51 protein-coding genes (2 of these 51 cut by a window edge) are annotated in these 57,671 nt (G+C 39.4%); 35 read left to right on the top strand and 16 right to left on the bottom strand.

Annotation, left to right across the window (positions count from 1 at the left end):
* Both BST86_RS07505 and BST86_RS07500 read left to right on the top strand, forming a co-directional pair.
* Window positions 1-176, top strand: partial view of a 3-ketoacyl-ACP reductase gene (locus BST86_RS07505; protein WP_105982725.1) — the 3' end only. The gene continues 544 nt to the left of window position 1, outside the view; only the last 176 of its 720 coding nucleotides appear in the window; its start codon lies off the left edge, out of view; the stop codon is at window positions 174-176.
* Between the two features lie 55 nt (window positions 177-231).
* Window positions 232-711 (top strand): hypothetical protein, encoded by a 480-nt coding sequence (locus BST86_RS07500; protein ID WP_105982724.1) that lies wholly within the window; start codon window positions 232-234, stop codon window positions 709-711.
* Between the two features lie 120 nt (window positions 712-831).
* Here BST86_RS07500 and BST86_RS07495 read toward each other — a convergent pair whose 3' ends face one another.
* Window positions 832-1,473, bottom strand: coding sequence for a hypothetical protein (locus BST86_RS07495; RefSeq protein WP_105982723.1), 642 nt, complete (start codon window positions 1,471-1,473; stop codon window positions 832-834).
* A gap of 2 nt (window positions 1,474-1,475) precedes the next feature.
* Window positions 1,476-1,970, bottom strand: a complete 495-nt coding sequence (locus tag BST86_RS07490; protein ID WP_055413254.1) for an RNA polymerase sigma factor — start codon at window positions 1,968-1,970, stop codon at window positions 1,476-1,478.
* A gap of 121 nt (window positions 1,971-2,091) precedes the next feature.
* Between BST86_RS07490 and BST86_RS07485 the strand changes: the two genes are divergently transcribed.
* From BST86_RS07485 to BST86_RS07455, 7 genes are all read left to right on the top strand, one after another.
* Window positions 2,092-3,417 (top strand): NAD(P)/FAD-dependent oxidoreductase, encoded by a 1,326-nt coding sequence (locus tag BST86_RS07485; protein ID WP_105982722.1) that lies wholly within the window; start codon window positions 2,092-2,094, stop codon window positions 3,415-3,417.
* 50 nt (window positions 3,418-3,467) lie between these two features.
* Window positions 3,468-4,868, top strand: a complete 1,401-nt coding sequence (gene lpdA, locus BST86_RS07480; protein ID WP_105982721.1) for a dihydrolipoyl dehydrogenase — start codon at window positions 3,468-3,470, stop codon at window positions 4,866-4,868.
* Between the two features lie 151 nt (window positions 4,869-5,019).
* Window positions 5,020-7,269, top strand: coding sequence for a TonB-dependent receptor (locus tag BST86_RS07475; protein ID WP_105982720.1), 2,250 nt, complete (start codon window positions 5,020-5,022; stop codon window positions 7,267-7,269).
* A gap of 104 nt (window positions 7,270-7,373) precedes the next feature.
* A complete protein-coding gene (gene pabB / locus BST86_RS07470; protein ID WP_105982719.1) occupies window positions 7,374-8,687 on the top strand; it encodes an aminodeoxychorismate synthase component I in 1,314 nt (437 codons plus the stop codon).
* Between the two features lie 9 nt (window positions 8,688-8,696).
* Window positions 8,697-10,028 (top strand): tRNA lysidine(34) synthetase TilS, encoded by a 1,332-nt coding sequence (gene tilS, locus BST86_RS07465; protein ID WP_105982718.1) that lies wholly within the window; start codon window positions 8,697-8,699, stop codon window positions 10,026-10,028.
* A complete protein-coding gene (locus BST86_RS07460) occupies window positions 10,016-12,064 on the top strand; it encodes a protein-disulfide reductase DsbD family protein (protein ID WP_242446488.1) in 2,049 nt (682 codons plus the stop codon). The genes tilS and BST86_RS07460 overlap by 13 nt, the downstream gene beginning before the upstream one ends.
* 6 nt (window positions 12,065-12,070) lie before the next feature.
* Complete coding sequence (locus BST86_RS07455) at window positions 12,071-13,885, top strand: DUF885 domain-containing protein (RefSeq protein WP_105982717.1); 1,815 nt, start codon at window positions 12,071-12,073, stop codon at window positions 13,883-13,885.
* A gap of 712 nt (window positions 13,886-14,597) precedes the next feature.
* On the opposite strand, the gene BST86_RS07450 is transcribed toward BST86_RS07455, so the two are convergent.
* Window positions 14,598-15,887 (bottom strand): OmpA family protein, encoded by a 1,290-nt coding sequence (locus BST86_RS07450; RefSeq protein WP_105982716.1) that lies wholly within the window; start codon window positions 15,885-15,887, stop codon window positions 14,598-14,600.
* 497 nt (window positions 15,888-16,384) lie between these two features.
* Here BST86_RS07450 and BST86_RS07445 point away from each other — a divergent pair, with 497 nt between their 5' ends.
* The 25 genes from BST86_RS07445 (at window position 16,385) to BST86_RS07325 (ending at window position 43,133) form a co-directional block, all read left to right on the top strand.
* Window positions 16,385-17,779 carry a nucleotide sugar dehydrogenase gene (locus BST86_RS07445; RefSeq protein ID WP_105982715.1) on the top strand — a complete coding sequence of 465 codons (1,395 nt, stop codon included), beginning with the start codon at window positions 16,385-16,387 and terminating at the stop codon, window positions 17,777-17,779.
* A gap of 51 nt (window positions 17,780-17,830) precedes the next feature.
* A complete protein-coding gene (gene rfbB, locus BST86_RS07440; RefSeq protein ID WP_105982714.1) occupies window positions 17,831-18,853 on the top strand; it encodes a dTDP-glucose 4,6-dehydratase in 1,023 nt (340 codons plus the stop codon).
* Between the two features lie 153 nt (window positions 18,854-19,006).
* Complete coding sequence (gene rfbA, locus BST86_RS07435; RefSeq protein ID WP_105982713.1) at window positions 19,007-19,867, top strand: glucose-1-phosphate thymidylyltransferase RfbA; 861 nt, start codon at window positions 19,007-19,009, stop codon at window positions 19,865-19,867.
* Window positions 19,864-20,445, top strand: coding sequence for a dTDP-4-dehydrorhamnose 3,5-epimerase (rfbC, locus tag BST86_RS07430; RefSeq protein WP_105982712.1), 582 nt, complete (start codon window positions 19,864-19,866; stop codon window positions 20,443-20,445). Before rfbA ends, rfbC begins: the two co-directional genes overlap by 4 nt.
* Complete coding sequence (gene gmd / locus BST86_RS07425; RefSeq protein ID WP_105982711.1) at window positions 20,445-21,557, top strand: GDP-mannose 4,6-dehydratase; 1,113 nt, start codon at window positions 20,445-20,447, stop codon at window positions 21,555-21,557. Before rfbC ends, gmd begins: the two co-directional genes overlap by 1 nt.
* An 86-nt stretch (window positions 21,558-21,643) precedes the next feature.
* Window positions 21,644-22,723: a GDP-L-fucose synthase family protein gene (locus BST86_RS07420; RefSeq protein ID WP_105983970.1), complete on the top strand. Its 1,080-nt coding sequence runs from the start codon at window positions 21,644-21,646 to the stop codon at window positions 22,721-22,723.
* 129 nt (window positions 22,724-22,852) lie between these two features.
* On the top strand, window positions 22,853-23,815 hold the full coding sequence (locus tag BST86_RS07415) for an SDR family oxidoreductase (RefSeq protein ID WP_105982710.1): 963 nt from the start codon (window positions 22,853-22,855) through the stop codon (window positions 23,813-23,815).
* Between the two features lie 38 nt (window positions 23,816-23,853).
* Entirely contained in the window at window positions 23,854-25,131 is a 1,278-nt protein-coding gene (locus tag BST86_RS07410; RefSeq protein ID WP_105982709.1) for a nucleotide sugar dehydrogenase, read from the top strand.
* Window positions 25,132-25,605: 474 nt separating this feature from the next.
* Window positions 25,606-26,202 (top strand): acyltransferase, encoded by a 597-nt coding sequence (locus BST86_RS07405; RefSeq protein WP_105982708.1) that lies wholly within the window; start codon window positions 25,606-25,608, stop codon window positions 26,200-26,202.
* Window positions 26,196-27,434: a lipopolysaccharide biosynthesis protein gene (locus BST86_RS07400; protein WP_105982707.1), complete on the top strand. Its 1,239-nt coding sequence runs from the start codon at window positions 26,196-26,198 to the stop codon at window positions 27,432-27,434. The genes BST86_RS07405 and BST86_RS07400 overlap by 7 nt, the downstream gene beginning before the upstream one ends.
* Complete coding sequence (locus BST86_RS07395; protein ID WP_105982706.1) at window positions 27,431-28,579, top strand: O-antigen ligase family protein; 1,149 nt, start codon at window positions 27,431-27,433, stop codon at window positions 28,577-28,579. Before BST86_RS07400 ends, BST86_RS07395 begins: the two co-directional genes overlap by 4 nt.
* Window positions 28,576-29,721 (top strand): glycosyltransferase family 4 protein, encoded by a 1,146-nt coding sequence (locus BST86_RS07390; RefSeq protein WP_105982705.1) that lies wholly within the window; start codon window positions 28,576-28,578, stop codon window positions 29,719-29,721. The genes BST86_RS07395 and BST86_RS07390 overlap by 4 nt, the downstream gene beginning before the upstream one ends.
* Window positions 29,711-30,223, top strand: a complete 513-nt coding sequence (locus BST86_RS07385; RefSeq protein ID WP_105982704.1) for an acyltransferase — start codon at window positions 29,711-29,713, stop codon at window positions 30,221-30,223. Before BST86_RS07390 ends, BST86_RS07385 begins: the two co-directional genes overlap by 11 nt.
* Window positions 30,220-31,443 (top strand): glycosyltransferase family 4 protein, encoded by a 1,224-nt coding sequence (locus BST86_RS07380; RefSeq protein WP_105982703.1) that lies wholly within the window; start codon window positions 30,220-30,222, stop codon window positions 31,441-31,443. Before BST86_RS07385 ends, BST86_RS07380 begins: the two co-directional genes overlap by 4 nt.
* Before the next feature lie 226 nt (window positions 31,444-31,669).
* On the top strand, window positions 31,670-32,272 hold the full coding sequence (locus tag BST86_RS07375; protein WP_105982702.1) for a sugar transferase: 603 nt from the start codon (window positions 31,670-31,672) through the stop codon (window positions 32,270-32,272).
* A 1-nt stretch (window position 32,273) separates the two neighbouring features.
* The gene (locus BST86_RS07370) at window positions 32,274-32,897 is read left to right on the top strand and encodes a DapH/DapD/GlmU-related protein (protein WP_172443328.1); all 624 of its coding nucleotides are present in this window, start codon (window positions 32,274-32,276) and stop codon (window positions 32,895-32,897) included.
* Between the two features lie 30 nt (window positions 32,898-32,927).
* Window positions 32,928-33,158, top strand: coding sequence for an acyl carrier protein (locus BST86_RS07365; protein WP_105982700.1), 231 nt, complete (start codon window positions 32,928-32,930; stop codon window positions 33,156-33,158).
* On the top strand, window positions 33,148-34,338 hold the full coding sequence (locus BST86_RS07360) for an ANL family adenylate-forming protein (RefSeq protein WP_105982699.1): 1,191 nt from the start codon (window positions 33,148-33,150) through the stop codon (window positions 34,336-34,338). The genes BST86_RS07365 and BST86_RS07360 overlap by 11 nt, the downstream gene beginning before the upstream one ends.
* Window positions 34,338-35,063 (top strand): SDR family NAD(P)-dependent oxidoreductase, encoded by a 726-nt coding sequence (locus BST86_RS07355; protein WP_105982698.1) that lies wholly within the window; start codon window positions 34,338-34,340, stop codon window positions 35,061-35,063. The genes BST86_RS07360 and BST86_RS07355 overlap by 1 nt, the downstream gene beginning before the upstream one ends.
* Before the next feature lie 4 nt (window positions 35,064-35,067).
* Window positions 35,068-35,616, top strand: a complete 549-nt coding sequence (locus BST86_RS07350) for a sugar transferase (protein WP_105982697.1) — start codon at window positions 35,068-35,070, stop codon at window positions 35,614-35,616.
* A 27-nt stretch (window positions 35,617-35,643) separates the two neighbouring features.
* A complete protein-coding gene (locus BST86_RS07345; protein WP_105982696.1) occupies window positions 35,644-36,780 on the top strand; it encodes a DegT/DnrJ/EryC1/StrS family aminotransferase in 1,137 nt (378 codons plus the stop codon).
* A 689-nt stretch (window positions 36,781-37,469) separates the two neighbouring features.
* A complete protein-coding gene (locus tag BST86_RS07340) occupies window positions 37,470-37,907 on the top strand; it encodes a T9SS type A sorting domain-containing protein (RefSeq protein ID WP_105982695.1) in 438 nt (145 codons plus the stop codon).
* A gap of 292 nt (window positions 37,908-38,199) precedes the next feature.
* Window positions 38,200-39,948, top strand: coding sequence for a polysaccharide biosynthesis protein (locus BST86_RS07335; protein WP_242446487.1), 1,749 nt, complete (start codon window positions 38,200-38,202; stop codon window positions 39,946-39,948).
* A gap of 72 nt (window positions 39,949-40,020) precedes the next feature.
* Entirely contained in the window at window positions 40,021-40,752 is a 732-nt protein-coding gene (locus BST86_RS07330) for a polysaccharide biosynthesis/export family protein (RefSeq protein WP_105982694.1), read from the top strand.
* The gene (locus BST86_RS07325) at window positions 40,752-43,133 is read left to right on the top strand and encodes a GumC family protein (protein ID WP_105982693.1); all 2,382 of its coding nucleotides are present in this window, start codon (window positions 40,752-40,754) and stop codon (window positions 43,131-43,133) included. Before BST86_RS07330 ends, BST86_RS07325 begins: the two co-directional genes overlap by 1 nt.
* Window positions 43,134-43,161: 28 nt before the next feature.
* On the opposite strand, the gene BST86_RS07320 is transcribed toward BST86_RS07325, so the two are convergent.
* The 13 genes from BST86_RS07320 to tpx all read right to left on the bottom strand — a co-directional run bounded on the left by BST86_RS07320 (window position 43,162) and on the right by tpx (window position 56,907).
* Complete coding sequence (locus tag BST86_RS07320; protein WP_105982692.1) at window positions 43,162-43,893, bottom strand: tyrosine-protein phosphatase; 732 nt, start codon at window positions 43,891-43,893, stop codon at window positions 43,162-43,164.
* The gene (locus BST86_RS07315; protein ID WP_105982691.1) at window positions 43,893-45,281 is read right to left on the bottom strand and encodes a tetratricopeptide repeat protein; all 1,389 of its coding nucleotides are present in this window, start codon (window positions 45,279-45,281) and stop codon (window positions 43,893-43,895) included. The genes BST86_RS07320 and BST86_RS07315 overlap by 1 nt, the downstream gene beginning before the upstream one ends.
* A 111-nt stretch (window positions 45,282-45,392) precedes the next feature.
* Entirely contained in the window at window positions 45,393-46,577 is a 1,185-nt protein-coding gene (locus BST86_RS07310) for an aspartate aminotransferase family protein (protein ID WP_105982690.1), read from the bottom strand.
* On the bottom strand, window positions 46,574-48,304 hold the full coding sequence (locus BST86_RS07305; protein ID WP_242446486.1) for an OstA-like protein: 1,731 nt from the start codon (window positions 48,302-48,304) through the stop codon (window positions 46,574-46,576). The genes BST86_RS07310 and BST86_RS07305 overlap by 4 nt, the downstream gene beginning before the upstream one ends.
* Window positions 48,282-49,082 carry a DUF6503 family protein gene (locus BST86_RS07300; RefSeq protein WP_105982689.1) on the bottom strand — a complete coding sequence of 267 codons (801 nt, stop codon included), beginning with the start codon at window positions 49,080-49,082 and terminating at the stop codon, window positions 48,282-48,284. Before BST86_RS07300 ends, BST86_RS07305 begins: the two co-directional genes overlap by 23 nt.
* Window positions 49,083-49,322, bottom strand: coding sequence for a DUF6095 family protein (locus BST86_RS07295; protein WP_055413211.1), 240 nt, complete (start codon window positions 49,320-49,322; stop codon window positions 49,083-49,085).
* On the bottom strand, window positions 49,322-50,137 hold the full coding sequence (gene murQ / locus BST86_RS07290; RefSeq protein WP_105982688.1) for an N-acetylmuramic acid 6-phosphate etherase: 816 nt from the start codon (window positions 50,135-50,137) through the stop codon (window positions 49,322-49,324). The genes BST86_RS07295 and murQ overlap by 1 nt, the downstream gene beginning before the upstream one ends.
* 91 nt (window positions 50,138-50,228) lie before the next feature.
* Entirely contained in the window at window positions 50,229-51,374 is a 1,146-nt protein-coding gene (ribB, locus tag BST86_RS07285) for a 3,4-dihydroxy-2-butanone-4-phosphate synthase (protein WP_105982687.1), read from the bottom strand.
* 39 nt (window positions 51,375-51,413) lie between these two features.
* Complete coding sequence (locus tag BST86_RS07280; protein WP_105982686.1) at window positions 51,414-52,859, bottom strand: LptF/LptG family permease; 1,446 nt, start codon at window positions 52,857-52,859, stop codon at window positions 51,414-51,416.
* A 1-nt stretch (window position 52,860) separates the two neighbouring features.
* A complete protein-coding gene (locus BST86_RS07275) occupies window positions 52,861-53,511 on the bottom strand; it encodes an outer membrane lipoprotein periplasmic chaperone LolA1 (protein ID WP_231717816.1) in 651 nt (216 codons plus the stop codon).
* Window positions 53,512-55,953, bottom strand: a complete 2,442-nt coding sequence (locus tag BST86_RS07270; protein ID WP_105982685.1) for a DNA translocase FtsK — start codon at window positions 55,951-55,953, stop codon at window positions 53,512-53,514.
* A 63-nt stretch (window positions 55,954-56,016) separates the two neighbouring features.
* A complete protein-coding gene (locus tag BST86_RS07265; protein ID WP_105982684.1) occupies window positions 56,017-56,406 on the bottom strand; it encodes a diacylglycerol kinase family protein in 390 nt (129 codons plus the stop codon).
* Window positions 56,407-56,907, bottom strand: a complete 501-nt coding sequence (tpx, locus tag BST86_RS07260; RefSeq protein WP_055413769.1) for a thiol peroxidase — start codon at window positions 56,905-56,907, stop codon at window positions 56,407-56,409.
* 156 nt (window positions 56,908-57,063) lie between these two features.
* Between tpx and BST86_RS07255 the strand changes: the two genes are divergently transcribed.
* Window positions 57,064-57,671: the 5' portion of a hydrogen peroxide-inducible genes activator gene (locus BST86_RS07255; RefSeq protein WP_105982683.1), read on the top strand. 331 nt of this gene lie beyond the right edge of the window; the window shows 608 of its 939 coding nt (coding positions 1-608); its start codon is at window positions 57,064-57,066; the stop codon falls past the right edge of the window.

Below are 57,671 nucleotides of genomic sequence, written 5' to 3'. Positions count from 1 at the left end.
CGCTTACTCCTAGCACCATTGCTACAGATATGACGGTAGAGCTGGGAATAGCTGATAAAGATTCAGAAGACAGTGTTCTACAACCTGAAGATTTTGCACAACTGGTAGTGGCTGGATTGAAATTGCCACGTCGCGCCATGATGAAGAGCGCTGCGTTGTGGTCCACCAATCCATAGTAGTTATTTGATTCAAACTTTTGAAATATTGACCTTAACTATTAATACAAGGTCAATGAATAAGTCTATGAAAAAGGCATTTCTAATAAAGATGAGCATCTTGATCATGGTCTTCATGGCTGCCATTGCTTGTAACAAAAGTCAACAATCAGAGGTAGAAGTTGAAGCTGCTACAGAGGAAATTACATCACCAGAAGAAATGTCTCCAGCTAAAGAAGAGTATGATGACGCCGTCGTCAGTTTCAAAAACGGCCGCTGGATTAGCACAGAAGATGCTAATGCCGGTATCGAGATCAGAGATGATAAATGGATCATGTTTTATAAGGGAACAGATCAAAGTCCAGGAGATGTCTACGACTCTACGGTAGAAAGAAAGCCTGCTAATGATTCAAACCCAGAGGCCGCAATGGTCACCTATTTGACGATCAGTAATTCAAATGAAACATTGGAATATGCTCTGTTAGAATACAATGAGAACCTACTTAGTTTAAGTTATTTACGTCGTGGGAATACCTTGAATTACAAACCAGAATAGCCGATTTAGATTGGCTGAGATCGAGACCAAATCTGATGGTAAACCTATACAGATCTAAATTCTGCTTCAAAAAAGCATTCTCATTAGTACAGATCAGGGATTTTAATAACGAAGTGGTAATTAGACTTCCATTTTCTTTAATTCTTCATAGTTTCTCTTCAGCCTTCTAAGCAGTATGCCATAGATCAGACTGTAAATCCCATAGATGATTGCGCAAAAAACGGCAAAGAATAATACCATTACTGTAATATAGCCGGCCATAAATCGCACCTTGTGTTCCTGGAATTCTGTGGAGTTGATCAACTCAGAAAACTCTGGGGAATTGAACAGAAGCATTACTGCTCCAATAATCCCAAAAATCATGATGAAAATAAGGTTGTACCAGATGTACCATTTCATGGTGCGTCTGGTCTTCAAAATATTCTTCATCAACTTACGGGCTGGTTGATCTGCAGATATGTTTTTGTAATTGATCCAGAATCTGTGAATAAAGAATAGAACCACAACATAGCTAAATATATAAGACCCGTAATACAAGGGCTCGCCCAGGGCAGCGACATATCCTTGAACATTTTCTCCATCCATGTAGAAAATATTGATGAGCGTCAATAACACAAATTCGCCTATACCTATATAAAAGATCCATTTTACGATACTGCTCGACTTTTTGGCGATCAGGCCAGTAAGCTGCTGCGCAGTATACGTAGGGTAATCGCTTTTTTGCGATTGCCATTTTGACTTTAGCATATCTAATTGATCCATACTTATGGATTTATAATGTTCGTTAATTTGGTCTTGATCCTGTTCATCTTCACTCGTGCGTTGACCTCAGTAATACCTAGCGTTTCTGCGATTTCCTTGTAATTTTTATCTTCTAGATATAGAAAGACCAGTGCCTTTTCAATATCGTTCAATTGTTTGACGGCGCCGTAAAGCAAGGTGAGTTGCTCCATGGTTTCATCATCCTCAGTGGTATCTTCAATTTTGAATTCCACGGTGTCATAGCGCTGTGTTTGCACACTGCGTTTTGATTTACGGTATAGGGTGATAGCCGTGTTAAGGGCAACTCTATACATCCACGTCGAGAACTTGGAGTCGCCCCTAAATTTGGGATACGCCTTCCATAATTGTATGGTTACTTCTTGAAACAGGTCGTTGTGAGCATCTTGATTGTCCGTATAAAGCCTACAAATCTTATGGACAATATTCTGGTTCGTTTCTAACTGTTCAACAAATTCCTTTTCTAGTTGAGAACTCACTGGTTGGGTTTGGTTACAGGATTAGTATTTCAATCCTTGTTTGTGTTACAAGGTTAGTAAAAGATTGTTAAGCGCAAAGGGATATTGGGGTTCCTGGGTTAATTTTATAAAAAAACCAATCATGCAGATTCCTGCTAGTCAACATCCCAGAGTCGTTATTGTAGGCGGCGGTTTTGGTGGAGTTACGCTTTCGCGAAAGCTAACAGAGCACAAATTTCAAGTCGTACTTATAGACAGGCATAACTATCACACCTTCCAACCACTTTTATATCAGGTAGCCACCAGTGGTTTAGAACCAGATTCCATTGCTTTTCCATTGCGCAGCATTGTTGATGAGACACACGATTACCTGTTCAGAATGGCGGAAGTAGAGAAAGTCAATCTTGAAAAAAACTCCATTACTACAAGTATAGGAGAGATCGATTATGATCATTTGATTCTCGCCACGGGAACCAAAACCAATTTCTTTGGGAACGATAAGATTGAGGAGAATGCACTGTCCATGAAGTCCGTTCCAGAGGCACTGGATATAAGAAGTCTCATGCTTCAAAACCTAGAAAAAGCCACCATCACTGATGATGTGAACGAGCAAAAAAAGCTCATGCGTATCGTGATGTCTGGAGCTGGTCCTACTGGAGTAGAACTCTCTGGAGCCTTTGCCGAATTCAAAAACGGCGTACTCAAAAACGACTATCCAGACATCAATCCAGACTTTATGGAAATCCACCTGCTGGATGGAGCTGATCGAGTCTTGCCACCATTTAGTAGAAAGGCCTCGCTAAAAGCGTATAAGTATTTGAAAGAATTAGGCGTTGAGGTCCATCTGGAAGAAATGGTCACCAACTATGAAGATGACATTGTAACCACTAAAAGTGGTATGCGACTGGAAACTGCTACTTTTATATGGAGTGCTGGTGTGACTGGTGCACATCCCAGCGGCTTTGAAAAGTCCATGATTACAGAAAAAGGAAATCGTCTCAAAGTGGACCTTTTTAATAAAGTAGAAGGAACTGATAATGTGTATGCGGTAGGCGACATAGCCTTTATGAAAACCAAAGATTTTCCTGATGGTCACCCACAAGTGGCACAACCTGCCATACAGCAAGGAGACAACCTTGGAAAAAACCTAATTAGAATGGCTGAAGGTAAAGAGATGAAACCCTTTAGTTATTTTGATAAAGGTTCCATGGCTACCGTTGGTAGAAATCGCGCAGTGGCAGACATAGGTAAATTTACCTTAGGAGGCTTTCTCGCCTGGTTTGCCTGGTTGGGTGTTCATCTATACTTTTTAGTTGGAGTTCGCAATAGAATAGTGGTTTTCCTCAACTGGACCTATAATTACTTCAATTTTGATCGCGCAGCTCGATTGATTATTAGACCTTATAACAAGAGAAATCCGCAACCTAAATCGGTGAGTGAAATAGCCGAAGGAGAAGCAACAATCTAAATAGCCTTTGCTATCTTTGCAATCCATTTTAACAAGTAGAAAATAGACTTATGAGTACATATGACGTAGCAGTAATCGGTTCTGGACCAGGTGGATATGTGGCAGCAATACGCTGTGCACAATTAGGTATGAAAACCGCCATCATTGAAAAATATGACACACTAGGAGGAACTTGTTTGAATGTAGGTTGTATTCCGTCCAAAGCATTACTGGATTCTTCACATCATTATGAAGATGCTACCAAGCATTTTGAAGAGCATGGAATTGAGATTCCTGGCGATATCAAGATCAACTTTGAAAAAATGATCGCGCGCAAAGCAAGTGTAGTTTCTCAAACTTGCGATGGTGTTGCTTATTTGATGAAGAAAAATGAGATTGACGTCTTTACAGGAATGGGTTCTTTTGTAGACGCTACTCACATTAAAATTGAAGGCGAGAAAGAACAGACGATTGAGGCTAAAAAGATCATTGTGGCCACAGGATCCAAGCCAGCAAATTTGCCTTTCATCACACTGGATAAAGAAAGAGTCATTACTTCTACGGAAGCTTTGAAACTTAAAGAAATACCTAAACACATGATCATCATTGGTGGTGGTGTGATAGGGCTGGAATTAGGTCAAGTATATAAACGATTAGGCGCAGAGGTTACCGTAATCGAATATCTAGACCGCATCGCTGCCGCTATGGACAGCTCACTTTCTAAGGAATTGATGAAAGTGATGAAAAAGCAAGGTGTCAAATTCCACCTATCCCATGCGGTTAATAAAGTAGAGCGCAATGGTGATGAGGTGACCGTTACTGCCAAAAACAAAAAAGGAGAAGAAGTAGAATTCAAGGGTGATTATGTCCTTGTTTCTGTAGGGCGTCGTCCTTACACAGATAAACTTAATGCCACCGCTGCCGGTATCAAGATCAACGAGCGTGGACAGGTAGAAGTAGATGAGCACATGAGGACTAATGTCGATAACATCTATGCCATAGGTGATGTGGTGCGTGGTATCATGCTAGCGCACAAGGCCGAAGAAGAAGGTGTTTTTGTCGCCGAAACCATCGCAGGTCAAAAACCTCACGTGAATTACAATTTGATTCCTAATGTAATTTATACTTGGCCAGAAGTCGCCAGTGTTGGTAAAACTGAGGAAGAGCTAAAAGAAGCTGGAGTTGAGTACAAATCTGGTCAGTTTCCTATGAGAGCATTGGGTCGTTCCAGAGCGTCAGGTGATACTGATGGACTCATCAAGATTTTGGCAGACAAAGCCACAGATGAAGTTCTAGGCGTTCATATGATAGGAGCACGCGTTGCAGACTTGATTGCCGAGGCTGTTACCGCCATGGAGTTTAGAGCAAGTTCTGAAGATATCGCTCGCATGTCTCATGCGCACCCAACTTATGCCGAAGCCGTCAAGGAAGCTGCACTCGCTGCGACTGAGGATCGTGCAATTCACGTTTAAAAGCACATGAATAAATAGATAAACCAGCCGGCAATAGTGCCGGCTGGCTTGTTTTTATTCGTTTTGTTAATTCTTTTACGGTTTCTTTAACAAAGGGTCTGAAACTGAAATGCGTTTTTCGTACGTAGTTATTCAACAACCTTATAGACCAATGAATTCTAGATTTTCACCTAAAAAGAATGCACCTTCTGGGCTTCTTTTACTCTTCATTTTATTTTCAAATCTCATTTTTGCCCATACTATCACCGGTATGGTTGTGGATACAGATGATCGACCTTTAAAAGATGTCTATGTGCTTCACGTCAAAACGGGAAAGCACACGCATACTAATGCTAAGGGTTATTTCTCCTTAAACGATGTGGACGAAGGTGATGAATTGCGATTCTCAAAATTGGGGTATTCCGCTTTCGCGAAAGCGATAACAGATGAATCTGAAGTGCTACAAATCGTCCTCGAGGATGCGCCCATAGATTTAGATGCTATTAGCTTAACCAATGATGTTGACGTTCTTAACACTATCACGCAAGCAGATCTTGAAGTGAATCCGGTGACGTCATCTCAAGAAGTTTTGCGAGCCGTGCCAGGTCTTTTTATAGGACAACATGCTGGTGGTGGTAAGGCAGAGCAGTTGTTTCTTAGAGGTTTTGATATCGATCACGGTACAGACGTTGCCATAAGTGTCGACGGTATGCCAGTGAATATGGTGTCCCATGCGCATGGACAAGGTTATGCAGACTTGCACTTCGTCATCCCTGAAACCATTGAGAACATCTCTTATGGAAAAGGTAGCTATGATAAGGCAGTAGGGAATTTTGCTACGGCCGGACATGTGGATTTCCGTACGATGGATTATGTGCGTGAAAATGTAATCAGTTCAGAAATTGGTGATTTCAATTACCAGCGTTATGTGGGATTGGTTCAGGTGTTGGATAATAGCAATACCAGCGCTTATGTAGCTACAGAATATTTGACATTTGATGGGCCGTTTGATAGCCCACAAAATTTTGATCGAATCAACTTATTTGGGAAACTCAATTACATATCTGATAGTGGCAATGAGTTGGGCGTAAGTATCTCGCATTTTGATAGTGAATGGGACGCGAGCGGACAGATCCCGCAACGTGCCGTGGATCGTGGTTTGATAGGGAGATTTGGTGCTATTGATGATACAGAAGGTGGCGAGACCTCACGCACCAGTGTGAACATCAATTATGACATGCAGGTGAGCGATAATGAAACCTTCAGCACTCACTTGTATTATTCTAAGTACGACTTCCTTTTGTTCTCCAACTTTACGTTCTTCCTAGAAGATCCTATTAATGGTGACCAAATAAGACAACGAGAATCTCGTGACCTGGCTGGGCTTGATGCTGCTTATACCTACACAACCCAGTTAGCCGATTATAAGCTTGATTTAACTGCAGGAATCAGGTTACGCAACGATCGCACAGAAGGTAGTGAGTTATCACGCACGTTGAATAGACGTACGACCTTAGAGAATATTCAGTTAGGTGATATTAACGAAACCAACACTTCTGGATTTGTGGGTGCTACCTGGTACGTGAATGATTTCTTGATTGATGCTGGATTGCGATTGGAACGATTCAAGTTCACGTATAAAGATGCGCTGACCACTTTGTACGATACCCAAGCACAAACTGAAACAGCATTGTTGCCCAAGCTGAATTTCAACTACCGAGTGAATGACGATTTCCAGCTGTACTTGAAAAACGGCGTAGGTTTTCACAGTAACGATACTCGTGTAGTGCTACAGGAAACAGCAGATGATATTTTACCTAAATCCTATGGATCTGACTTAGGAGCCATCTGGAAACCTACCAATAGAATTATTGTGAATGCTGCATTATGGTATTTATTCCTGGAGCAAGAATTTGTCTATGTAGGTGATGCAGGTATCGTAGAGCCTAGCGGTGAGACCGAGCGTTATGGATATGACCTAGGATTGAGGTACCAACTGACAGATCACCTTTTCTTTGACGGTAATTTAAACTATGCTCACGCTAGAGCTATTAATGAACCTGATGGTGCAGATTTGATCCCATTGGCTCCTAAGTTCACTTCTACCGGTGGTTTGAGTCTAAAGGATTGGAACGGGTTCAACGCAGGATTTAGATATAGATATATAGGTGATCGTCCTGCAAATGAAGATAATAGCATCGTTGCGCCAGGTTATTTTGTTTCTGACTTGAATGTGAATTACGATATCAGTAACAACCTGAGATTAGGTGTTGCGGTTCAAAACTTATTTGATGTAGAGTGGAATGAAACCCAATTTGCTACAGAATCAAGACTTCAAAATGAAGCTGCTCCTGTGGAAGAAATACACTTTACACCAGGAACACCATTCTTCATTAGAGGTTTGTTGCAGTATAGATTTTAAATCTCAGGAGATTAGTAATTAGAATCACGAGGGTGATCTTGAATGTACTACCAATTTTTGTCTAGAGTTCATGGTGTTGATGGAATCCCAATTACATTTGCATCGTGAACAATTCTAGAACTTCTTATAGCTTCTCTATCTCTGATCAGGCTGCATTCAAAAAGCAACTGTTGCGCTTCTTTGAAAAGGAAGAATTTTTGGTTTTTTTGGATAGTAATGAGGCAGAGTCGGCTACTTACAGTTGTTTATGTGCTGTAGGAGCGATAGATCTATTGCGATGTGCCGCAGGAACCGCTTTTAAGCAATTACGCCATTTTCAAGAAGAGCATGAAGATTGGATTTTTGGTTATTTTGGGTACGATCTGAAAAATGAATTGGAACCACTTACCAGCCAGAATCCAGACGCCTTAGAATTTCCAGATTTGCAATTCTTTGTTCCCCAAATGGTGATAGAGATAAGGCTCGATCAGGTCACTTTCCACACGTATGAAGAGGATCAAAACGAAATCAGCAATCTGTTCGAATCTATCTGTAATCAATCAGCAAGTGAACCTAAAGATTACCGTTCCCAAAGTAAACTTCAAGCCACTGATTCCAAATCAGCTTACCTAGAAAAAGCGCAATCTTTTTTAAATCATATACAGCGAGGAGATATCTATGAAGCTAATTTGTGTACCCAATTTAGCGCCGCGGATGCAAAGCTGGATCCTGTACAAGCTTATCAGGATTTGAATCAAAGCAGTAGACCACCGTTTGCAGCTTACGCAAGATTTCATGATCACTATATCATCAGCGCCAGTCCAGAGCGTTACTTACAGAAATCTGCTGATGAATTGCTTTCCCAACCTATCAAGGGAACGGCCGCACGTTCTAGCAACCAAGCAACGGACGAGCAGCTTAAAAACGAATTGCTCAAGAATCAAAAAGAACGATCTGAAAACGTCATGATCGTTGACTTGGTCCGTAATGATTTGTCACGAGTGGCCAAAAAGGGAAGTGTAGAAGTTTCAGAACTTTTTGGGTTGTATTCTTTCCCACAGGTGCATCACATGATCAGTAGTATTACGGCACAGTTGGACGACCAGCATACAGGAATCGACGCCATAAAGGCTACTTTCCCCATGGGCAGCATGACGGGCGCACCTAAGATCAGCGCCATGAAAATCATTGAAGAAACAGAATCCTTTAAACGTGGTGTTTACAGCGGTGCGGTAGGTTACTTCAAACCCACTGGAGATTTTGATTTTAATGTGGTCATACGCACCCTACTTTACAATGCCCAGAAACGGGTAGTTTCCCTAAGTGTTGGTAGTGCCATTACCATAGCCGCAAATCCTGAAGATGAATACGAAGAATGTCTTGTAAAAGCAGCGGCATTGATGGAGGTTCTCAAGTCCCAAGGCATAGCTTTTTCTTAGATTTGCAACATGCAAGATGCTTTTGTTGAACATGTAAGATCTAACTTCCCGCAATTGATGCAAGGCTCGTATTTGCTGGCCATCAGTGGTGGTTTGGACAGTGTTGTTCTGGCACATTTACTCCAGCAGGCAGGAATAAAAGCGCAATGGGCACATTGCAATTTCAATCTACGTGCTACGGAAAGTGATGGTGATGAACAATTCCTCAAGAAATTGGCAGGCGATCAAGCAATTGAACTGCAAACCACTTCTTTTGAGACCAAGAAAATAGCCTTAGATCGTGGTATTTCCACGCAAATGGCCGCCAGGGATTTGCGATACGAGTGGTTTGCGCAACTGCAACACATCTATCATCTGGATGGTGTCCTCACGGCACATCACCTGGACGATCAAATTGAAACGTTTCTGATCAATTTAAATCGAGGTGCTGGACTCGCTGGCCTGCAAGGAATTCCTGCGATCAACGAGTCTGTGATACGACCGTTGCTGCCTTTTACCAGACAGCAGATTTTGGAATACGCGCAGCAGCATGATTTGAAATGGCGTGAGGATTCCAGCAATGCCAGTAACGATTACCAGCGCAATCAGTTGCGTAATGAGGTATTGCCGCTTCTACACAGCGCGCTTCCAGATTTGAGAGCTCATTTCCCCAAAACTTTGTCTTATCTCAAAGATGTTGAAAGTATAGTGGATGATGCGGTAGCACGCTTTCGCGAAAGCGTAACAACTCCCAATGCTACTGCATTTGAAATACATCTGGATGAGGTAAAGAAGGTGGATGGATTTGCAAAGTATCTATTCTATTTGCTACAGCCTTATGGTTTTACCAAGATGGAAGAGGTCCTGCAGTTGATGGAGGCAGAAACCGGGAAACAATTGCAGAATGATAATTATATATTGCTAAAAGATCGGGATTTATTGAGGTTAGAGCAGCGTAAGGATCCAGTGACCGCAACTTGGTATCTATTACCTGAAACTACATCAGTTTTCATTGATGTGGCGCAGCTATCGATTGAAACCCATCATGTGGATGATCCCATGGATTTTGTCAAGGCGCACATGGGTAATAATGTATTGCTGGTAGATACGTCACGGCTGGAATATCCGTTAACTTTACGGGTATGGAGGCCAGGCGATAGGCTGGAACCTTATGGCATGAGCGGCTCGCAATTAGTGAGCGATATATTAATTAACGAGAAAGTTTCCCGATTGGATAAGGAACGATGTTTTGTTTTGGAATCGGGTGACAAGATTTTATGGATTGTTGGTTTGAGGTCCAGTAGGCATCATGCCATTACAAGATCGACTAAAGAAATTAAAAAGGTTACATGGGTTATTTGAAAAATGTATGGTTGGTACTTCTAGTATCTGTTGGTTTTTTGTCCAGTGCTCAACTGTCAGATCCTGCCAGTTGGAGTGTTGAGGTCAACGATTTGGGAGATAACACCTACGAATTGGTCTCAACGGCACAGCTAGATGCGGGCTGGCATATTTACTCTCAATTTTCGGTAGGTGCTGGTAATATTCCGACAGAGTTTCGGTTTTATGAAGCCGACAATAGATTCGAACTTTTGGGAGCCAATCAAGAAATTGGCACTTATAAAGAATATACAGAGGTTTTTGAGGCCGACGTCTACCAATTCAAGGACTTTGCCGTCTTCAAACAAAAGGTGCAACTGCTAGACACCAGTGTAGATTATATACTGGCTGAGGCTATTTATCAAGCCTGTGACGATGAACGCTGCCTGCCTCCATCTCCCGAAGTTTTGATTTTTAAAATAAATCCAGAGGCAGTCGTTGGTGCAGAGGTTGCTTCCATTATTGACAATTATTACGATAACGACATAGAGCCACTGGTTGCACAGGCACCTGATTTATCTAATTTAAAAGAAGTCGAAACCAAAGAAAAGACCACTCCAACCGATGTGGCGTTAAGTGATGATATTGAAAAGGATAATGAGAATGACCTAACGACCATTTTTATTTTGTGTTTATTGGCTGGATTTGGAGCCTTATTGACACCATGTGTTTATCCTATGATTCCCATGACGGTATCATTTTTCACAAAGCAAAATGAAAACAATACTAAAGGCAAGTTTCAAGGCATCCTTTATGGGTTTTTCATCCTGTTGATCTATGTGCTATGCAGTCTGCCATTTCATCTATTTGAATCCATCTCTCCAGATGTGTTCAATGAGTTTAGTACCAATCCCTATTTGAACATCTTCTTCTTTGTCATTTTTGTGGTCTTTGCGATTAGCTTCTTTGGTGCTTTTGAGATCACTATGCCTAATTCGCTGATCAATAAGGTAGACAAGGCCTCTAGTGTAGGTGGTGTTATAGGCATCTTTTTTATGGCCTTGACGCTGGTGTTGGTTTCCTTTTCATGTACGGGACCAGTGATTGGCAGCGTGTTGGGAAGCGTGCTGTCGTCTGATGGTGGTGCGACCGCTTTAAGCGTTGGGCTGGCAGGTTTTGGGTTTGGACTGGGAATACCATTTGCACTTTTTGCCTTGTTTCCCAGTTGGTTGACTGCCTTGCCTAAATCTGGTGGATGGCTCAACACGGTAAAGGTTTTCTTGGGCTTTTTGGAGCTGGCATTTGCTTTCAAATTCTTGTCCAATGCAGATCTGGTCTGGCAAGCAGGTTGGTTGCAACGAGAACTTTTTATAGCGATCTGGATTGCTATTTTTGGAGCCTTGGCGATTTATTTGTTTGGAAAGATACGTTTGCCTCATGATGATAAAGATCAGTCAATCTCTGTAAGTCGTTTGCTGTTGGGGATTTTATCGCTGTGTTTTACTTTGTATTTGATTCCTGGGTTGTGGGGTGCGCCGCTCAAGTTGATTAGTGGTTTCCCACCACCAATGACCTATAGCGAGTCTCCTTATGGTTTTTCCAGCAATGCCAATACTGCTCAAATAGAGATTCCCGACGGCGCGCATTTAGGCGTTCATGACATCATAACCTTTGACGATTATGAACAAGGACTTGCCTATGCCAATGAGGTAGGCAAACCTGCTTTGATCGATTTTACAGGCTGGGCGTGTGTCAATTGCCGCAAGATGGAAGAGCGCGTTTGGGGCGAGCCGGTGATCAAGGATCTGCTCAAGAATGATTTCGTTTTGATATCGCTTTACGTGGACGAGCGAGCAGATCTTGAGAAAGAAGACCAGTATGTTTCTGAAACCACTGGTAAAAAAATCAGGACCATAGGCAACAAATGGAGTGACTTCCAGATCGAGCGGTACCAAGTGAATGCTCAGCCATTCTATGCGATTGTAGATCAAAATGGGAACGACCTGGTGGAGCCCGTCGGGTACACTCCAGATGTAGAGGAATATGAAAACTGGCTGGAATCCGGCCTTAACAAATAATCAATTATGAGAAAGACGGTATTTCTGGCGATCATTCTAATCTTAGGTTCTTGTAAGAATGATAATGATAGTCACGCTTTCGCGAAAGCGGAACAACTTAAAATCTCCCAAGAGTTCAATAACTGGCTGGAAGCACAATTCCAAAAAGACCTTGCAAGAGATCCAGAAATGCAAACCCAGATGGGTATCAAAACGGATTATGGCAAGTGGACCGATATCTCAAGTGCCAGAGATCTAGAGGATAAAGAATTAGCAGAATCCCGACTCAAATATTTGACTAAGGAAGTTGAAGAACAGGCACTGGAAGGTCAGGACCTTTTGAGTTATCGATTGTATAAGCGCGAACAGGAACAAAAAATAGCAGATTATGACTATCGCTTGTACAGCTATCCTGTCAACCAGATGCATGGTATGCAGTCTGAAGTACCGGCATTTTTGATCAACATGCATCAAATCGCCAGTGAGTCTGATGCACTGGCATACATTGAGCGTTTGAAAGGTATCCAGCCGCTGTTTGAGGAGTTGACCAACAACCTGTCGTTACGAGAAACAAACGGTATCCTGTTACCTCGATTTGTATTTGAAAAAGTGCTTAAGGATTCGCGTAACGTGATCACAGGTGCACCTTTTAGCGATTTTGGCGATAAGAGTACACTTGCAGCAGATTTTGATGAAAAAATAAATAAGCTTGATCTAGACGCTCAACGAAAAGAGGAATTAAAAGCCATGGCAGATGAGGCCTTACTCCAATATGTGATGCCGGCATATGAAAACTTAATCACGTTTCTTACAGATCAACAGCAGCGGGCCACTGGAGAAGATGGAGCGTGGAAATTTCCTAAAGGAGCAGAGTTTTATCAACATGCTTTGAATAGAACCACCACCACAAGTATGACGGCTGACGAGATCCATGAATTAGGTCTTAAAGAAGTAGAGCGCATTCACAATGAGATGCGTGAGATCATGAAACAAGTCAAATTTGAAGGAACCCTTCAAGATTTCTTCAAATTCATGCGTGATGATGACCAATTCTATTATCCAGACACAGATGCAGGCAAGAAACGGTATTTGAGTGAGGCCAAGACTAAGATCAATGCCATGAAGGCAAAACTTCCAGAATTATTCCACACGCTTCCTGAAGCTGACATTATTGTGAAAGCTGTGGAGCCTTTTCGTGAGTCTAGCGCTGGCAAAGCATTTTATCAGCAACCTGCTACTGACGGCAGCCGTCCTGGAACTTACTATGCTAATTTATATGATATGAAAGCCATGCCTACCTATCAGATGGATGCGTTAGCCTATCATGAAGGTATTCCTGGACACCATATGCAAATTGCCATCGCACAGGAGCTGGATAGTATTCCAGAATTTAGAAAGCATTCCTTTTACACGGCTTATGTAGAAGGTTGGGGACTTTACTCAGAGTTGATCCCGAAGGAAATAGGTTTTTATAAAGACCCATACAGTGATTTTGGAAGACTAGCCATGGAATTATGGCGTGCCTGCCGCCTTGTGGTGGATACCGGCATACATTCCAAAAAATGGAGTAGAGAAGAAGGTATTGAATATTATATGGCAAATACACCTAATGCTGAAAGTGATGCCATTAAAATGGTAGAACGCCATATAATAATGCCATCCCAAGCGACTGCGTATAAAGTAGGTATGAATAAGATCCTGCAACTGCGAGCCAAAGCTCTAGATGCACTAGGTGAAGATTTTGATATCAAAGATTTCCACGATGTGGTACTCACTAATGGCTCTTTACCGTTAAGTATATTAGAGGAGCTGGTTGATGAATATATTGAGAACACCAAGTAATCTTGTTCAAACACCTTGATAAAACCCTTACTAGGATTGTTTCCAGTAAAGGAAGCTTAAGTTCCGTTACAGTTACCTTTACATCGGAGCTTGTTAGGCATTTTGATCAATGCCTTTATCAGTATTGCCTCTCGGTAGATTTTTCCTAGTCTTTGCTTGAACTTAGGAGAGGTAGCCATCAACTTTGCATTAACTTTAATGAGTTTGGGAATAACAATCGATAAAACTTAAAGGAGCAGAATCTATAAAGCTATCGCTGTTTATCTCTCAACAAAAAATCAGGTACGTTTCCATAATTGTTCTATTACTCTTATATACTTGATCGATACTATATGGTCGAGTATTAGTCGAATAACAGTCGAATAGCAGTCGAGTAATAGTCGAGTCACCCATACACTCCTCATACACTATCCCCTAAGTATCTCCCTAGTATCCCCTAAGTAACCTCTAGATTTTATAATCCAAAATATTAGTATTTTCAGATAGCTGCAACTCGTCCGAATTACCTTTGTGTTTGATTTGAGGTGATCTATGACTTCAATGTAACGCTGGTTTATGAAGCTTCAAAAAGCGGGAATTGAGATCACGAAAATTCCAGAATGCTGTATTGTGATTAAGCATTTATTATGGTGACACTGCTGATCCATTACATTTGAAACATAAAAAAAGGGCTACCGATGGGTAGCCCTTTTTATTTATAACTAAGTTAGAATTAGTTGTTCACTTGGAACTTCACTCTTCTTACCAATTGTCTTGCAGGAGAGCTAGACTTCTCAACAGAAGCATCCTCACCGTTACCTTCGTAAGATAATCTGCCAGCATCAACTCCAGTTGCGACTAAGATATCGTTTACCATTTTCGCTCTACGCTCAGATAAGTCTTGATTATACTCATCAGAACCTAGTTCGTCAGCATAACCTGTCAAGGTTGCAGAAGCACTTGGGTTATCCTTCATGTACGTTGCCAAGAAGTTGATAGAAGATAAAGAATATTGAGTTGGCTTAGTACTGTTGAACTCAAAATATACGTTTACATAACCATCGTTGATTAATTTCTCAATCATTCCGTCAGCATTACCATCCGTACCATTGGTAGCACCTTTCATTGCATATCTTGCATCAAGAGCAGATTCCATATCATCTGGAATACCATTCTTATTAAGATCTAGAGCACGACCTTTAGTATCGACACGTACGCCACTTTCTGTAGTGTTGTCGCGGTCTAAATAATTTGGCACGCCATCTTGATCATCGTCAGCATTGTTCGTTTCAAGAATTGCTACTCTATCTTCAAGATTATCTAATCTAGTGTCAACACTGTTGTCATACCAGTCTGCATGCACTTCATTACCACCTAGGTAAAAAGAAGCACCCACCGAAGCATTTACTAAGAATCCGTCAAATCCTCTAAGAACTTGTGGTTGTGTACCATCAAAAGTTCTGTCTTGTCTTACATGACCGAAAATTGAAAGATCACCAAAAAGAGCAATTCTATCAGATAAACGTAACTGTGGAGTTACTCCTACTGTAAAATTTAACATTTGGTCCATGTCTTCAATATCTAAAGGCTCCTGATATTTTAAGCCTGTTACACCCATACCTCCATGAACTAATAAACCAAATCTGTTGGTCCATTCTTTAAAACCTAAGAAGTTTCCTGCGTTCACGACACCTTCAAGGGATACACGGTACAGTTGTGTTTCAAAAGCATTGCTATCGTCATCGTTTTCAAAACGGCCATAACCTCCTTCTAAACTAAGACCAAACTTGTCGTTAATCATGTAACGTACCCCAAGATCTGCTTGACCAAAAGATGGAGTGTTTGTAAAATAACCACCAGCCACTGGGCGTACTGGTTTGTGTACACCTACACCAAAGTCAATCGACCACTGGTTGTAAGGGATAACTTCGCGATCTGCCGTGCGATCATCGTCCATCATTGTGTCTTGAGCCATCGCGGCTGCACCACTCATTAATAAAACTGAAAATAATAATTTCTTCATTGTAAGTTTTTTTTGCTTTCAGGAAGCAAATATATAATTGTTAAAATAAATAGGAAGCTAAAATGATGCTAAAAGAAGTATTTAACTATTATTTGTCTTCTGGGTTGTCAATTTCCGATTTAAACACTCAAATTTTATTGAAATCCAAATTGTTAATCAGCTTTTTTAGAGATATTCTTATTGAAGAAAGCAAGAGTACTTAAAGATTTGTATCTTAAACAGACTCTAAAACTTTTAAATAAAGTTGGTACGGTTGATTTTAGTTACCGGTCATTATCAATGTACACGATATTAAGAACAAATTTTAAATGGCAACACTGTAATAGCATCTTCATTTTTGGAAAGAGTTCAGATGATGCAGATCAAGTTTAAAAACGTATCATCAATAATATATGTCGATAATGCCTTAATTTTGAACTTTAAAATCTATACAGTGTCATCTAATAGAACATTATAAAATTGGTTTATATTGATGATTTTAAACTTTTAAATTTAGTATGAACATTAAAAACATCTGCTGTATAGGAGCTGGGTACGTAGGAGGACCTACCATGTCGGTTATCGCAGCAAAATGTCCTGATATTAAAGTCAACGTCGTTGATTTAAATAAGCAGCGTATTGCCGCATGGAACGAGACTGATTTAGACAAGTTACCCATTTACGAGCCCGGACTTTCAGCGATCGTTGCCCAAGCTAGAGGTCGCAATCTATTTTTCAGCACTGATGTTGATCAAGCGATTTTAGATGCTGATATGATTTTCATTTCGGTGAATACGCCCACGAAGACCTATGGTATAGGGAAAGGAATGGCGGCTGACCTAAAATATATCGAGCTTTGCGCTAGACAGATAGCAGCCGTAGCCAAGACGGACAAGATTATCGTGGAAAAATCCACATTACCTGTTCGAACGGCAGAGGCTCTAAAATCTATCCTTTCCAGTACTGGAAATGGAGTAAACTTTCAAGTCTTATCCAACCCAGAATTTCTTGCAGAAGGTACCGCCGTACAAGATCTATTAGAGCCCGATAGAGTTTTAATAGGTGGTGAGCGAACTGAGGAAGGTGAGGTTGCTATGCAAGCCTTGCACGACGTATTTCATAATTGGATTCCAAGCGAGCGTATCCTATTGACTAATGTATGGTCCTCAGAGCTTTCTAAACTTACCGCAAACGCCTTTCTGGCGCAACGCGTATCAAGTATCAATAGTCTGAGCGCTCTATGTGAGGCTACGGAAGCTGATGTGGATGAAGTCGCACGTGCCATAGGGCAAGATTCTAGAATAGGTCCTAAGTTTCTAAAGTCAAGTGTAGGTTTTGGAGGCTCCTGTTTCCAAAAGGATATTTTAAATCTGGTCTATTTATGTCAAACGTATGGCTTGCAAGAAGTAGCTGACTATTGGCATCAGGTCATTAAAATGAATGACTATCAAAAACGACGCTTTGCTCAAAAGATCATCAGCACTTTATATAATACGGTCAACGGTAAGAAGATTGTGCTTTTAGGCTGGGCTTTTAAAAAGGACACCAACGACACTAGAGAATCAGCTGCCATATATGTAGCCGATTATCTTTTGAGCGAGATGGCAGAGCTAGTTGTATATGATCCTAAAGTAACCGCAGAACAGATCTATGCAGATCTCGATTACCTGAATACAAGAAGTGAATCTGAAAACAGAAACTTAGTTACCGTGGCTAACAACTATGATGAATTGTTTGATGATGCACATGCCGTGGCAGTCATGACCGAATGGGATGAATTCAAGGAGATTGATTGGGAGCATGTATTTGACCGAATGTTAAAACCCGCATTTATATTTGATGGTAGAGCTATTCTGGATATGCCAGCTTTGGAGAATATAGGTTTTAGAGGTTTTGCCATAGGTAAAGGGTGATTGTCTTCCTTTCTACCGACAGGCGGATACAAAGGCGAATAAATCAAACACATGAAACAAAAAGTTCACAAAACAATTCTCTTGACCGGAGGCGCTGGTTTTATAGGGAGTCATGTGGTACGACTATTTGTTACTAAATACGCTAATTACAAGATCATCAATCTAGATGCGCTTACCTATGCCGGTAATCTTGAAAACCTAAGTGACGTTGCTCAACAAGAGAACTACAGCTTTATCCACGGTGACATCACTGATGCTGCACTGTTAGACAGCATATTTCAAGAACATCAAATCACCCATGTCATTCATCTAGCAGCAGAATCACATGTGGACCGTTCCATTAATGACCCTTTGCAGTTTGTTAAGACGAATGTTATTGGGACCGTCCAACTTCTAGAGGCTTGTCGTAAATATTGGGCGTCAGATGGTGATCATTTATTCTACCATGTAAGTACAGATGAAGTCTATGGAAGTCTTGGTCAGACTGGTTTATTTACTGAATCTACAGCATACGATCCTAATTCGCCTTATAGTGCGTCAAAGGCCAGCAGTGATCATTTTGTAAGAGCTTATGGGGAAACTTATGGAATGCCCTATATCATTTCCAATTGTTCCAATAATTACGGGCCCCATCATTTTCCTGAAAAGTTGATTCCGCTATTCATTAAGAATATCTTGGAGGAACAACCACTACCAGTCTATGGTGACGGTAACTACACTAGGGACTGGCTTTATGTCGTTGATCATGCAAAGGCTATCGACTTGGCTTTTCATGAGGGAATCCCAGGAGAAACCTATAACATCGGTGGGCATAATGAGTGGAGAAATATTGATCTGGTCCATTTATTATGTGATCTTATGGATGATAAACTGGATCGTCCCATTGGCAGCTCGAGAGCCTTGATCAGCTTTGTTAAAGACCGTCCTGGTCACGATTTGAGATATGCAATTGATGCGACAAAAATTGGTAACGATTTAGGTTGGAAGCCTAGTGTCACCTTTGAGGAAGGTTTGAATAAAACGCTGGATTGGTATCTGTCACATCCATCTTATTTGAAAACGCCAGCTTCATAGAGGCTTCGTTCAAGACAGAGATTTGTTATTTTCGCTTTCGCGAAAGCGAAATCACGACAAGTCCATTATATAGTTGAAGATCTTGCATAAATTTTTGCAAGCCTATTAAAATACGATAGCGAAAGGTAAATTGTATAAATCGAAATCATAGAAATGAAAGGAATCATTCTTGCTGGAGGCTCAGGAACCCGATTGCACCCTTTGACCAAAGTTGTGTCAAAGCAATTATTGCCGGTCTATGATAAGCCCATGATCTATTATCCTTTATCCACACTGATGTCTGCTGGAATACGTGAAATTCTCTTCATCACTACTCCTAAAGACGCTCACTTGTTTAAGGAGTTGTTAGGCGACGGCACCGCCTACGGCTGCACCTTTTCTTATGCGCAGCAAACAGATCCCAACGGACTTGCCGAGGCATTTATCATAGGAGAATCGTTTATAGGAGCTGATAAAGTGGCTCTAATATTAGGAGATAATATATTTTACGGTTCTGGATTGTCGCAGATCTTACAGCAAAACCAAAATCCGGACGGCGGTACTGTATTTGCCTACCACGTTCAAGATCCAGAACGTTATGGTGTGGTAGAGTTTGACGAAAATAAAACGGCTATATCCATAGAAGAAAAACCTGAGGTTGCCAAGTCCTCTTATGCTATTCCGGGTATTTATTTTTACGACAACAGTGTGGTTGAAATTGCAAAAAACCTCAAACCTAGTGGGCGTGGCGAGCTTGAGATCACTGATGTCAATAAAGCGTATCTCAAGGAAGGAAAGCTGCAGGTTCAAATTTTAGATAAAGGAATCGCCTGGCTGGATACGGGAACTTTTGATTCGCTCATGCAGGCCTCACAATTTGTAGAGGTCATCGAGCAGCGCCAGGGATTGAAGATAGGATCCATTGAGGCAACCGCGTTTGAGATGGGATATATTGACAGCCAGCAGCTTGATGGATTGATGCAGCCACTTTTAAAAAGTGGTTATGGCACTAACCTGAAAGATTTGTTTTCATGATCGTGACTGAAACCTATTTGAACGGCTGTTTTATTATTGAGCCACAGATTCATAAAGATGAGCGTGGCTATTTTATGGAAAGTTTCAACAAAAAAAAGTTTGAAGCAGGTATAGGTAGAGAGGTTTCCTTTGTGCAGGATAATGAAGCCCGATCCTCTTATGGAGTGATTAGAGGTCTTCATTTTCAAAAAGAGCCTTATGCACAAGCTAAATTAGTACGAGTTATTGACGGAACTGTTTTGGATGTTGCGGTTGATTTACGGAAAGAATCACCGACTTATGGAAAACACTTCTCGATTGAGTTATCTGCAGAGAATAAAAAACAGCTTTTTGTACCTAGAGGATTTGCCCATGGATATTCAGTACTTTCAGAAACCGCCTTGTTTTCCTATAAATGTGATAATTTATATCATAAGGAGAGTGAGGATGGTATACTGTTCGACGATGTCCATTTAAATATTGATTGGAAAATCGATAAAGAGTATCAAATCATAAGTGAGAAAGACAGGATGCAGCAATCCTTTTCAGAATTTGAAGTTGAATCTTTAGCTTCAAATTCCATTAAACAAGAATCTTAATGAAAGTAGCTTTAATTACAGGAGTCACAGGTCAAGATGGAGCCTATTTGAGTGAGTTTTTACTTAAAAAAGGATATACCGTTCATGGATTGAAAAGACGCTCCTCCTTATTAAATACCGATCGAATTGATCATTTATATGAAGATCCCCATGTAGAGCACCAGCGCTTTATACTCCATTATGGAGATATGACCGACAGTACCAATCTTACCCGATTAATTCAAAGCATCATGCCAGACGAGATCTATAATCTGGCAGCCATGAGTCATGTCCAGGTCTCTTTTGAAATGCCGGAATACACCAGTAATGCTGATGGGCTAGGGACCTTACGAATCCTGGAGGCCGTAAGATTGCTGGGATTGGAAAAGAAAACCAGGATTTATCAAGCCTCAACTTCAGAGCTATATGGGAAGGTACAAGAGGTACCTCAATCTGAGACCACACCTTTTTATCCTAGATCACCTTATGCGGTCGCCAAAATGTATGCCTATTGGATTACGGTCAATTATAGGGAAGCTTATGGCATTTATGCCTGCAATGGTATTCTGTTTAACCACGAGTCCCCTATACGAGGTGAGACCTTTGTAACCCGCAAGATTACCCGTGCCGCCGCCAGAATCGCTTTGGGTCTTCAAGATAAATTCTACATAGGTAACCTTGACGCACAACGCGATTGGGGACATGCCAAGGATTATGTACGCATGATGTGGATGATTTTGCAAGCCGATGAGCCAGAAGATTGGGTGATCGCTACTGGAACCACCACAACAGTTCGGGATTTTATACGTATGGCGTTTAAGGAAGTAGGAATGGAGTTGGAGTTTAAGGGCACTGGCGTTCATGAAAAGGCCTATATCACATCATGCTCACATCCTGATTATCAGCTAGAGAAAGGTCATGAGATTCTATCGGTAGATCCAAAATACTTCAGGCCTACAGAGGTGGAATTATTAATAGGAGATGCTACCAAAGCCAAAGAAAAATTAGGCTGGGAATGTGAGTACCAGTTGCCTGAATTGGTTAAGGACATGATGAAAGGTGATTTGAAACTTATGCGAAAAGATCAATTCCTCAAGGATAATGGCTATGACACGTTGAACTATTTTGAGTAATTCGCTATACTTCGACTTCGCTCAGTACGACGTCGCGTTTGCCTGTCGGCAGACAGGAAAGCGGAACTATCTTCAATCCTAAAAGCATGAAAAAAGATTCAAGGATTTATATTGCCGGTCATCGTGGCTTGGTTGGAAGTGCGATCACGAATCATTTAGAAGAACATGGTTTCTCCAACTTGATCGCAAGAACTTCCAGTGAATTGGATTTGCGAGATACTAGAGCTGTTGCGGTTTTTTTTGAAGAGGAACAGCCCGAATATGTTTTTCTGGCTGCTGCCAAAGTAGGCGGAATTGTGGCTAACAATACCTATCGTGCCGATTTTATTCACGACAACTTGATGATACAGAACAACGTTATTCATCAAAGTTACGTGCATGGTGTCAAGAAATTACTGTTTTTGGGAAGCACCTGTATCTACCCCAAAGAGTGTCCACAGCCCATGAAAGAAGAATACCTATTGACTGGACCGCTGGAGTACACCAATGAACCTTATGCCATCGCTAAAATTGCTGGTATCAAGATGTGCGAGAGCTATAACTTACAGTACGGCACTGATTTTATCTCGGTGATGCCCACTAATTTATATGGCCCTAACGATAATTTTGATTTAGAGAAATCCCATGTGCTGCCTGCCTTATTGAGGAAGATTCATTTAGGTAAGGCGCTTGAACAAGGAGATTGGAAGACTATCCAGCGAGATTTGGATCGACTGCCTATAGAAGGTGTGACTGGTCAATCCCCTCAAGAAGATCAACTCAAGATGCTGCATAAATATGGGGTGTTGCTGTCCGACCATGGAGTTCAAGTAGAGATCTGGGGTACAGGTGCGCCCATGAGAGAATTTCTATGGAGCCAGGATATGGCTGATGCTTGTGTGTTTGTGATGCAAAAGGTGGATTTCAAAAATTTGGCAGAAGAAAATGTAGATGTGCGGAACACCCATTTGAACATAGGTACAGGTCAAGATATTAGTATCAAAGATTTGGCGCTTCTTATCAAAAAGGAGGTGGGTTTTCAAGGTGAGTTCTTTTTCAGAGAAGACAAGCCTGACGGCACTTTAAAGAAATTGACTGATGTATCTAAACTAAAAGACTTGGGTTGGAGGTACAACGTAAACCTAGAGAACGGCGTTAAAAGGATGTATGAGTGGTATAAAGAATAAAAAGAGATAACTTCTTTCTATAGATCGTTGTGACTGCCTTAAAACACTCTCCTTTGAATATAAATCTTCATGAACTACAGAATATTCATACCTTTGCCGCTTGATTAGTAAAATTTCAAAAAGCTTACATTGAAAATATTAATAACAGGCGTCGCTGGATTTATAGGAAGTAATCTTGCCGAGTACTTTTTAGAAAAAGGCGAGGAGGTCGTTGGTCTGGATAATTTTGCGACTGGGCATTTTCACAATATTGGGCCTTTGCAAAAAATGGATGGATTCTCTTTTATAGAAGGGGATATTCGAAATCTGGATACGTGTCATCAAGCCGTCAAGGGTTGCGATTATGTGTTGCATCAAGCGGCGCTAGGCAGTGTTCCTAGATCCATTAAGGATCCGATCACCTCAAATGAGGTAAACGTTGGTGGTTTCCTAAATATGTTGGTTGCTTGCAAGGATGCCGGAGTTAAGAAAATGGTCTATGCCGCGAGTAGTTCTACGTATGGAGACTCTGCTGCTTTACCTAAAGTTGAAGACGTCATAGGAAAGCCTTTATCTCCTTACGCGATCACCAAATATGTGAATGAACTGTATGCCGATGTTTTTTATAAAACCTACGGTTTTAATGCGGTAGGTTTACGATACTTCAATGTTTTTGGCCGCAAGCAAGATCCCAATGGAGCCTATGCTGCTGTCATACCTTTGTTTACCAAGAATTTAATGAACAAGCAATCGCCTAATATCAATGGCGATGGTACATACTCGCGAGACTTTACCTATATCGATAACGTGATTCAGGCGAACGAGAAGGCGATGCTCTCCAAACATCCTGATGCTAAGAATACGGTTTTTAATGTAGCCTATGGGGATCGTACCGACCTTAATTTGTTGGTGGATTTACTTCGAGACAGTTTGTCAAAACTTGATCCAGAAATTGCAAAGGTCAAAACTACTTATGGGCCTAATAGAGTTGGTGACATCCCACATTCCCTTGCATCCATTGATAAGGCTCGAACCATTATAGGTTACGATCCACAATTTAATATACAGCAGGGAATTAATGAAGCTGTCAAATGGTATTGGAATAATCTTTAACATTACGCTTCCGCGAAAGCGGACTAACAATATAATTCATGCAAAGAAAAATCGCCATAATAGGATTGGGTTACGTTGGATTACCTCTAGCTCGATTATTTGCCACTAAATTTCCAGTAGTAGGTTTTGATATTAACAAAGCCCGAGTTGCTGAATTGAACTCAGGCCATGACAGTACGCTGGAAGTAGAAGATGACATCCTGCAAAAAGCGTTGAAGACTTCTAATGATGATCATATCGGGTTGTTTTGTACCGCAGACTTAGAACAAATTTCTGAGTGCAACTATTATGTGGTCACCGTTCCTACACCAGTAGATAAAAACAACAGACCCGTACTTACACCTTTATACAAGTCTAGTGAAACTGTGGGGTCTGTACTTAAAAAGGGAGATATTGTGATTTATGAATCTACGGTTTATCCTGGAGTTACAGAGGAAGAGTGTGTCCCAGTTTTGGAGCGAGTAAGTGGTTTGACCTTTAATAAAGATTTCTTTGTTGGGTACTCACCAGAGCGCATCAATCCGGGTGACAAGGAACATACGGTAGATAAAATTTTAAAAGTAACCTCAGGTTCCACACCAGAAATAGGGATTAAAGTAGACGCTTTATATAAAGAGGTTATCACCGCAGGGACGCATTTAGCACCCACCATCAAAGTAGCTGAAGCAGCTAAGGTGATTGAAAATTCACAACGTGATATCAACATTGCCTTTGTCAATGAACTAGCCAAGATTTTCAACATCATGGGGATCGATACACATGATGTTTTAGAGGCTGCTGGAACAAAATGGAATTTCCTGCCTTTCAAGCCAGGATTGGTAGGCGGCCATTGTATAGGAGTGGATCCATATTATTTGGCTCAAAAAGCTCAGGAATTGGGTTATCATCCAGAGATCATTCTCGCTGGCAGAAGGATGAATGATAGTATGGGGCAATATGTAGCTAGTGAGGTGGTTAAGTTAATGCTTAACAACGATATTAAAGTAAAGGGGTCTAAAATCTTAGTATTAGGGATTACGTTTAAAGAAAACTGCCCAGATGTGAGGAATACTAAAGTGGTTGACGTCATCAAGCACCTAAAAGAATATGGTACTGAGGTAGATATTTATGACCCATGGGCAAGCCCTGAAGAGGTAATGAAAGAATACGGATTGGTGACCATGAATTCAAAGCCTAATCAAAAATATGATGGAATCCTATTAGCAGTTTCACATGATAGGTTTAGGTCTCTAGAGCTGAACGATTTAAAGAAGGATGGTTGTGTGGTTTATGATGTAAAAGGAGTATTGGGTGATAGGGCTGAAGCAAAATTATAACGTTCTTGATTTAATCAAAAATTATTATGGAAAGTATTAAAATAGATAATAATTAGAGAATTAAAGGAGGTCAAATTGCAAGACGTTAATTTAAAGTAACTTAAACGAAGCATTGAATAAACTATTAGATGTCCTAGTGTGCACTATATTGGTAGAATGTTAAACATGAAATAAAGCAACATGTAACTTGCTTAAAAAGTCCTTACCTGGTTACTGAAAATAATTCCTTATTCTTAAAAAATGGGATGATAAAACTATTTAACTGTTTGTGGATGTGTCGATTTAGTTAAACATTTGGTAAGCTGTTTTCTTTATGAATAAAACGAAGTGATAATTATTGTAAACCAAACTATACTATTAATATTGAGATTGAGGTATCCATGATACTGTATCGATTTAATTTAAAATAGATTATCAGTAATTTATACCTTATAAAATTTTTAAAATTTGTTTAAGTAAATATTCTATTTTAAAATGAGAAAATATATAAGAAATCTTTATCAATTTTACTTGAGAGATAAATTTAAGAATAAAGCGATTTTTGATGATAGTATAGATTTTTGCAGAAAAACTAGTATTTCACTTATGGATGGCAGTTTAAGAGGGGATGTTGTTTTCGGAAAAAATGTAACTATGCATGCAAGAGTTATAACACAAAACAAAGGAAAAATAGTTTTTGAAGATAGAGTCCAAATAGGTCATGATTCATTCGTAGGGATTTCCAATAATCTAATTATTAAAAAAGGGACTGCAATTTCTAATAATGTTACAATTGTAGATAATAACAACCATCCAGTAAATCCAGAAGACAGACTTATAGTATGGATGTCGTTAAGAAGTTCTCAATTAAGAAGATGGAAGTATTCAGTTGCGGCACCAATTGTAATAGGGGAAAATGTTTGGATTGGTCAAAATGCTCGAATAAACAAAGGTGTGTCAATAGGTGATAATTCAATAGTTGCTGCAAACACAGTCGTGACAAAAGATGTGCCATCAAATTCTATTGTGGCAGGGAATCCAGGTCGCATAGTTAAAAATGATATTCAAAATGAACCTCGATTGGTATGCTAAAAAAGCTTTCTTCCATGGCTGTCTTTAGTTTTATGGCAACTCTGGCTACATTTGCTTTCCAAACTATCGCTACGCACTTATTAACACCAGCAGATTATGGTGTTTTAGCTAGGTGGTTGACAGATATAGGGTATTTAGGGATGTTTTTTGTTCTAGGTTTAGACTCCTCTATTTTATATCATGCTAAACTAGGGGAGAAGTACGAAGATAATATGGGAAAAAACTTTATGATTTATTTCATCGTTTTTCTACTATCTTTTCTTGTTGTATTTACATTTAAATTAGATTCACGATATTATATTCCATTATTTGTAAGTATAATTTCACTTTCAATTACTAGTGTTTTTAAGTCTTATTTTCACTATCGAGAAGAATATTTATGGTTTAATTTGTTAGGATTATTGTTGCCTATCGGTTTAGTAATAACTTTTGGTATTGCGTACTTTATTGACCTGAAATTTGAAATCTATCAAGCATTAAATGCTTATGCTGTAATTTCATTCATAGTTTTAATTCTTGTAGGTATTAAATACTTTACGGTAGCAAGCGTGAGTTTTAATAAAGACTTGTTCAAGCAAATCTCTTATTTCTTATATGGGATTAAAAGCATCTTAAATAAAGTTTTATCTCTGACACTATATGCTTCTACAGTATATATTTTATCATTTTTTGGAAAATTGGAGGCTGTTGCTTTTTTTTTTGTTGCGAGTAGTATTTCGAAAATGGTATGGGTACTGCCTGATTCAGCAGGAAATGTATTATATCCACGCTTTTTAAAAATAGGTAAAGAATATAAAAAGATAAATATTTTAAATGAAATGAATTATTATGCGCAAATTGTATTTGTTTTTAATATTCTAACTATTCTAGCCTTTGGTGTTTTAGGTCATTTTATTTTAGGTCTTTTGTATTCAAATGCATACCATGTAATATTTGTTCCTGTAATTATATTACTAATTGGGAATCAGGGAATGGTTTATTTCAAACTTCTAAGTCGCTATTTGGCTGCGATGAATAATTGGAAGCCCTTATACTTTTCATTAGTAGTAGGGATTATTGTAAATATAGGCCTTAACTTTATTTTGATTCCTCTTTACGGTTTAATAGGGGCATGTATTGCTACGAGCTTTTCATTTATCTGCTGCGGACTGTTTATTTCTATTTTTGTTAAGGGCAGCCTCTATGGGTTTTTAAATTTAAGAAGTTTCTTCACTGTACAATTTTCGAAATGACAAAGTTTTGTGTTTTTCTACTTTCCTTAATTTTAGCTTTAGGTAATTTAACTGACCTATTGGTTAGTTATTTATTAGAGGTGATTATGGTATTAGTCTCATTCATTATTCTATTTCAAAAAAAATACCATCCATCTATATTAATTCACTGCAAGCAAGCTTTACCCTTATTCTTAATATTGTTTATATTATTTGTAGCTAGTGTTTCTTATGGAGCTATAGTAAATGAGAGCGTCAGCTTATTTAATGTGAATTTTTTCTTAGTCATATTGATTTATATAATATTAAGTGCATTTTTCAATATTAACAAAGATGCAATACCATTGTCACTCATATTTTTTTCTGTTGGAACAGCTATCTTGTCCTTTTTATATTTTTTTGATATTTTAGCTACTGGTCTTGAGGTGCGAAATGATCGATTATTGTTTTTAGGTGAAAACCCTAATTCACTTAGCGTGCGGATTGCTTTGGGGGTCGTCATTTTTATATGGGTTACTTGGAGAAATATACTCGAATATAATCGCTTTAAGAGATTTTGCTTTTTAATTCCTGTACCTTTTATGATAGCATTGATCATTGCATCAGGCTCAAAGGGTTCTTTTCTTCTATGCATAATAAGCATTGTTATTTTACTAATTGTTTCTAAAAACATCAGTAGCAAGACAAAGATTATTACATTTTTGATATTGCCAATTGTACTAATACCGTTTTACAAATTATTTATTGAAAGTAGCTTATACGATCGATTTTTAAACTCAAGTTTAACAACCGGTAGGTCAGAAATTTGGGAACAAGCTTTGAATATATTTTATGAGAATCCACTCGGTGTAGGAGAAGGAGGTTATTTTCGTGAAATTAGGGAAGCTACTGGAGATAGTATTGACACACACAATCTATTTATCTATTTATTAGCCACCGGTGGTTTTATTTCATTTATTTTATTTGTATTTTTTTATTACAAACTATTGGTAAAAGCTTACTTAAGTTTTAAAAATAGCAGTGAACCAATATTTCTAATTATTTGGATATCCATGTTTTTTGTTATGAATAAAACAGGAGGTGTGATTTCATATTTAGTTATGTGGTTTTTTCTGGCAATGATTAATTCACGATTTATGTTTATTGGAGAAAAAAAGAAAATATGACTAGTATTCTAATCCACGCTTGGACCATCCATTACGATGGCGAAAACTATTACCTTCCATATACACATTGGGTCTATTTAAATGAAATAGTTAAATATTATGATACAGTAACTTTACTATCTCCTATTATAAAAAAGCTAGAATCTTTAGATTGTAGTTTAGAATCTATAAAATGTTTTAAGCAGGTAAAAATAGTATCGCTGCCGCCTTCCAGTAATTATATTGGCGCTATAAAGAATTTCTTTTCTTATAGAAAGGCGTATTCTAAAATGCAAGATTATGATGTTATGTATGCACGATACCCAACACCTTTTGGCTGGCTTCAAAAAGTATATGGTAAAAATTCTAAACGCATTATACACTATGTTGGTGATCCTATAGATGCGACTAATAATAATCCAAACTTCGGCAAAATAAAGAAAAAAATACTGGTCAATCTTTTTAAGCCAGAAAATGCCTTATATAACTGGGCATGTAAAGGAGCAAACGTTTTTACAAATGGGTATCATATTAGTGAACGTCTTGCCAAACGAAATATAACGGCGACACCGTTAATATCTTCAACATTAGTTGAAGCGGACTTTTACCTTTCAAAATCAGAAGCATTTGGCAATACGGCTCCTAAAATACTTTATGTTGGTTATTTAAGAAAAGCTAAAGGTGTGGAAACAGTTCTAAAAGCATTTGGCTTATTACAAAATAGGTATCCTAAAGCGAAACTCACAATTGTGGGTGCTGGAGAATCTGAAAGGGAATTGAAGCAAATGGTTGTTAATAATAAAACGACATTTGTTTCTTTTTTAGGTCATATTGACGACAGAAACCAACTTAATGAGATTTTACGTAATCATGATGTTTTTTGCTTTGCTAGTTTGTCTGAAGGGTCACCTCGAGTTATACTAGAAGCTATGGCTAATGGTATTAATGTAGTAAGCACACCAGTTGGGTCTTTACCGCATGTTTTTGAAGATAATAAAGACATACTTTTTGCAGATTTTAATAATGCCGAGATGTTTTGTGAAAAAATGACAAAGCTTTTAGAAAATCAAGAACTGACCTACAAGTTACGGCTAAATGCTTTTAATAAAACGAAAGAGTTTACTATTCAATCGTTTTTAAAAAAGATTTTTTATGAAGCTTAGATTATCCATACTGTATTCTTGGTTTGTTAGAAGCATGACATTTTTTTTGCCGAATCTTCCAATTATTATGCGTTTTAGGGGTTTCTTATATTCTTTAATGATGGAAGAATGTGGAGAAGATTTTCAAGTAACTTCTTCAGCTATTATCAATTCATTATCCGGATTAAAATTGAAGAATAATGTTTACATAGGCCCAAATACCGTGATTATAGGAACTGACATTACGATAGAAGATGAAGTGCTTATAGGACCGAATTGTGTTATTTCTGGAGGTAATCATAGTTTTTTTAATGGCTCATTTCGATTTGCGCCTTCAATTAGTAAACCAGTTATCATCCAAAAAGGCTCATGGGTAGCAGCCAATTGTACTATTACCGCAGGGTCAGTTTTACCATATAGATCAATACTTGCTGCAGGTGCCGTTTTATCTACAAATTATCATGTAGGTGATGCACTTTATGGTGGTGTACCAGCAAAATATATTAAAGGTATAAATAAATGAAATTAATATACCTCCATCAATATTTTCTATTTCCCGAAGATTCAGGTGGAACCCGCTCTTATGATCTAGCAAAATCATTTGTAAAACAAGGGTTTGAAGTTGAAGTTATAACTTCGTCTGGATTCATAAAAAGTGTGGAGTTCTATGATCAGTGGACGCTTATTAAGCGAGAGGGTATTAAGATTCATGTTTTAAAATTGGATTACTCTAACAGCATGTCATATGTACAACGCATTCTGGTGTTTATTAAATTTTTATGGTTTTCAACGATTAAAGCATTAGCCATTAAAGCAGATATAGTGTTAGCAACATCAACGCCTCTAACTATAGGAATACCTGCTTTAATTAAAAAATGGCTACATAAAACCCCCTTTGTTTTTGAAACTAGAGATGTGTGGCCAGAAGTGGTTGTTGCTATAGGAGCTATCAATAATAATGTGGTTCAGAACCTGCTTTATTACCTAGAAAAAACTATTTACAAAAACTCGAGTGCCATTGTTTCGTTATCATCGGATATGAAACAGTCTATAGTTTCACGTTATCCTAATATTTGTAAAAATAAACCAGTGATTGTTATAGAAAATATTTCAGAAATCGAACGTTTCTCGAATGTTTCAGATACAGTAAATTTAAAAGAAATTATCGGGTTTCAACCACGTTTTACCGTTCTTTACGCCGGCACTTTTGGACGTGTTAATGGCATAGAATACGTAATAGATCTAGCAAAAAAAACATTGGAATTGGATGCTAGTATTGTATATATTCTAATAGGGGATGGAGCCATGAAGGAATCGGTTACTAAAAAAGCAAAATTATTAAATGTTCTAAATAAAAATGTTTTCATCTTTGATGCTATTAATAAACAGGATTTACCGTCCTGGTATCACGCTGTTAATATGGGGAGTTCTTTTGTGATTTCTATAAAAGAATTATGGGCAAATTCGGCTAATAAGTTTTTTGATACTCTAGCGGCATCAAGGTCAATTTTGGTTAACTATCCAGGATGGCAATCTAAGATTATTAAAGAATTTAATCTTGGTTATGTAATGCCAACTAAGGTCACTCAAGAATCTGCAGAGAAATTTGTTGAATATTCAAGAAATGAACAACTACATAGAAATCAAAGGATTAATGCTTTAAATAAGGCAATACTATCTTACTCGTTAGAAGTTGCTACCAAAAAATATATTAATCTTTTTAAAACGATATCAGAAAATTAGATATGCTTTACTAAAAACCTTTAAGAGGTTGGAAGCTTAAAAAGCTGCAATTGTAAGGTTTTTGGTCATCTCGTTAATTTTTCAATTATTATGTATTATTGGGGCATTGAGTTAAAAGGATCACGTGATAACTATTAGGCGTATTGAATATACACATGGTATGAAGCATTTTAATTGTATATAAAATATCTTTGATGTATTAATTACCAGTCAATAATATTTTCTTATGTATAAATCAGTTATAAAACCATCCTTAGATTTTATATCAGCCTTGATGGCCGTCATTGCCGCAAGTCCTGTATTGTTGATCTTTGGATTGTTATTAGCCTTTAATAATAGAGGTTCACTATTTTTTACGCAGGTACGCCCTGGAAAAAAAGGTAAGCTGTTTAGGGTCATTAAGTTCAAAACCATGACCGACAAGAAAGACTCTAACGGTAACCTGTTGCCTGATGACCAGCGACTCACGCCTATAGGAAAGTTTGTAAGAGCCACATCCATGGACGAGCTGCCCCAAATTTTCAATGTATTGAAAGGAGATATTAGTTTTGTAGGCCCACGACCCTTATTGCCTGCCTATCAGGAACTGTACAATGAGCGTCAGGCAATGCGTCATCAAGTAAAACCAGGGATTACGGGATGGGCACAAATCAATGGTAGGAATGCCATTTCATGGGAGCAAAAATTTGAATACGATACCTGGTACGTAGAGAATCAATCCTTTCTATTAGATTTTAAAATTGTGCTTTTGACTTTTAAAAAAGTCTTTAAAAGTGATGGTATCAATACATCTGGAGAAGCAACAACTAAGCCATTTCAAGGTAATTAATATGATAAATAAAAAACTCTTGATCATTTTTGGTTTAGAGAGTACCGCTGTAGAGATTGAAGAAGCCGCTCATTTGAGTTTGACAAATTATACTGTCACTAAATTGCTTTATTCTGAAGGCCTACAAAGTAATTCTCATTTTAAAAAGCTCATTGAAAATTTCACTGACATTTCATACATTATCAGTTTTACTAATGCAGATTTACGATTCAAATGCGAGACCCAAGTCCTTAGCCTTCCAGCTCTTAAACCACTATCTATAATACACCCTAAATCATATATATCAACTTCTGCTCAAATAGGCGCAGGTTGCTACATTGCTGCAAATGCTGTGGTATCTTCTAATGCCAGGCTCGAAAATCACGTTATGGTAAACTTTAATGCGTCTATAGGTCACGATGCGCACATTAAAAAACATGTTTCCCTTTTACCTGGAGCAAGAGTTAGTGGTAATACTATCATAGGAGAAGGTAGTGTTCTAGGATCCAACAGTTTTATTTTCCAAGGATGTAGTATTGGCAGGAATAATGTAATTGATGCACTGACTGCAATCCATAAAAATATGGATGATGATATGATTAGTGCAGCCAGAGTAACAAAGTCGTTCAAACAAATTAAACGATAAATTCCATCTATCTTTGTAAACAAAAACACAATGAACCTTAAAGTCCTAGAAGCAATAAACGAAGTAAAACAAGGCAAAGGTGAACCAACCGTAAAAGTCTTCAATGTAGATACGCATCTTAGAGATGACCTTGGTCTGGATTCTTTTGATTTAGCAGAACTTACCGTAAGAATAGAAGAAAAAACTGGAGTGGATATTTTTGCAAATGGCGTTATAGAAACCATAGGTGAAATAGAAAAACAATTAGAAAGTGGCAGTTAATAGCAGCTTTTACATTAACGATAGCACAGAGATTTCTTACGATAATTTTATTGTGCAAATTGCTTCAGGCAAGATATATAAGGATAAATCATTTTCTACTACCCTTGAATTTCTCACCAATCTGATAAAAGGAATCATTCATCATGTTGATCTTACTTTAGTAGATCCCTTAATTCAAGGGTATGATCCCTCAGAAGCCGCTATAGATGTGGAGAATCTAGGGAAGCTGGATTTTAATAGTATGGTCGACGCTATAGTCAACAGTACATCAAAAATCACCATTTTCACATCTGGAACTACAGGTCAACCTAAAAAAGTAACACACTCTTTAAGTAATTTAATAAGAGAGGTTAGAACATCAACTAGACATCGTGGGGCAATTTGGGGTTATGCATATAATCCTACTCACATGGCTGGGCTGCAGGTCCTATTTCAGGCATTGTTAAATGGTAATACTTTAGTAGATCTTTTCGGTAAAAGTAAATCATCAGTCATCTCCATGCTTGAAAACCACACAGTAACCCATCTGTCAGCTACTCCTACTTTTTACAGATTACTACTTCCTTTAAATCGCCCTAATACCAGTTTGAAGAGTGTTAGTCTAGGAGGAGAAAAATCAGATACCTTGTTGATTGAGAATCTTAAAACCTCCTTTCCAAATGCAAAGATCAATAATATTTATGCTAGTACTGAGGCTGGTACGCTATTCTCAGCAGATGGAGAATACTTTTATGTTAAATCACATTTGTTAGAAAAAGTTCGCTTTCGCAAAAGCGAACTTGAAATACATGCCTCTCTACTTGGCTCTGGAATGGCAGATCAGGAATGGTATGCTACAGGAGATCTTGTGGAATGGAAGGACGATGATAAGAAGTATTTTAAATTTGTCTCACGCAAGAATGAAATGGTTAATGTAGGTGGTAATAAAGTAAACCCTCACGATATAGAAACTCAACTCAAAAGTATCGAAAGGGTCATTGACTGTTTGGTTTATGGAGTGCCTAATCCTATTCTTGGTAATATGATATGTGCAGATATCGTAGTCAAGGATTCTTCAATAGACGAGTTTACCATCAAGAAGATATTGAGAAATAATTTAGAAAACTATCAAATCCCTCGCAAGATTAATATAGTAGATGAACTCAAAACCACAAGAACTGGTAAATTAAAACGCAAATAATGAAAAATATTCTTTTAACGGGATGTTCAAGAGGTGTTGGGCTTAGTATTGCAAAATCTTTGGTAGTTTCGGGATATAACGTGTACGGTGTCAGTAGAAAGATCACAAAGGAATACCAGCAGTTGATGGATACAAATCCGGAACACGTTTTTTACGCACCATTCGATTTATCAAATCCTGATGGGGTCCAAAATGTGATTTTTAAAGAATACATTCCTAACTCTATACCGCTACATGGATTCATCAATAATGCCGCTATTGCATACGATGATATCATTACAAATCTTGACCTAGATAGGTTGCGAAATATGTTTGAAGTGAATGTGTTTTCTCCATTGAATATTACCAAATATGCGATACGCAATATGATCTACAATCGTGTAAAGGGCAGTATTGTTCACATTTCATCTATTAGTGTTCATACGGGTTATAAAGGTTTAGCCATGTATGCTGGAAGTAAAGGTGCTTTAGAGGCGTTTTCTAAAAATACAGCGAGAGAATGGGGAGAACGTGGTATAAGATCCAACTGTTTGGTAGCAGGTTTTATGGATACTGATATGAGTTCAACATTGGGTGACGATATGAAGGACAGGATTTTCAAAAGAACATCCTTAAAAGTACCTACAGCATTAGAATCTGTGGCAGATATGATCAAGTTTTTGATATCGGAAGAGGCTAAATCAGTTACAGGACAGAATATTCACGTTGACTCAGGAACCATTTAATAAAATGATTAGAAAGCTGCTTGAGATGACCTCGGCAACTCTTTTGATCCTATTATTACTGCCATTTTTCACCATTATATTCGTCGTAGCTGCTTTGTCATTCAACTCTTCAGGGATCTTTCTACAAACCCGCATAGGCCAGCACGGTAAACCTTTTACCATCTATAAATTCCGTACCATAAAGAATGGTCAGGTAACCCAATTCGGGAAATTCTTGCGTAAGACCAAGTTGGACGAGTTGCCCCAGCTTTTTAATATTTTAAGAGGTGATATGACCTTTGTAGGCCCACGACCCGATGTTCCTGGTTATTACGACCAACTTAAAGGAAACGATAGGCGAGTGCTGGCACTCCAACCAGGCCTTACCAGTCTGGCAGCCTTAAAATATAGAAATGAGGAAGCGCTTCTGAAACAACAAAAGGATCCTAAAGCATATAACGATACCGTCATCTTTCCAGACAAGATAGCTATGAACTTGGAGTATTTGGAAAAGCGCAGTCTTACGTACGATCTCAAAATCATCTGGCTGACTTTTATTTCCTTATTTAAGTAGATTATCTTTACCGACTTAAACTTTATCATGCAAGAAAAAATTTGGCTGTCTTCACCGCATATGGGTGGTGCAGAACGTGACTTTGTGACCGAGGCGTTTGATACGAACTGGGTGGCACCTCTAGGACCTAATGTCAACGGATTTGAAAAGGACCTAGAAACCTATCAGGGTCAGGATGTTAAGGTAGCGGCCCTAAGCTCTGGTACTGCAGCGATTCATCTCGCACTTATCCAGGCAGGTGTGACCGCCGGCGATGAGGTCATTTGCCAAAGTTTTACTTTTTGTGGTAGCTCCAATCCCATATTGTATCTAGGTGCTACACCTATTTTAGTGGATAGTGAGCGCGACACTTGGAACATGTGTCCTGATTCTTTAAAAAGTGCTATAGAAGACCGTATTGATAAAGGTAAGAAGCCCAAAGCCATTATCGCGGTGCACTTGTATGGTATGCCCTATAAGGTGGATGAGATTCATGCTTTCGCGAAAGCGTACTCCATACCCGTCATTGAAGATAGCGCTGAGGCTTTAGGTAGTAGTTACAACGGACGAAAATGCGGAACCTTTGGGGACTTTGGGATCCTTAGTTTTAACGGTAACAAAATCATCACGACCAGCGGTGGTGGAGCGATGGTTTGCCATTCCATAGAGGATAAACAAAAAACAGTTTATCTGGCCACCCAAGCAAGAGACGAGGCGCCGCATTATCAGCATAGTGAGGTAGGTTACAATTACCGTATGAGTAATATTAGTGCCGGTATAGGTCGTGGCCAGATGCAAGTCCTTGATAAGCATGTCCATCTACGCCGTGCTATGAATCAATTTTATCAAGAATTGTTTGCAGCTATCGATGGAGTAGAGGTTCTCGTTGAAAAATCTGCCGATTATTATTCTAACCATTGGCTTAGTGCCATTTTAGTTGATCCAGCTGTCACCGGTGGTATTACGAGAGAGGATTTGCGACTGGCATTAGAAGCCGAAAACATAGAATCACGCCCTTTATGGAAACCTATGCACCTGCAACCTCTTTATTCCAAGTACCCCTATTATGGAGGTACCGTATGCGAGGAGCTTTTTGAAAAGGGTTTGTGCCTTCCTTCTGGATCAAATCTCACAAATGCCGATAGGGAGCGTATTGCTAGTGTTATAACAAAAGTTTTTAGTTAGCATTTCATACTTATCCTCTGTCTAACTGGATTCATAAAGTTTCGAACATTTGATTCAGCCTTTAGATTGATCAGTTTGCTATTGACAGTGAAAATTATTTTGATAGTATTCATACTATAGTTCCTCTCCGTAATACTGAAAAGACTTACATCGTTTTCAATTTCAGTTTTCATGGTCGTTTACGTTAAAAACCAAATCCAATTTTAGTAAGACTCAAAGATGTAGTCTTAAATCAAGAAGTAGCTGCATTTGATTTATTTAAGAAAAAATTGAAATCTGATAGTGAATCGGTCTGTTACAGATGATCCTTATGCGGAATATACTTTGTCCATCTTTTAGATATTGATAAAGGGAGAACAAAGGTTCTTCGACTTTTTGTTAGTCTGACTAGCATTATAATTATGATTGATAAACTGTAAGCAGGATTGATTTGAAATATGCTGGATATAATCTTTATTTAGGGGTTTGTTTATTCAACCCAAGAAATTACTCTAGCTTACTTATTGTTTTCAGTTTAGAGAGGAACCCAATTCAAAAAATGAAGTTATCATTAATTAGCCTTTAACTACATTAAACAGATCTTATAAGGGCATGACTCTTAGGTAATCACCCTACCAGATAAAATGACTTCACATCTTATTTAATCATCTGCTTTAAGGATCGATCATGATCCCGCTTTCGCGTAAGCGATCTCCATATTTTCTAATCCTTCCAGCAGTGATGCCGTTACCATCTACAACCTAGAGGCTTGGAATCCGATGACTTTTAAAATCTTCCATACTTTAGGTCAACAAATGCATATGGTGGAGAAGACCAGAAGTGGAAGCATTGAGACGATTAATGGAATGAATGAGTTGGACAGCGGTTTATATTTGATACAAGTTTATCAGAATGATCTCCTAACCTCTATAAAATTAAACTTAACTGATTTTAGCATGAAAAATTTAAAAACTTTATTATTTGTTTCAGCGATGCTTTTTACTGGTAGTCTTTATGCACAGGAAAGTGCACCACCTGATTTTGAAACTGATGTCGATGATGTTAGCATGGCGCCAATTCCTGGAATTGCCATTGCTGCAGCAGTTGCATTGGTCATTGGATTTAAGGCGGCTCAACGAGAAGACTAAGTTATAAACGTAGGATCTACAAGAGGTGGTGCCAGTGCACCACCTTTTTTATTACCTTGCGTTAGATTTCCAAAAAGGCGACAGTTGTGAAGTGGAGGTATTTTAAAATACGTGCTAGACAAATTCTCTGGAATGAGGACAATAGAGTGCGTATACGCAACCTAAATTATTTGCCAAGATGGTTGGTGCTTATCATCGATTTGGCTACCGTTGTTTTTTCATTTTTCATGACGTTCTTTATTGCGTCTCATTTAAATGTGTCTTTTTACGATGTGCTCAACCTTTGGGAAGAGTGCCTCTTTATTTCCCTGGTTTATTTTTCTTCCTTTTTCTATTTAGTACGTATGCGGGTCTTATACGTCACAGCACCTTTGTAGATATTTTTAAGATTGCTTTTTCCAGTGGTTTTAGTGCTGTATTACTTGCTTCTATAAGTTATGGATACTATCTGTTTTCTGGATCTAAAATATTCTTGATCCCATTTTTGATTATCCATGCAGTGATCACCTTTGCTTGTATGTTGATGTTGCGCATATTAGTGAAGTCCTTATATACGTATATGACTAATATGGGGCGAAAAAAACATCGAGTTCTTATCCTGGGTGTTAATGATGATGCCATCGCTGTAGGAGAAGCCTTATCGATTTCTGACCGTCAAAATTTTGTTTTGGGAGGGTTTGTCAGTTTTAAAAAAAAGTATAAAAAGATAAAAATTCAAGGTGCTCCCATTTTTAAATATGATGAACATTTTTTTGAAACCATTGCACCTTATAAAATCAATGGACTGGTCATGGTGGGAGATCAAATGAAAGTATCTGAAAAGAATCATTTAGTAGACCTTGCTCTTGAACAAAATTTGAGAATCTATCACGCTCCCTCTATCACCAAATGGGAAAACGAATCTGATGTCAATGGGAATATTAAAGAAATCCAGATTGAAGACCTATTAGAGCGCCATCCCATCAATCTAGATGACTCACAGATCCATCATTATATTAACGATAAGATTGTTCTTATTACAGGCGGTGCAGGGTCTATAGGTAGTGAAATTGTACGTCAGGTCAGTCATTATCAACCTAAAAAAGTATTGGTATTGGATCAGGCGGAATCACCTCTACACAATTTAGAGTTAGAGTTACGCAAAGATCATCCAGAGGTCTCCTATGAATTCATACTAGCCGATGTTCGGAAAAAGTCCAGAATCGAGGAGATTTTCAAGAGTGAATCGATTGCTGTTGTTTTTCATGCTGCTGCCTATAAACATGTCCCACTTATTGAGCGTAATCCAACCGAGGCGATACAAGTCAACATCTTAGGAACGGTAAACCTTGCTGATTTATCTGCGGAATATTGTGCGGATCGATTTGTTATGGTCAGTACCGATAAGGCGGTGAACCCTACTAATGTTATGGGCGCTAGTAAAAGGGCTGCCGAAATTTATGTGCAATCGTTGATGAAAGAAGGCGACGGTGAAACCAAGTTCATCACTACTAGATTTGGTAATGTTCTAGGATCCAATGGTTCTGTCATTCCTTATTTTAAGGAACAAATTAAAAATGGCGGTCCTGTTACTGTCACTCACGAGAATATTATAAGGTATTTTATGACCATTCCTGAAGCCTGTCAATTGGTTCTTCAGGCTGGAACTATGGGACAAGGAGGCGAGGTTTTTGTATTTGACATGGGGAAACCCGTTAGAATCATGGATCTGGCGAGAAAGATGATTAAGCTTTCTGGTTTAGAGCCTGATAAAGACATCAAAATTTCAGTGATAGGTTTACGACCTGGTGAGAAGCTGTATGAAGAACTTTTAAGTAACGAGGCCACTACGCTTCCCACACATCATTCCAAGATCTTAAGGGCTATAGACCATGCTCAATCTTTAGAGCACGTCATGAATTTGATTATTGAAATTGCTGCAGCTGCAGAACAGTCTAATGATATTCATATGATTAGTAAGCTTAAAGTTTTGGTACCCGAATTTAAAAGCGAAAATAGCGTTTATGAGTTTCTGGACATACCGACCCATTCAGAAGATTGATTTCTTACCTTTGCACTTTTAAAATAATAAATGCTACGTTCATCATCCTCTTTGCTTCTTTTAATTTGCCTAATGCTAATTGCTAGTTGCACGACCAAAAAGGAAGTGTTGTACTTTCAAGATATACAAGAAAAAGAAAGTTATACTCCAGAAAATTACAAGTCTATCATTAAAAATAATGATCGGCTTTCCATTATCGTGAGCAGTGCTGACATGACTAATGCCAGTCCTTACAATAGATTAATTCCTGGAATCACTGACGCAAATGACTTTAGAGTAAATGGCCAGCCCTTATTACAGGATTACTTAGTTGACACCGATGGTTATATTATTTTACCAAAGTTGGGAAAATATAGGGTTGCTGGTAAATCACGAATGACGCTAGAAGAGGAGTTGTCAAATGAATACCGTAAATATATCACGGACGCTGTTGTTAATGTCAGAATTGCCAATTTTAAAATCACTGTTTTAGGAGAAGTACAGCGTCCAGGAACATTTACTATTCCTGATGAAAGGGTCACTCTACCGCAAGCTTTAGGACTGGCTGGTGATCTAACTATTTATGGAAAGCGAAAAGACATTATTTTACTGAGAGATAGAAATGGAATTCAAGAAAGTCATATCATTGATTTGACCAAATCTGATGTTCTAGACAGTGAATTATTCTATTTACAACAAAATGATGTTTTAGTTGTAGGTCCTAATAACGCACAAGTCAATGGGGCATCTTTTAACCGTAACAATGCCCTCTATGTTTCCATAGCCTCGGTTTTACTATCTGTTATCATACTTATTTCCCGTTAATGCAAGAATCAAATCAGCAACACACAATGACTGAGGAAACGCTTTCACAGCAAATTCAACCGTACTTAAATAAATGGTTTTGGTTTGTGATATCTGCGGTTTTGTTCATAACGATAGCCTTTTTCTATTTGAGGTATTCGACTAAAATTTATCAAGCCGAGGCCTCTATACTGATTAAAGATACTCAGGCTGGAGGAGGTGTATCAGAATTAGCTGCTTTAGGGGATTTGGGAATGCTTGGAAATAATTTCAATAGTGTAGAGAACGAGATTGAAATTTTGACCTCAAGAAGACTTATGTCTAGAGTGGTGGAGGAGCTTCGTTTAGATGTGCGGTATTTTAGAGAAGGTAATATTAAAACTTCTGAGGTATTCCAATCTGCTCCTTTTACAGTTACCAAAGTACTAGATACCGTAAGTGTAGAAACACCGGTAGAATTTTACGTACAACCCATTTCTCAGTTGACTTTTGAATATTGGGTTAATGAAGGTGAGGAAACTAAGACGGCCAATTTTGGTTCTTATGTCAAAGTTGGTGAGAATACCGAAGTTCAAATCAGCTCCCTCAATAGTTCTTTGGATAGCAAGGACAGCGATAACATTTTTCTTGTAAGATTGGCTGATTTTGAAAAAGTAGTCGTTAGTTATGCGGACAAGGTTTCTATTTCACAATCTGTAAAGAGAGGTAGTGTGATCGATTTGTCCATTTCTGATCCGGTGCCTTCAAAAGCGGCTGCAATTTTGAATCAATTGATTATTGAATATAATAAAGATGCGACCGAGGATAAAAATATCGTAGCTAAAAACACCGTGGAGTTTATTGAAGATCGGTTAGCTACTATAGAATTGTCCCTAGATTCTGTTGAGATCAAAAAGGAGAATTTTAAAAGAGAGAATAATCTATCCGACATTGTAGCCGAGGCTGGTTTAAATCTACAATCCAGCGCAGAATATACCTCCTTGCAAATTGAGGCTCAAACGCAATTAAGAATTGCTAAAGATTTGCGTGCTTATATGGCAAGCTTAAATGATACTGAATATATTCCAGCTAATTTAACCCTAGGAAGTAGTTCGGTTAATGAAATTATTAATGAGTATAATCAGCTTTTACTTACTTATAATCAACGCTTAGAAACGGCCACTGAGCTTAACCCTATTGTACAGGAATTACAGGGTCAATTGTCCAAATTAAGGTCCTCGATAAATGCATCTTTAAATTCCTATATCCAGTCATTAGAAGTGCGGTTAGGCAGCATTGCTTCTCAAAATAATAGAATTGAAGGGCGATTGGGGGAAATTCCGGCGACCGAAAGAACGGCAAGAGATATAGAACGAGACCAAACTATCGTTGAGGCTATCTACTTGTATCTCTTTCAAAAGAAAGAAGAAACTGCTATAAGCCTAGCCGTTACAGCACCCAAGGCAAAAGTGGTTGATAGTGCCTGGATTTCTGATCAACCTATTTCTCCTAAACCAAAAATTGTGCTTTTGGGAGCTCTGATTGTAGGACTACTTATACCCTTTGCGTTTATCTATTTGAAAGGCTTGATTTATAACAAAATCGAAAACAGAAAAGATGTTACGAGACGTCTATCCAACACCTCTTTCCTAGGCGAAGTGCCAAAATTGGCTTCAGATGAATCTGATGTAATTACTAAGAACGACAGGTCCATATTAGCTGAATCGTTTAGGATTTTGCGAACAAATCTGCAGTATAAACTTTCTGCACTATCTAATACCGTCAAAACACCTGTGATCATCGTCACTTCCTCTGTAAAAGGTGAAGGAAAAACATTTGTCTCTTTTAATCTTGCCATGACTATGGCCAACTCCGGTAAAAATGTGTTGCTTGTGGGTGGTGATATTAGAAACCCGCAGTTGCATAGATATTTGGTAAAAGGCAGCAAGAATTTAAAAGGTGTGACCGAATTCTTGGTATATCCAGAATATCAGCCCGAAGAACTGGTTCATGAAAGTGATGCTAATTCCAACCTAAAAATAATGCTGTCTGGAGCCATTCCTCCCAATCCAGCAGAGCTATGGTTAAGTTCGCGTGTCGATGAGCTTTTGGACTACGGAAAAGAAAATTATGATGTAGTGATCATCGACAGTGCTCCATCCATGCTGGTTACGGATACCTTATTGATCAGCGATAAAGCGGATGTTACTGTTTATGTCACTCGAGCTAATTATACCGAAAAGCCTTTGTTAGACTTTGTAAGCGATACCATCGAAAGTGAAAAACTTAAGAATGTTGCCATGGTACTGAATAACGTCAAAATAGCCAACTTTGGCTATGGGAACAAATACGCTTACTCTTATGGAGTAGATGCGGATAGCACCTGGACGCGATTACTGAAAGCAGTTAAGCTCAAAAAGTAATTTATTACCTGATTTTTAAAAGACTAATTTATTTCTCAAATACACTCATTTGTGTTTTAATGAGGCGCTGCAGTGCTGGCACTAGCTTTTTGTCTATTTGGATGTCTTTTATTTTACTCAGGTGTTCCTGTTTATGAGCGTCTGTCGCTATGAAAGAATAGTGATTGCCTTTTAAAAGGTCTAAAGCTTTTTTCTTAGCATCAGATCCATAGTGTCCCGATAGGCTCAACATATTGAGTTGCAATCTGCAGCCTCTATTTGCAAAATCCAGCATCTGTTGAATGCTTAAATACCTGTATCGTTCTGGATGCGCTAGAATGGGTTTCAAATCCAAATTACTCATTTCAAAAATCAGCTCTTCCGAATTGAAGGGCTTTTGAAAATAGCTAAATTCAAACAACAGATGATTTCCTGGCAGGGTCAAGAAATTCTTAGTTTTAAGAATGTCCTCAAAACCACCGTCCATCATATATTCTGACGCAGTACCTAAAATAAAACCTGCATCGTCTATTGATAAGCCTGCTTTAGTTTCTATGAAGCTGCTTTTGATTTTTTCTGCATCATTCCCATAGTAATCCTCCATGGTATGAGGTGTCGTGTAAACTCCAGAGAACCCTAATTCACGATACCATTTGATCATGCTCGAAGTTGTCTCCAGACTATCCGAACCATCATCAATATTGGGCAACACATGATTGTGCATATCGATGAGACCATCGATTGCATCTGCCAGAAAAACTTTCTTGGTAAAAAAGAACATTAGGAGTATCGCGCTATGAGATCCTTTACTTCTTTTTCCTTCATCAATTCAGGAAAAAGTTCTTCTAGAATGATGATGTATTCTGGATCTGTTTTTAGCGCATTTTGTAGATGAAATCTCGCTTTGACTTTTTGATTCAATTTATAGTAAGCACCAGCAATGCGATATTCCATTTCTACCTGTTGTGGGTAAAATTCAAGACCGTAGTTCAAGTTAGAAACGACAGCCTCAGTTTCACCTAGGGCTAACAAAATATCCGCTCTAGACAACCAGGTTTCTTGCTCGTAATTACCTAATTCAATGGCTTTGCGATAACCGTATTCAGCCTCTTCAAAGAAGTTAAGACGTTTATTCAAATGCGCATACCTTGTCCAGTACAGCGCATTTTCTCCATCAACTTCAATAGCCTTTTCTATATAACTTAATGCTTTAGGGTAATTCAACTGCTTTGAATAGTAGTCCACAATGGAAATCCAGCCTTTATCCAATAACGGATCTTCATTAATAGTCTTTTTGAAGTATTTAATAGCTAGTTCGCTATTCCCTAACTTGTTGAAGCATTTTCCTAAACGTAAATAAGCAAAGGATGTAGGATCATCCAGCTCTAATGTGATTTGATAATTCTCAATCGCCTCATTGTAGCGACCCAGCTTTTCCAACACCTTACCTTTTTCAAGATAGGCACCTACAAAGTGATCGTCTGAAATGATCGCAAATTCAAAAGCGGCTAGTGACTTCTCATACATCTTCAAATCAAAGTATTGCTTGCCTACTTGATGCCAGGCAACTTCACAATATGGATTCTTGTTTAAGAACATATTTAAGAAGTCTATGGCTTGCTGATTTTCCTGTAGAAAATCGAAACAATAGATAATGTTATAAAGCGCAGAATAGTCTGTATCGTCCAGCTCTAGACACTGCATAAAATTCAACTTGGCACTGGAATAGTCCTCTATAAAAAGAAATTCCATACCTATAAGGTTGTAGACATCTGCCTTATCATCCGTCAATTGTAATGCATCGTTAAGAAGGTTGATCGCCTTCTCATGCTGCTCTGTTTTGGAAAATATATTAGCCTTTTGAATGAATATTTCAGAATTGTGGGGTTGCAATTCATGTAACTCGTCCAGTAGTTCGTGAGCCAGTTCAAATTTGTCATCAAAAATCAACATCTCTGCATGAAACAGCTTTAAATTGACTGATGATGGATGTTGATTCATCGCAAGATGGATCGCTTTGCGAGCCAGAGCCATCTTTCCGTTTTCCAGATAATGCTCAATAATTTCTTCAAATTCATCGCTATCAAAGAAACCTACCTCGTTGGTTTTAAGCATCAATTCAAACTTTTCAATGCTCAAATCATCATCATTATTTAAGTTGAATTCCATAGGTCGAATTTTTAATGATCCGCTTCTTACTAAGTTCAAAAGATTTGCCAAAGTCTCGCAGTTCCCGCCAAATCTCTTGTCAACATCTTATAAACAGCACAAAACAGCTATTTATGAGCCGTAGAATTCGGCAATTGTTTGCTTTAAAATATTACAGGCGTGATCAATTTCATCCATAGTCACGGTATAGGGCGGCGTGATGCGTATGGCTCGCTTTTCAAAAAGCAGCAAAAAGAAAATCACACCTTTTTCCCTACAACGATCAACAATGGCAGCCGTATGTGTCGCATCAGGCAATATGGCAGCCAGCATCAAACCGGTGCCTCTTACTTGCACGATATGTTTGGATAGTAAGCTTTCGCGAAAGCGTAATTCCATCATCTTCACACGTTCCATATAACCTTCTCGTAATATCACCTGCAGGGTTGCAAGAGCCGCTGAAGCAATCACAGGATTACCACCAAAGGTGGTGATGTGCCCCAACATGGGTGATGTTTTGAAGTGATTCAAGTGCTCTGAACTGGCCGTTAGCGAACCAATGGGAAGACCACCCGCAAGGCCTTTACCGCTTACCACGACGTCGGGAACAATGTTGTGTTGCTCAAAATGCCACATGGTGCCAGTACGGCCAACACCTGGCTGAATCTCGTCCAGAATCAATAAGGCTCCCATTTTGGTACAGGTTTCCCGCAACGCCTGGAACCAGCGTTTGTCTGGCATGATAAAACCCGCACCACCTTGGATGGTTTCCATCACCACGGCTGCTGTTTTATGGGTAATCCTTTTTAAGTCTGGCAGGCAATTGAATTGAATATGCTTTATATCTGGCAACAGCGGTCTGAATGGTGCCTTGCGCTCTTCATAATTCATCAGACTAAGCGAACCTAGCGTGTTCCCATGATAACAATTCTTCATGGCAATAATCTCTGAGCGTTGGGTAACGGTTTTGGCCAGCTTGATGGAGGCTTCAATGGCTTCTGTACCACTGTTTACCAGATAGGTCATGTCTAAGGGCGCCGGCATCGTGCTCGCTAGCAATTTGCACAATTCCACTGCAGGTTTCTGGGCATATTCACCATAAACCATAACGTGCATGTACCGATCCACTTGATCTTTAATGGCGTTTACCACTTCAGGATGGCAATGTCCCAACGGCAAGGCGCTGACACCTGCCACCATATCCAGATACTTGTTACCCTGCGTATCGATGATGTAGTTTCCAGAAGCGCGTTCTATTTCTAGACCTGGAGCAAATGGAGTCGTGGGCGCTTGATATTTAAAAAAGTCCTCTTTCAATTATCTCCTGTACCTTCAATATTTTCTATCTGGTCTTCCTTCCTGTTTTCCAGATCCTCTTTTTTGAGCTCACTATTTTCATTGAGGTTTTCCAGATCTTCTTTGCTAAAGAAATCGTCCTCTTTTACTGGCAATGGCAATCCCTGAATCTTGATTTGTTTGGGAATAGATTTGCCCTTGAAAAGGTCATTATATGACAGTATCTGTTCGTCTCCTCGCCAGTTCAATCCTCTTAGGGTCCTCGCATTCACTGGCAATTCATCTGGCGGAAAGGTGGTGCCCTTAGCCTCGTTGTAGTAGGTGTCCAGAACAAGTTCACCATCTTCAAATTCCAGCAAAACGCGGCCACTGGTTCTTTTGTCAATTCCTATCAACTCCTGCGCTTCATTACGTAAATAGACGAGATGTTCCACGTTCTTATCAATGTTTACCACGCTCAATTCATTATCCTTGAAGAATCCAGTGAGTTCTTTTCCCTTTATTTGGTTGAAACCACCCGTCGTATCCTTGTTTACAATAAAGGCGTTGTAGAAGACCCTAAGGGAATCCAGTTTTTCAGTTTGAACGTTGCTTTGGATAAAAATGCTATCGCCTGTCATTTGGCTCACGCCATTCCATAATATGGGACTGCCTATCATTTTTGTCAAACCAGTAGTTTGACGCGAGACGATACTATCTGACTTACCGCTTAGATCTTTCTTGAAGATCCTGGCATCATAGAAACCTCTTACCAGCCTATTTTCTGGTTTGCCGGTCACCATTAAGGTGTCTGCGTGTATGTACACACTGTCTTGTTCCTGAACGGATATTGCCACGGCTCTCTTGGTGATAAAAACCGAATCCTTGGCTCTAAAAACTTCGGCATAGTCACCTTTGATGACAGAGTTGTTGATGGTGTCTGTGATCTTGATATTGTTGACGCCACTGGCGAAATCCCGACCGCGATTAAAATAGAGGCTGTCACCTCTCACATTACGATCGTTGTAATCTATGCTGGAGTTCTTGACAAAATAACCTTCATCTGCTCGGGTATCGTAAAAGCCTCGTTCACAATACACCTTGCTCGTTTTTCCTGTGATGGTCGATGGACCATACATATAGGCATGACCAGAATCTGAATAAAAGTTCAAGTGGTTAGAATTGATCACATATTCTGGATTAGTAACCACCACATTGTCCAAGAATTGATACTTCTTGTCCCTCATAAAATATCGACCCACTCGACTTTTCAACGTGCTTGCGGTGTCTCTGACCGTGCCACCGCTACGGTAATAGGCCTGCTGTCGTACACGGTCAAAATGCAAGGTATCTGTTTGTAGGGTCGATTCAGGACTGCGCATATTGACGTTGCCACTCGCAAATGCCTTCTGGTTTCTCCCGTTATATTCTGCGTACTTGGAGTTCATAGTGATGGTATCACCTTGATTCATGCGCACGTTTCCTATGGCTTTTATGAAGTTACTTTCTTTATAAAAAACAGCCTTGTCGCAATACATCTCAATACCGCGGTGCTGTACATAAACCTGTTTGCCGGCGTTACGTAAATAAAGAATGGCTCCTGGGAATTCATTTTCATTAATGCTTTCAAATGGCGACTCCACACGTATGAGTGAATCCACAGGTTGCTCTTGAGCTATTGCTATTAGAAAGAACCCTAAGCTCATCGCAAACGCTAAAATGAATTTTTTCTGGTCCATCACAGGCTTACAATTTAATCTCTTTAGCATTTTCAGGTCTTGAGAATGCGACTTCGTTCAATCCCTTAAATTGGATATTGGTTATGGTCGCTTCACCTATGATATTAGATCGATCTATTTTATATGAGTAGTTATAAAACTTCCAGGACGTGGCGAAAGGAATGTCATTCACTTCTTTATATTCTCCATATGCGATCGCATGAGCATTTTGCGCTGCCTTATCTGCTGGTGTGCCTCCATAGGTAACAATGTAACCCGCATGGTCTATTCGATTCGTTTCTTTATCCACATAAATCTCGTACCAATCATCTGGTGCATCGCCTGTGCCTTGCTCGAAGGTGAGTTGGATTATTTTGTAATCTTGGGTATCGGCTAAAACGTTGATGATGGTGCCATCATCAGTAAGTTTGTATGGTAAGGAGAAAAAGTAACTCCAAGTAAAAATGTCAAATCGCGCTCCACTATCGTCAGCATCCTGCGGACTCATCCAAACCTTATCACCGTCATAAATTAGTGTGGTTCCATCGGCCTTGTCAATTCTTACGTATTTGGAATCGGTGGACAAGGAAACAGTACCGTTGAGTCTTGGCTGGCCACCAAAACTCAGATCCAAATCAAATTGAACCACTTGCTTATTTAGAAAAGCATACTTCTCATGCGCCATTTCAACATCAGCAACGGCTGGTTCAATTTCTTCAACCTTCATCGTTGTATCAGGCGTTATCTGTTCGATAGATAACGAAGAATCACTTTGCTTGCAGCCTACCAAAAAAGTAATGATCCATAAAAGAAGAATTGATTTTTGCATCTAACGGGTTTTGTTGCTCTTAAACATAGAATCCAAAATCGTCTGGATCCCTTGATACATAAATACAATGGCTAAAATGGCAAAAGCAATTCCAGGCATCAAGAAAATAATGGGATGCTCGCTACCAGCGCCTATATAGATTAAGATAGGACCCAAGAAGAAAAACGGAATCGCCATCATGAGACGCTTCACACCTTTACTTAAAACCTCTCGATCCGTTGATGGTTGTTGGTTTTCCATTAGCATAATCCTATATGATCCAGAACAGCTCGCACGCTACCGTATTTTTTAAGAAGTTCCCGCGACTGTTCATAATCCATTCTCGTGGCTTCCATAATCATTCGCGTACCTCTATCAACGAGTTTGTCGTTACTCAATTGCATGTCAATCATTTTATTTCCTTTAATGTGACCCAATTTGATCATCACGCTTGTACTGATCATGTTGAGTACCATTTTCTGTGCCGTTCCAGCTTTCATACGACTACTGCCGGTTACAAATTCTGGTCCTACTACGGGAACTATAGAATGATGGGCTATCTCATTTAACTTACTACCAGGATTACACGTAATTCCTCCTGTTATTATTCCACGATTTTGGGAGGCTTGAAGTCCGCCTATGACATATGGAGTGCGACCACTGGCAGCTATGCCTATGACGACATCCTTATCTGTAATATCATGTTTTTCAAGATCCTTAATCGCCTGTGCTGTGTCATCCTCGGCATTTTCTACGGCGTTTCTGATCGCTTGATCACCACCGGCAATAATGCCTATCACTTTTCCGGGAGCAACGCCAAAGGTAGGCGGACACTCGCTGGCATCCAGAATTCCCAAACGGCCACTCGTACCAGCGCCTATGTAAAAAAGACGACCGCCATTGTTCATCTTTTCAGCGATAACATCGACTAGTTGTTCTATTTCGGGCAGGACTTTTTGAACTGCAGAGGCCACCTGCTGGTCTTCTTGATTTATCGCCTCCAACAATTCACGAGTGCTCATCGTCTCTAGATGATCGTGATTAGAATCTTGCTCTGTTATGTTGTTAATGGGCATATTATGGAGATCGCCTTCGTATTTCGACTACGCTCAATATAAACTTTTGTTCACTGCGTTTACAAAAAGCGATATAATTTTAATCTTGATTCTAATATTCTACCGTTTCTACAATTTCAAGGTCATAGCCTATGATCCCGATGCGTTTGCTTTGCTCACTATTAGTCATCAACTTGAGTTTTGAGATATTCAAATCGTGCAAAATCTGTGCGCCTATACCGTAATCCTTGTTGTCCAAGTGGCGTCTAGGCGCTTTATGGGTGCCGTTTTCCTGGAGTGCTTTGAGTTCTTCCAGTCGGCCCAGCATGTTTTCTGGTTCAAACTGCTGATTGATGAACACAATCGCTCCTTTTCCTTCTTTATTCAAGCGCTCAAACATAGCGTCCAGTTTACGATCTGCCTCTGACGTTAGGGTAGAGAAGAGGTCGTTGTTCACTTGAGTCGAATTCATTCTGGTCAACACCACATCGTCGTGATCCCAATCGCCCAAGGTCAACGCTAGATGGATCTGATCGTTTGTCGTCTGTTGATAGGCTCTCAAGCGATAGTTGCCAAATCGAGTCTTCAACTCAAAGTCCTCTTTCTTCACAATCAAGCTATCGTTCTTCATGCGATAGGCTACTAGATCTTCAATGCTCACCAGCTTAAGATCATGCTTGCGTGCCACTTCCATCAATTGTGGCAATCTTGCCATGGTGCCGTTTTCATTCATGATCTCTACGATCACACCTGCAGGTTCATGGCCGGCCAATCTGGCAAAATCTATCGCAGCTTCTGTATGACCAGTTCTTCTTAGAACGCCACCATCTCTTGCCTTTAATGGGAAAATATGGCCTGGTTTGCTCAAGTCGTGCGACTTGGTATTCTTGTCGATAATGGCTTTGATGGTAAGAGCGCGGTCACTGGCACTGATACCAGTGGTGACACCATGACCACGTAGATCTACAGAAACCGTAAATGCAGTTTCCATAGGGTCAGAATTATTATTGACCATCATGGGAAGCTCCAGTTCTTTGACTCGTTTTTCTGTGATAGGACAACAGATCAATCCACGACCGTGAGTCGCCATAAAGTTGATCATTTCTGGAGTGACTGATTGAGCACTGGCTAAAAAATCACCTTCATTCTCTCTATTCTCATCATCGACAACAATAATGACTTTGCCGTTCTTGATGTCTTCAATAGCATCTTCTATACGATCCAGTTGAATCTTTGTCTGTTGCTGTTCTGTAACCATGGTACTTTTGCTCTTTCAATTCTATGCAAAGATACGGGATTATGCTACTGTGGTAGGGCTCTTGGGTTTCTTTTTGAACCTATTGAGTAAGGAATTGATGCTGCCGCCCAAATCAAAGAATCCTTGATCTGTCGTGGCTCTATAGGTTAAAAATACGCCTATGGGGAAAATAATCAAGGTACTCATCCAGGCACCTAGCCATGCTGGAAAGGCACCTTCGGCTGCAGATTTTTCTGCAAAGATTCCGATAAAGTGGTAGGTGAGAAAAAACATGGTGGCCACAACGAGTGGTAAACCCATACCACCTTTTCTAATGATCGCACCCAATGGCGCACCTATAAAGAACAGAATGATACAAGCAACGCCTAGTACGTATTTTTTGTGGATCTCGATCTCATATTTATTAAGTCGCACCTGTTCTCGTTGCAGCTGCTCTTTACGAGCCGTGATGCTATAGATTTGCTGGGTGGCCTTATTTGTTGCTACATCCACCGCACGCTTTTGATCGTTGAGAGATAGCCGCTCAAAAAAAGTTTTCTTAACGGCAGTTGAATCCAGGTATTTAGAAACCCGGTCTGTCAATTTGTTGGGTGACCATTTGAGCAATTGGGTTTGGTTGTAGATGTCTTTTTGGGTATTGTAACTGGCGGAAAACGAATCAATCTGAGTTTGAAGCTCGTTGATCTTCAACATTTGATAATCATCGGTGACATTTTCCTTATCCATGTCTACATCATTCAACTCTGATACATCGACATTCAAAGTATAGGTCTCAAAATAGCTTTTTACAAAAGGTGATGAAGCTCGCTTTCTAGGATCGTTCACAAAAAGATCCTCGTAATAATTCCCGTTAGTCAATACCAACTGAATGATATCTGACTTGAGTGAACTTTTAAGTTCACCCTTTTCGCTTTTTATTACTCTCCAGTTTCCTGATCTACCAGGACTTTTCTTATGAATAATAACATCGTCCAGATATTGCCCACGATCTCCGGTCTTGTCAGAAACCTTGATGTTGATATCACCTAACTGATTAAACACGTTTTTACTGATCGCCATCGCTGGTTTGACCTGCGCGATGTTACGTCTTAAATTACGCTGCTTTAGGTTTCCCCATGGAATAACCGTGTTTGCAAAAACAAAACTGGTGATTCCTAATGAAAAGATGACAATCATCAAGCTGCGCATGGCGCGCTGTAGTGATATACCGTTGGATTTCATGGCGGCAAACTCATAGTTTTCTGCCATGTTCCCAAAGACCATGATCGATGCCAGTAAGATACTAAGTGGTAATGCCAGCGGTACGATTACCGGTATGGTATACATCATGAATTTACCTATGGTAATTAGGTCAATGTCTTTACCAGCAATGTCCTTGATGTATAGCCAGATGGCCTGCAGGATCAAAATAAACATTAACACAATAAAGACGCTCAAGAACGTCTTTATAAATTGTGTCAATATGTAGCGATCCAGTATTTTCAAGCTAGTTCATTTCCTCAATGTCCCAGTTTTTATACTGGCTAGGATCAAAGGTAAAACAGTTTTTAGCTAAAGGCTCATTCGTCTTAAAGGTTTGCAGCGTAAACGTAATCACCGTGCCGCTGCGCTCTGTAATGATGGTGTTGTAAATATGCTTGGTATTGGCATCGATTCCCAAAAGAATATTCTTGTAGTCAGATCCTGATTTGATAGGTGTGAGCTTCACGTATTGGATTTTTCTTCCCTTCACGTTTTGTACAATATCTAATTCCTTGTTGTAACCTTTTTGATAGAACGTCATGATGTTGGAAGGATTGATCATTTCACTACCGTCATTGTTTTGGGTGGCAATGGTGACTTGTTCGTCCTCACGATTGATCGTGTACAATTTTCTACCATCGTACATATAGGTTGTACCATTGTAGGTCGCATTGTACTTATTGCCACTCAATTTTGCCTCACCTTGTAAGTCTGTATCAAAGTTGGCTTTAGAGTTTTTCAGATTTCCCTTATAGGTAAAAGTGACATTGTCATAGCTCTTATATTTTGCTGCCACTTCATCCAGCAATTTTGATGCTTGATTGGATTGTGCTGTTCCCGCTTTCGCGAAAGCGAAAAAAACCACCAGCAATAGATATAAATTCTTCATTTTCATTTAATTCTGCTTTTCTGCATTTAAAAATACTTCTAGCGACGCTAAGTCTGGAATGAGCACCTGACGGGCTTTACTACCTTCAAAACCACCTACGATTCCAGCGGCCTCCAGTTGGTCAATAATTCTACCGGCACGATTGTAGCCCAGTTTTAACTTGCGTTGCAATAATGAGGCGCTGCCTTGTTGTGCTACCACGATAATTTCAGCGGCTTCCTTGAACTTAGCATCACGCTCTTCTATACTAATATCAAGACTTGTGCCACCTTCCTCGCCCACGTATTCTGGTAGGAGATGAGCGTCTGGGTAAGCCTTTTGTGAGCCTATAAAATCTGTGATTTTCTCCACTTCTGGCGTGTCTACAAAGGCACATTGAATACGGATGATCTCATTTCCAGAAGTGTACAACATGTCACCACGACCTATCAATTGATCTGCGCCACCACTGTCCAGAATGGTCCTGGAATCGACTTTTTGTTGTACCCTAAATGACACACGCGCTGGGAAGTTTGCCTTGATCATACCAGTTATCACATTAACCGATGGTCGCTGCGTTGCAATAATCAAGTGAATCCCGATGGCTCGAGCCAGTTGTGCCAATCTCGCGATGGGTGTTTCTACCTCTTTACCAGCGGTCATGATCAGGTCTGCAAACTCGTCCACTACCAATACTATATAAGGTAGGAACTTGTGTCCATTTGCTGGGTTCAGTTTTCTAGCCTTAAACTTTGCATTATACTCCTTAATGTTACGGCACATGGCCTCTTTCAAGATGTCATAACGCTGGTCCATTTCAATACACAGGCTGTTGAGCGTATTGATAACTTTGGAATTGTCAGTAATGATAGCTTCCTCGCTGTCTGGAAGTTTTGCGAGATAATGACGCTCGATTTTATTGAAGAGCGTTAATTCTACTTTTTTGGGATCTACCAGTACGAATTTGACTTCGGCTGGGTGTTTTGAGTATAGTAGTGAGGTCAGCACCGCATTCAATCCTACCGATTTACCTTGACCTGTAGCACCAGCCATGAGTAGGTGAGGCATTTTGGCAAGATCCACGACAAAGGTCTCGTTGCTGATGGTCTTTCCAAAAGCAATAGGCAGCGCCATTTCTGCATTTTGGAACTTGGGCGATGCAATCACAGATCGCATGGATACAATAGAAGGGTTTTGATTAGGCACCTCAATACCTATGGTACCTTTACCAGGAATAGGAGCGATGATTCTAATTCCAAGTGCCGCAAGTGATAAAGCGATATCGTCCTCTAGATTCTTGATTTTAGAGATACGCACACCAGCCTCTGGTACAATTTCATATAGAGTTACCGTAGGTCCAACAGTAGCTGTGATTTTGGCAATGCCTATTTTGTAATTCTTGAGCGTGTCCACGATGCGATCTTTGTTCGCTTGCAGTTCTTGCTCGTTGATGGTGATGGTTTTACCTTTAGTATAATCCTTTAAAAGATCAATAGGCGGGAACTGGTAGTTGCTTAATTCTAGGGTCGGATCAAATTCGCCAAAATCCTGCACCAACTTCGACGCCTTATTGTCAAACACTTCTTCTTCATCGACCGTTTGCTCTATGTCCATGCCTATGTCATCACCGTCGCCGGTGGCTGGAATAGAAGTAATAATAGGACTAATGGGTTCGGTTTTTAGGACAGGTTCTGGAATTTCTTCTTCATCGTCTTCAGTGATTGTGATCTCGGTAAGATCGACATTGTCATCGCCTATCGTTTGGCCTTCAATGGTATTGGTTTTCCAATCGGTTTCCTCGTCAGTCGCTTCAATATTTTCCAATGGATCAAATCCTTCTTTAACCTGAGCCGATTTACGTTTGAAGTAGCTGCTTATTTTCTCTGGAGTGACGCCCAATCTCAAGGTGAGATAAATAAGTGCGAGAAACGCCATGACAATAATGGTTCCTATCAAACCAATGTAATCTTGCATGAAGTCGTTAAGTTCCATGCCCACCATACCGCCCAATAATGGTATGCTCTGGTGGAAAAACCCAAAAAATACGGACAGCCACAGCATGAGCGGCAGACCCCAAATCCATAGAAGGGAAATTCGCTTTCGCGAAAGCGAAAACGCTCCACGCTTTGCTGCAAATAAGTAAGTTCCTGTAATAATGAGTAGAATGGCGATGGAAAAAGCCGCAATACCGAACCCGTCATAAACGAAAACGTTGCCCAACCATGCACCAAGTTTGCTGAGCCAGTTTTGAGCTTCCAGTTCACGTTCTGTGAGTCGTCCCAAAATGCTTTGATCGCTGCGCCAGGTAAGTAGGAATGAGGTGAACGATAGTAAAAAGACGATACCTAGAGCAATGAGAAAAAAACCTACAATAACTTCCTGTAAACGAGATAGTTTAAAGGACGGCATGGATAGGGAATTGGTCTTGCCTGTGGCTTTCTTTTTAGTAGTTGATTTTTTGCGGGCCATATCAATAGTGAACGAGCAAAAATAGCAATATTGTATGGTTTCTTTAAGGCAGTAACTAGTTGTTTATGCAAATAAAGGTTGCATCAAATCTTGAAAATAGGGAATGTAGATGATGAGACCAATGATGATGGCAATAACTGCTGCAAAGAACACGGCACCAGCGGCAATATCTTTAATGTGGCCTATTTTGACGTGAAAATCTGGATGTATAAAATCTGCTACGGCCTCAATGGCACTGTTGATACCTTCGGCAGTGAGTACTAATCCTATCGCAAAGCACTGGAACATCCATTGGGTTGTCGTGATCTGGAAGTAGAAGCCCATCGCGGTTACTATAATGGACAGAAATATTTGAACCTGTATGCTAGGTTCTGTTTTAATAAGGGTTGCGGCGCCGTTAAAAGCATAGACACAACCCTTTAATCTTCCTTTTACAAATTGTTTAAACCCCAATTATAGCAGGGATTTTAGCGCTTCAAGGTAATCAGGTTCTTGACCTATTTCTGGAACTTGTTGATTGTAAATGACTTTTCCATTTTCATCAACCACAACCACCGCTCTGGAATGGAAACCTTCAAAAGGCCCATCGACAATGGTCAAGCCATAGCTCTCACCAAATTCTCCTGTTCTAATGTCACTCAAATTCATGACATTGTTAGTGTCTTCGTCCTTAGTAAATCTCTTGAGTGCGAAAGGTGTATCCCTAGAAACACTCACCACTTTTGTATTTTCTAAATCTGTCGCACGTTTATTGAAGTTGCGCACTGATGTGGCGCAAACGTCTGTATCAATACTTGGGAAAATATTGAACACCACACGACTGCCTTTAAAATCGGCTAGAGTTGTGGTAGAAAGGTCATCCTTTAGTAATTCAAAATCTGGAGCTTGTGATCCTACTTCGGGAAGTGAACCTACAGTGTGTATTTCATTACCGCTTAATGTAATCGTTGCCATCTGGTTTGGTTTTTTCAGTTTGCACTAAATTACCCATGGTAGAAGTGCTTTAAGTTGGTAAAATGTTAAATAACAAAGGAAAGAATTATAAGAAATGACTCACATAGCCATAGAGTAAGTAAATACATTGTTTTAATTTTGTAGAAAATATCTATAATGACCATCACACAGCTCAAATATGTCCTTGCCGTAGCCCAATACCAAAATTTCACCAAGGCGGCCAATAAGGTGTTTGTGACACAACCTACCTTAAGCATGCAAATCCAGAAGCTGGAAGATGAGTTAGACGTGCAGATTTTTGACCGTACTAAAAAACCCATTGAACTAACCGAAACTGGTAAGAAGATTGTCCAACAGGCACATAACATTGTCAATGAAAGTGATCGCATTCAGGACATTGTCGATCAAGAAAAAGGATTTATAGGTGGAGATTTTAAAATAGGAGTAATCCCAACGGTGATGCCTACATTATTACCTATGTTCTTGATGAACTTTGTAAATCGCTACCCTAAAGTACGCTTGCGCATTGAAGAATTGACCACTGATAATATGATCAATGGATTGTTGGAGGGTTCTATAGACGCGGCTATTGCCGCCACGCCACTGGAAAATGAAATGATCAAGGAACGTGTCCTTTATTACGAGCCTTTTGTTTGTTACGATCCAAAAAATTCTGGACAAGACAACAAAAAAATAAAAGTAGAAGACATCAATATTGATGAATTGCTATTGTTAGAAGATGGTCACTGTTTTAAAGATAATGT

This window comes from Nonlabens agnitus, assembly GCF_002994045.1.
GTDB classification, from domain to species: domain Bacteria; phylum Bacteroidota; class Bacteroidia; order Flavobacteriales; family Flavobacteriaceae; genus Nonlabens; species Nonlabens agnitus.
The sequence above is the reverse complement of the archived record's forward strand: the minus strand, read 5'-3'. Positions and strand labels throughout refer to the sequence as shown.

Excerpts from the sequence above, each read along its gene's own strand:
- BST86_RS07500 (WP_105982724.1), top strand. The coding sequence starts at position 232 with ATGAATAAGTCTATGAAAAAGGCATTTCTAATAAAGATGAGCATCTTG.
- BST86_RS07495 (WP_105982723.1), bottom strand. The coding sequence starts at position 1,473 with ATGGATCAATTAGATATGCTAAAGTCAAAATGGCAATCGCAAAAAAGC.
- BST86_RS07485 (WP_105982722.1), top strand. The coding sequence starts at position 2,092 with ATGCAGATTCCTGCTAGTCAACATCCCAGAGTCGTTATTGTAGGCGGC.
- lpdA (WP_105982721.1), top strand. The coding sequence starts at position 3,468 with ATGAGTACATATGACGTAGCAGTAATCGGTTCTGGACCAGGTGGATAT.
- BST86_RS07475 (WP_105982720.1), top strand. The coding sequence starts at position 5,020 with ATGAATTCTAGATTTTCACCTAAAAAGAATGCACCTTCTGGGCTTCTT.
- tilS (WP_105982718.1), top strand. The coding sequence starts at position 8,697 with ATGCAAGATGCTTTTGTTGAACATGTAAGATCTAACTTCCCGCAATTG.
- BST86_RS07460 (WP_242446488.1), top strand. The coding sequence starts at position 10,016 with ATGGGTTATTTGAAAAATGTATGGTTGGTACTTCTAGTATCTGTTGGT.
- BST86_RS07455 (WP_105982717.1), top strand. The coding sequence starts at position 12,071 with ATGAGAAAGACGGTATTTCTGGCGATCATTCTAATCTTAGGTTCTTGT.
- BST86_RS07450 (WP_105982716.1), bottom strand. The coding sequence starts at position 15,887 with ATGAAGAAATTATTATTTTCAGTTTTATTAATGAGTGGTGCAGCCGCG.
- BST86_RS07445 (WP_105982715.1), top strand. The coding sequence starts at position 16,385 with ATGAACATTAAAAACATCTGCTGTATAGGAGCTGGGTACGTAGGAGGA.
- rfbB (WP_105982714.1), top strand. The coding sequence starts at position 17,831 with ATGAAACAAAAAGTTCACAAAACAATTCTCTTGACCGGAGGCGCTGGT.
- rfbA (WP_105982713.1), top strand. The coding sequence starts at position 19,007 with ATGAAAGGAATCATTCTTGCTGGAGGCTCAGGAACCCGATTGCACCCT.
- rfbC (WP_105982712.1), top strand. The coding sequence starts at position 19,864 with ATGATCGTGACTGAAACCTATTTGAACGGCTGTTTTATTATTGAGCCA.
- gmd (WP_105982711.1), top strand. The coding sequence starts at position 20,445 with ATGAAAGTAGCTTTAATTACAGGAGTCACAGGTCAAGATGGAGCCTAT.
- BST86_RS07420 (WP_105983970.1), top strand. The coding sequence starts at position 21,644 with ATGAAAAAAGATTCAAGGATTTATATTGCCGGTCATCGTGGCTTGGTT.
- BST86_RS07410 (WP_105982709.1), top strand. The coding sequence starts at position 23,854 with ATGCAAAGAAAAATCGCCATAATAGGATTGGGTTACGTTGGATTACCT.
- BST86_RS07405 (WP_105982708.1), top strand. The coding sequence starts at position 25,606 with ATGAGAAAATATATAAGAAATCTTTATCAATTTTACTTGAGAGATAAA.
- BST86_RS07400 (WP_105982707.1), top strand. The coding sequence starts at position 26,196 with ATGCTAAAAAAGCTTTCTTCCATGGCTGTCTTTAGTTTTATGGCAACT.
- BST86_RS07395 (WP_105982706.1), top strand. The coding sequence starts at position 27,431 with ATGACAAAGTTTTGTGTTTTTCTACTTTCCTTAATTTTAGCTTTAGGT.
- BST86_RS07390 (WP_105982705.1), top strand. The coding sequence starts at position 28,576 with ATGACTAGTATTCTAATCCACGCTTGGACCATCCATTACGATGGCGAA.
- BST86_RS07385 (WP_105982704.1), top strand. The coding sequence starts at position 29,711 with ATGAAGCTTAGATTATCCATACTGTATTCTTGGTTTGTTAGAAGCATG.
- BST86_RS07380 (WP_105982703.1), top strand. The coding sequence starts at position 30,220 with ATGAAATTAATATACCTCCATCAATATTTTCTATTTCCCGAAGATTCA.
- BST86_RS07375 (WP_105982702.1), top strand. The coding sequence starts at position 31,670 with ATGTATAAATCAGTTATAAAACCATCCTTAGATTTTATATCAGCCTTG.
- BST86_RS07370 (WP_172443328.1), top strand. The coding sequence starts at position 32,274 with ATGATAAATAAAAAACTCTTGATCATTTTTGGTTTAGAGAGTACCGCT.
- BST86_RS07365 (WP_105982700.1), top strand. The coding sequence starts at position 32,928 with ATGAACCTTAAAGTCCTAGAAGCAATAAACGAAGTAAAACAAGGCAAA.
- BST86_RS07355 (WP_105982698.1), top strand. The coding sequence starts at position 34,338 with ATGAAAAATATTCTTTTAACGGGATGTTCAAGAGGTGTTGGGCTTAGT.
- BST86_RS07350 (WP_105982697.1), top strand. The coding sequence starts at position 35,068 with ATGATTAGAAAGCTGCTTGAGATGACCTCGGCAACTCTTTTGATCCTA.
- BST86_RS07345 (WP_105982696.1), top strand. The coding sequence starts at position 35,644 with ATGCAAGAAAAAATTTGGCTGTCTTCACCGCATATGGGTGGTGCAGAA.
- BST86_RS07330 (WP_105982694.1), top strand. The coding sequence starts at position 40,021 with ATGCTAATTGCTAGTTGCACGACCAAAAAGGAAGTGTTGTACTTTCAA.
- BST86_RS07325 (WP_105982693.1), top strand. The coding sequence starts at position 40,752 with ATGCAAGAATCAAATCAGCAACACACAATGACTGAGGAAACGCTTTCA.
- BST86_RS07320 (WP_105982692.1), bottom strand. The coding sequence starts at position 43,893 with ATGTTCTTTTTTACCAAGAAAGTTTTTCTGGCAGATGCAATCGATGGT.
- BST86_RS07315 (WP_105982691.1), bottom strand. The coding sequence starts at position 45,281 with ATGGAATTCAACTTAAATAATGATGATGATTTGAGCATTGAAAAGTTT.
- BST86_RS07305 (WP_242446486.1), bottom strand. The coding sequence starts at position 48,304 with ATGCTAAAGAGATTAAATTGTAAGCCTGTGATGGACCAGAAAAAATTC.
- BST86_RS07300 (WP_105982689.1), bottom strand. The coding sequence starts at position 49,082 with ATGCAAAAATCAATTCTTCTTTTATGGATCATTACTTTTTTGGTAGGC.
- BST86_RS07295 (WP_055413211.1), bottom strand. The coding sequence starts at position 49,322 with ATGGAAAACCAACAACCATCAACGGATCGAGAGGTTTTAAGTAAAGGT.
- murQ (WP_105982688.1), bottom strand. The coding sequence starts at position 50,137 with ATGCCCATTAACAACATAACAGAGCAAGATTCTAATCACGATCATCTA.
- ribB (WP_105982687.1), bottom strand. The coding sequence starts at position 51,374 with ATGGTTACAGAACAGCAACAGACAAAGATTCAACTGGATCGTATAGAA.
- BST86_RS07275 (WP_231717816.1), bottom strand. The coding sequence starts at position 53,511 with ATGAAAATGAAGAATTTATATCTATTGCTGGTGGTTTTTTTCGCTTTC.
- BST86_RS07270 (WP_105982685.1), bottom strand. The coding sequence starts at position 55,953 with ATGGCCCGCAAAAAATCAACTACTAAAAAGAAAGCCACAGGCAAGACC.
- tpx (WP_055413769.1), bottom strand. The coding sequence starts at position 56,907 with ATGGCAACGATTACATTAAGCGGTAATGAAATACACACTGTAGGTTCA.